Origin of the sequence: Actinopolymorpha sp. B9G3 (genome assembly GCF_040120725.1) — a bacterium.
GTDB lineage: Bacteria > Actinomycetota > Actinomycetes > Propionibacteriales > Actinopolymorphaceae > Thermasporomyces.
In genome coordinates this window covers 57,100-100,180 of record NZ_JBEEAB010000023.1, presented here as the reverse complement: position 1 = coordinate 100,180, position 43,081 = coordinate 57,100, and the positions used below count along the sequence as shown (strand labels likewise).

At 67.7% G+C, this 43,081-nt stretch carries 33 protein-coding genes (1 of these 33 cut by a window edge); 11 read left to right on the top strand and 22 right to left on the bottom strand.

Annotated features, from left to right (window positions below; genetic code table 11):
- The 11 genes from ABNF93_RS28995 to ABNF93_RS28945 form a co-directional block, all read right to left on the bottom strand.
- Nucleotides 1–280: alcohol dehydrogenase catalytic domain-containing protein (locus ABNF93_RS28995; protein ID WP_349331393.1), on the bottom strand; the 280-nt coding region annotated here is incomplete at its 3' end.
- A gap of 36 nt (nucleotides 281–316) precedes the next feature.
- Nucleotides 317–2,617, bottom strand: a complete 2,301-nt coding sequence (locus ABNF93_RS28990) for a DEAD/DEAH box helicase (protein ID WP_349331392.1) — start codon at nucleotides 2,615–2,617, stop codon at nucleotides 317–319.
- Nucleotides 2,586–3,986 carry an ATP-binding protein gene (locus ABNF93_RS28985; RefSeq protein WP_349331391.1) on the bottom strand — a complete coding sequence of 467 codons (1,401 nt, stop codon included), beginning with the start codon at nucleotides 3,984–3,986 and terminating at the stop codon, nucleotides 2,586–2,588. The genes ABNF93_RS28990 and ABNF93_RS28985 overlap by 32 nt, the downstream gene beginning before the upstream one ends.
- Nucleotides 3,983–6,472: a TerB N-terminal domain-containing protein gene (locus tag ABNF93_RS28980; RefSeq protein ID WP_349331390.1), complete on the bottom strand. Its 2,490-nt coding sequence runs from the start codon at nucleotides 6,470–6,472 to the stop codon at nucleotides 3,983–3,985. Before ABNF93_RS28980 ends, ABNF93_RS28985 begins: the two co-directional genes overlap by 4 nt.
- Before the next feature lie 76 nt (nucleotides 6,473–6,548).
- A complete protein-coding gene (locus ABNF93_RS28975; protein WP_349331389.1) occupies nucleotides 6,549–7,484 on the bottom strand; it encodes a sigma-70 family RNA polymerase sigma factor in 936 nt (311 codons plus the stop codon).
- 22 nt (nucleotides 7,485–7,506) lie between these two features.
- Nucleotides 7,507–8,697 (bottom strand): NAD(P)/FAD-dependent oxidoreductase, encoded by a 1,191-nt coding sequence (locus ABNF93_RS28970; RefSeq protein WP_349331388.1) that lies wholly within the window; start codon nucleotides 8,695–8,697, stop codon nucleotides 7,507–7,509.
- Nucleotides 8,698–8,903: 206 nt separating this feature from the next.
- Nucleotides 8,904–10,067: a GlnX family signal transduction membrane protein gene (locus ABNF93_RS28965; RefSeq protein WP_349331387.1), complete on the bottom strand. Its 1,164-nt coding sequence runs from the start codon at nucleotides 10,065–10,067 to the stop codon at nucleotides 8,904–8,906.
- A 7-nt stretch (nucleotides 10,068–10,074) separates the two neighbouring features.
- Nucleotides 10,075–10,827 carry an FHA domain-containing protein gene (locus ABNF93_RS28960; protein WP_349331386.1) on the bottom strand — a complete coding sequence of 251 codons (753 nt, stop codon included), beginning with the start codon at nucleotides 10,825–10,827 and terminating at the stop codon, nucleotides 10,075–10,077.
- A 1-nt stretch (nucleotide 10,828) separates the two neighbouring features.
- Nucleotides 10,829–12,130, bottom strand: a complete 1,302-nt coding sequence (locus ABNF93_RS28955; RefSeq protein ID WP_349331385.1) for a vWA domain-containing protein — start codon at nucleotides 12,128–12,130, stop codon at nucleotides 10,829–10,831.
- Nucleotides 12,127–12,909, bottom strand: coding sequence for a PP2C family protein-serine/threonine phosphatase (locus ABNF93_RS28950; protein WP_349331384.1), 783 nt, complete (start codon nucleotides 12,907–12,909; stop codon nucleotides 12,127–12,129). The genes ABNF93_RS28955 and ABNF93_RS28950 overlap by 4 nt, the downstream gene beginning before the upstream one ends.
- Before the next feature lie 107 nt (nucleotides 12,910–13,016).
- Nucleotides 13,017–15,110 (bottom strand): serine/threonine-protein kinase, encoded by a 2,094-nt coding sequence (locus tag ABNF93_RS28945; protein WP_502877647.1) that lies wholly within the window; start codon nucleotides 15,108–15,110, stop codon nucleotides 13,017–13,019.
- Between the two features lie 1,086 nt (nucleotides 15,111–16,196).
- On the opposite strand from ABNF93_RS28945, the gene ABNF93_RS28940 reads away from it, so the two are divergent.
- Nucleotides 16,197–18,053 carry an ABC transporter substrate-binding protein gene (locus ABNF93_RS28940; protein WP_349331383.1) on the top strand — a complete coding sequence of 619 codons (1,857 nt, stop codon included), beginning with the start codon at nucleotides 16,197–16,199 and terminating at the stop codon, nucleotides 18,051–18,053.
- A 76-nt stretch (nucleotides 18,054–18,129) separates the two neighbouring features.
- The gene (locus ABNF93_RS28935) at nucleotides 18,130–18,333 is read left to right on the top strand and encodes a hypothetical protein (protein WP_349331382.1); all 204 of its coding nucleotides are present in this window, start codon (nucleotides 18,130–18,132) and stop codon (nucleotides 18,331–18,333) included.
- Between the two features lie 12 nt (nucleotides 18,334–18,345).
- Here the strand turns inward: ABNF93_RS28935 and ABNF93_RS28930 are convergent, their stop codons facing one another.
- From ABNF93_RS28930 to ABNF93_RS28910, 5 genes are all read right to left on the bottom strand, one after another.
- On the bottom strand, nucleotides 18,346–18,789 hold the full coding sequence (locus ABNF93_RS28930) for a Rieske (2Fe-2S) protein (protein ID WP_349331381.1): 444 nt from the start codon (nucleotides 18,787–18,789) through the stop codon (nucleotides 18,346–18,348).
- Nucleotides 18,786–19,877 (bottom strand): amidohydrolase family protein, encoded by a 1,092-nt coding sequence (locus ABNF93_RS28925; RefSeq protein ID WP_349331380.1) that lies wholly within the window; start codon nucleotides 19,875–19,877, stop codon nucleotides 18,786–18,788. Before ABNF93_RS28925 ends, ABNF93_RS28930 begins: the two co-directional genes overlap by 4 nt.
- Nucleotides 19,878–19,892: 15 nt before the next feature.
- Nucleotides 19,893–20,948, bottom strand: a complete 1,056-nt coding sequence (locus ABNF93_RS28920) for an amidohydrolase family protein (protein WP_349331379.1) — start codon at nucleotides 20,946–20,948, stop codon at nucleotides 19,893–19,895.
- A 129-nt stretch (nucleotides 20,949–21,077) separates the two neighbouring features.
- The gene (locus ABNF93_RS28915; RefSeq protein ID WP_349331378.1) at nucleotides 21,078–22,040 is read right to left on the bottom strand and encodes a hypothetical protein; all 963 of its coding nucleotides are present in this window, start codon (nucleotides 22,038–22,040) and stop codon (nucleotides 21,078–21,080) included.
- 49 nt (nucleotides 22,041–22,089) lie between these two features.
- Entirely contained in the window at nucleotides 22,090–23,490 is a 1,401-nt protein-coding gene (locus tag ABNF93_RS28910) for an amidase (RefSeq protein ID WP_349331377.1), read from the bottom strand.
- 236 nt (nucleotides 23,491–23,726) lie between these two features.
- Here ABNF93_RS28910 and ABNF93_RS28905 point away from each other — a divergent pair, with 236 nt between their 5' ends.
- From ABNF93_RS28905 to ABNF93_RS28895, 3 genes are all read left to right on the top strand, one after another.
- A complete protein-coding gene (locus tag ABNF93_RS28905) occupies nucleotides 23,727–25,037 on the top strand; it encodes an MFS transporter (RefSeq protein ID WP_349331376.1) in 1,311 nt (436 codons plus the stop codon).
- A 73-nt stretch (nucleotides 25,038–25,110) separates the two neighbouring features.
- A complete protein-coding gene (locus ABNF93_RS28900) occupies nucleotides 25,111–26,199 on the top strand; it encodes an MASE1 domain-containing protein (RefSeq protein WP_349331375.1) in 1,089 nt (362 codons plus the stop codon).
- Nucleotides 26,200–26,250: 51 nt separating this feature from the next.
- Nucleotides 26,251–27,204 (top strand): hypothetical protein, encoded by a 954-nt coding sequence (locus ABNF93_RS28895; RefSeq protein ID WP_349331374.1) that lies wholly within the window; start codon nucleotides 26,251–26,253, stop codon nucleotides 27,202–27,204.
- Between the two features lie 55 nt (nucleotides 27,205–27,259).
- Here the strand turns inward: ABNF93_RS28895 and ABNF93_RS28890 are convergent, their stop codons facing one another.
- Both ABNF93_RS28890 and ABNF93_RS28885 read right to left on the bottom strand, forming a co-directional pair.
- Nucleotides 27,260–28,270: a phosphotransferase gene (locus ABNF93_RS28890; protein WP_349331373.1), complete on the bottom strand. Its 1,011-nt coding sequence runs from the start codon at nucleotides 28,268–28,270 to the stop codon at nucleotides 27,260–27,262.
- 199 nt (nucleotides 28,271–28,469) lie between these two features.
- Complete coding sequence (locus ABNF93_RS28885; protein WP_349331372.1) at nucleotides 28,470–28,997, bottom strand: hypothetical protein; 528 nt, start codon at nucleotides 28,995–28,997, stop codon at nucleotides 28,470–28,472.
- Nucleotides 28,998–29,202: 205 nt separating this feature from the next.
- On the opposite strand from ABNF93_RS28885, the gene ABNF93_RS28880 reads away from it, so the two are divergent.
- Nucleotides 29,203–29,934, top strand: a complete 732-nt coding sequence (locus ABNF93_RS28880; protein ID WP_349331371.1) for a DUF2470 domain-containing protein — start codon at nucleotides 29,203–29,205, stop codon at nucleotides 29,932–29,934.
- Nucleotides 29,935–30,065: 131 nt separating this feature from the next.
- On the top strand, nucleotides 30,066–30,887 hold the full coding sequence (locus ABNF93_RS28875; protein WP_349331370.1) for a siderophore-interacting protein: 822 nt from the start codon (nucleotides 30,066–30,068) through the stop codon (nucleotides 30,885–30,887).
- Between the two features lie 20 nt (nucleotides 30,888–30,907).
- Here ABNF93_RS28875 and ABNF93_RS28870 read toward each other — a convergent pair whose 3' ends face one another.
- The 4 genes from ABNF93_RS28870 to ABNF93_RS28855 all read right to left on the bottom strand — a co-directional run bounded on the left by ABNF93_RS28870 (nucleotide 30,908) and on the right by ABNF93_RS28855 (nucleotide 38,524).
- Nucleotides 30,908–32,914 carry an aldo/keto reductase gene (locus ABNF93_RS28870; protein WP_349331369.1) on the bottom strand — a complete coding sequence of 669 codons (2,007 nt, stop codon included), beginning with the start codon at nucleotides 32,912–32,914 and terminating at the stop codon, nucleotides 30,908–30,910.
- Nucleotides 32,915–32,968: 54 nt separating this feature from the next.
- Nucleotides 32,969–35,008 (bottom strand): ABC transporter substrate-binding protein, encoded by a 2,040-nt coding sequence (locus ABNF93_RS28865; protein WP_349331368.1) that lies wholly within the window; start codon nucleotides 35,006–35,008, stop codon nucleotides 32,969–32,971.
- 181 nt (nucleotides 35,009–35,189) lie between these two features.
- On the bottom strand, nucleotides 35,190–37,142 hold the full coding sequence (locus ABNF93_RS28860) for an ABC transporter substrate-binding protein (protein ID WP_349331367.1): 1,953 nt from the start codon (nucleotides 37,140–37,142) through the stop codon (nucleotides 35,190–35,192).
- Nucleotides 37,143–37,456: 314 nt separating this feature from the next.
- On the bottom strand, nucleotides 37,457–38,524 hold the full coding sequence (locus ABNF93_RS28855) for an ankyrin repeat domain-containing protein (protein WP_349331366.1): 1,068 nt from the start codon (nucleotides 38,522–38,524) through the stop codon (nucleotides 37,457–37,459).
- Nucleotides 38,525–39,069: 545 nt separating this feature from the next.
- Here ABNF93_RS28855 and ABNF93_RS28850 point away from each other — a divergent pair.
- The 4 genes from ABNF93_RS28850 to ABNF93_RS28835 form a co-directional block, all read left to right on the top strand.
- A complete protein-coding gene (locus ABNF93_RS28850) occupies nucleotides 39,070–39,483 on the top strand; it encodes a Fur family transcriptional regulator (protein WP_349331396.1) in 414 nt (137 codons plus the stop codon).
- A gap of 27 nt (nucleotides 39,484–39,510) precedes the next feature.
- Nucleotides 39,511–41,706: a catalase/peroxidase HPI gene (gene katG, locus ABNF93_RS28845; protein WP_502877645.1), complete on the top strand. Its 2,196-nt coding sequence runs from the start codon at nucleotides 39,511–39,513 to the stop codon at nucleotides 41,704–41,706.
- A gap of 172 nt (nucleotides 41,707–41,878) precedes the next feature.
- Nucleotides 41,879–42,298, top strand: coding sequence for a YciI family protein (locus ABNF93_RS28840; RefSeq protein ID WP_349331365.1), 420 nt, complete (start codon nucleotides 41,879–41,881; stop codon nucleotides 42,296–42,298).
- A 24-nt stretch (nucleotides 42,299–42,322) separates the two neighbouring features.
- A protein-coding gene (locus ABNF93_RS28835) for an RNA polymerase sigma factor (protein ID WP_349331364.1) crosses the window boundary here: on the top strand, nucleotides 42,323–43,081 show its 5' portion. The gene runs 528 nt beyond the window's last position; the window shows 759 of its 1,287 coding nt (coding positions 1–759); it begins with the start codon at nucleotides 42,323–42,325; the stop codon falls past the right edge of the window.

Here is a 43,081-nt window from a genome sequence, read left to right as displayed (position 1 = left end):
CCGATCCCACCTCGACGTAGCCGAGACCGCTCGTCGCCACGACCCGCTGCCCGATCCGAAACCCGACGACGTCGGATCCGACCTCCTCCACGACTCCGACCCGTTGGTAGCCAGGAACAGCCGGGAACGTGATGTCGGCCCAGCCGAAGGTGCCGCGCATGACCCACTTGTCGGTACCCGTACTGACCCCCGACATCAGAGTCCGTACGAGCAACTTCCCCGGACCCACGCGCGCCAGGTCGAGCGTCGCGCACTCGATGTCACCGGGTCGCCGACACACGACAGCATCACAACTCGGCAAGGCTCCACCTCTCCGTCACTCGGGGCGAGGGGTCTCGGCCAGCATACGGAGCGCCGACCAGGCGCCGGGCACGTCGAGACTGCGGGCGGCGTAGGACTTGGTGAGCAGGGCGTCGTCGAGGTAGTTGTCGTGCTTGTCGGCCGCCTTGTTCGCGACCTTCTCGGCCAGCTCCAGCGGATCGGGCGGCGGAGCGCAGGCGAGCTGCCGGATGAGCTCCCACAGACCCACGACGTTGGTACGCCGGACGGTCAACGCCACACCGTCCTGCCCGACCTCGAGCCGGTGGTCCCTGAGGACGACCGACAGGGTGTTCATGATCTTGTCGCCGCGCCAGGGCAGCAGCACGGTGTCGCGTCCCCACGACAGAAGGGGCTGCTGGTCGAGGCTGAGCCGCCGGTATGCCGCGCGCCCCTCGGCCAGCAGGCGCTGCGCGGTCCGGTCGAGGTAGACCGGGACCGCGTCGGCTTCGTACCACGTACGCATCCGGCGGCGTACCTCGTCGGCGACGTCAGGGCCCATGCCGGGGAACGTCGGCGGTCGCCCACCTCGGGCGGGCGCCAGGTCGATGACCCGCTGCTGCGACTCGACCGCGAGCACCCGCCAACGCCGGCCGCTGAAGATCAGCAGGCTGCCGACGGAGATCGGGTACTCGACCGGCAGCGATCCGAGCGTGCGTCCGTACGACACCAGCCGGTACTCGTCGTCGGTCGTGAACGCGGTGTAGAAGCTGAAGTGGTTGATCAGCTTCTCCCCCGCCGACCCGGGGAGCAGCAGACCTTCGGTGTCCTGGCTGATCAGGTCCGCCTCGCCCATGGCGCGCAGGAGCGCGACGAACGTTCCCTTGTCGACCGTACGAAACGGCCCGTGGGCGCACAGCGCGTCGAACAGCGGCTCCGCCTCGGCGCCGCCGCGTTGGGCGATGACCGACAGGATCTGCTGGAGCAGCGTCGACAGGTGCAGCCGGTGCAGGTCAGGCGGTTCGTACCACCGCTCCAGCAGCAGGTCGACCATCGCGATCGTCTGCATCAGCTGGCTGCGCAGGGCGTCCGCGGGTGGGGTGTGGTCGGTGAGTTCGGGTTCGGAGACGTACATCCGGAGCACGGCGGGCTGGCCGCGCCGGCCGGACCGGCCGAGACGCTGGCGCAGGACCGAGACCGCAAGCGGAGAACCGATCTGGGCTACCGAGTCGGCCGAGCCGATGTCGATACCCATCTCCAGCGTGGACGTGCAGACCGCCGTCGTCGGGGTGTCGGACGCCTTGAGCCGGTCCTCCACGTGCTCCCGGACCTCCTTGGACAGGTTGCCGTGGTGGGGCTGGAACTCGTTCGGGACGTTGGCGGCCGCACTACGCCGGGAGAGCAGGTCGGTGTAGATCTCCACCAGGCCGCGGGCGTTGGTGAAGACGAGGTTGTCGCTGCCGCGCAGCGTGGCGAAGAGGTGGTCGGCGATCGCACCCTTGTCATAGTCGACGCCGGTCTCGCCGGTCGGATCGGCGTTGACCTTGACCGGATCCGCGGCGATGTACCCCCGCAGCTGCATGCGAAGCTCGGTCCTGTCGTCATTTCTGGGCGAATCAGCGTCGACGGAGGAGACGACAGCCACCTCAGGTCCGGCCCCCGGACGAAGGAACTCCGCCGCGGCACCGAAGTCGCCGAGCGTCGCGGACAGCGCGATGCGGGGAATCCGGTGCCTGACCGCGAGCTCGAGTCGGTGCAGGAGAGAGCGAAGCTGCGCGCCGCGCTCGGTGCCGATGAACGAATGCAGCTCGTCGATCACCACGTACCGCAGCCCGCCGAACAACCGTACGATCTTCTCGCCCTGGTTGACGAACAGCGACTCCAGCGACTCAGGCGTGATGAGCAGCAGGCCGTCCGGGTTACGGGTGACGAGGCGCTTCTGCGAGCCCGCGACGTCGCCGTGCCAGCGGTGCACGGGCAGGTCGAGGTGCTCGCAGAGCTGGTCGAGCCGGGAGTGCTGGTCATTGATCAACGCCTTCAGCGGACTGAGGTAGAGCGCCTTGACGCCGGGCTCCGCGGTGTCGTCCTCCGCCTGCATGGCGATGACCGAGCAGATCGGCAGCCAGGCCGCCTCCGTCTTGCCGCTGGCCGTTGCGGCGGCGACGATCACGTCACGGTCGCCGGCCATGATCGGTGCGGCAGCGTGCTCCTGCGCGCTCCGCAGCGACTGCCAGCCCTGGTCCCAGATCCACTGACGTACGCGGGGATGGAAGCGTTCGAACGCCGACGACGTCGACGGCGGCTCCGGGACGGCGACGGCCGGCGGGTCAGAGCCGGAAGCTGGTGAGGTCGTCGTCATCAGGCGATCCGGCAGATCGGACGGGAGCGGGCGCGGCGTCGTCGGCGAGTGGCGCGAGCTCCGGATCCGTCTCGGCCGCGAGACCGACCGTGCCGACCAGCTTCCGCCAGTCTTCGCCAGGGTTCTGCTCCAGCACGGCGAGCAGGTCGAGGAAACCCTTGATCGTGTTGCGTGGCGTACGAAAGTAGGCATCGCCGATGCGGGACGCGCAGTGTCGCATGTACGCCTCCAGCGCTTCGTCCGGCACCAGGTAGGCCGCCGGGTCACCGCCGGCGAACACGTGGCGCAGCTTGCCCAGCAGGATGTAGAGGTCCTCGGGTGAGAGGTTGGCGAGGCGCAGGACCGGGCCGGAGTGGTCGACCAATCCGTCGGTGGCGAAGGTGTTCTCGGCCAACCGAGACTGCAGGGCCGGATAGCTGAAGAGCCCGCGCCGGGTGTCGAGCAGGAAGTCCGGCGTACCACCGAAGACGAAGCCGAGGCTTCCCGCGCTGCCCTGCAAGCTGTCGTTGACGATGCGCAGGAGCTGTTCGTAGTTGGCGTTGCGGGCCTGGGTGTTGGCCAGTTTGTAGAGGTTGACCATCTCGTCGAGGCAGACCAGCAGCCCACCGTAGCCGGCCAGCCGGACGAAGCGGGCCAGCAGCTTCAGCTGGTCGTAGACGTTGCTGTCGTCGACGATCGTACGTACGCCAAGGGCTTTTCGAGCCTCGGTCCGGGTGGAGAACTCGCCCCGCAACCACCGCACCGCGTCGGTCTGCAGCTGGTCATCGCCGGTGTCATGGCCCCGCCAGTACGCCGCGATGACCTCGGCGAAGTCGTAGCCGCCGGTCAGCTCCGCCAACTCGGCGAGACGGGCACGGATCACGTCGTCCGGAGCCTCGGCGTTGTCGCGCGCCTGCGCCAGCGCGGCGGTCACGAAGCGTTCCACGACGCCCGCCATGGCACCGCCGTCCGGCTTGGCCCGGGTGGCCATGCTGCGCATCAGCTCGGTGTAGAGGCTGCGTGCCTGACCACCCGTGGCGTGCAGGCGCCGGTCGGGCGACAGGTCGGCGTGCACTGTCACCAGCTTCTGCTGCAGGGCGATCGACCGGACCAGGTGCAGGAAGAACGTCTTGCCCGACCCGAACTCGCCGATCACGAACCGTGCGGTCGATCCGCCGTCGTCGACGCGGGCGATGTCGGACACCAGGGCCTTGACCTCGGCGACGCGGCCGACCTGGATGTGCTGTTGTCCCGCGCGGGGTACGACGCCCGCGCGCAGCGCCTGCACCAACGTGTCGCGATCCCGTGGCCGGATCCGGGTCGACGCCGCGTCGGATGTCGTGGTCGTGGGCGCGCTCGGCGTGGTGGTTCGCTCGGTGCGCTCGCTCATCCCGTTTCCCCTAGGAGCTCCTGGAGTACGTCGTCGTCGATCTCGAGGACGTCCTCGCCGGCCGTGAGGGGTTCGTCGGCGGCGTCGAGAGCGACCTCGTTGAGAAGGTCGAGGGCACCCGCCGGTAACAACCCCAGCCCGACCGCCAGGGCATCGAAGGCGTCCCGCGGCCAGGCCGGACGCTCGGCCAGGGCACGTAGTAGCGCCGAATGCGGCGCGTCGAGGCCGGGCACGAGCTCGACCCCGCCCGATTCGTTGTCGCAGCGCCCTGCGTGGGTGGACGCAAGGTCGCCCGCGTCGTTACCTGTCTCGTTCTCCGCGTCGCTATCCGGCTCGTTCTCTGCCACGCCCGCGGCATCGCCCTCGGCGGGTTCATCGTCGGCGAAGATGCGGTGCAGCAGGGTGGAAACGGTGGCGGTCTCGGCGAGCTTGGCCTCGATCGCGGCGGTGTCCAGCGGCATCAGCGCGGGCGGGTCCGGAGCGGGCACCCGTGCCGGATCCGGAGCTGGGACAGCGGGCTCGGCAGATGGTCGCCGCGGGAGGAGGTACTCGCCCACAGCCGCGCCGCCCGCCTGCACCGTCACCGGTTCGTTCGCGGGCAACGGCGTGGGCATGCGCACAGGCCCGGGCACAGCCACGGGCGCAGGAGGAGCCAGACCCGCTGGTGCAGACGCCGCCGCGGCGGGCACCGGCGCCCGCGCGGAAGCGGGCGCGATCGCAGACCTGGACGACATGGCAGATGGAGTCGTGAGCGAAGCGTGTACGCGGTTGGGCACGGTGTCCGGGTCCAACCCGAGTCGGCGGTAACTCGTCAGCAGACTGGTCACATGATGCGGCAGCACCGTGCCGCCCGCGGTGGCGGTCGTGATGAGCAGCTCGCCGATCTTCGCCCGGAGAGTGCCGGACAACCCGTCGAGGCGCCTTCGCAGTACCGTGAGGCCGCACTGGGCCGAGGTGGCCAACCAGTGCAGATGTGCGCCCAGCCGCAGGCGTTCACCGGCGCCGAGCGGGAGGGCCGCGCACGCCAGTTCGCTCACCTGCCGGCGCTGGTCCTCGCCGAGCTGGCTGTCGGCAGCCAGGACAGCCGCGGCGAGCTGCGCGAACGTGACGGCGGCCGCGTAATTCTCACCGGCCACCGGCGGAACGTCGACATCGGTTCGGAACACCACCGCGGCCTGACCGGCGGTCGGCGCCGGCCCACCCATGCGTACGTCCGGTTCGAGACCGATGCCGAGGTGGCCGAGCAGTCGGCACAGGGCGGCGGCCTCCCGTCGCGTCATCGCGCCAGCTGCCGTGGTGGGCCACCTGGCGATCAGCTCGCCGGCGTCAACAGTGGTCGATGATGCACCAGTGAGACGGCGCTCGATCCAGCCCTGCCACGCGGCGACCTCCGGGTCGAGCGCCCGCCCCTCCGCGTCGACCACCAGCTCGGCCGGCAGCAACGCCGCCGCCGCGATCGTGTCGCCCCGGTGGTCGTGGCGGCGCAGCCAGCGGCTGTAGGCACCGAGGTCGTCGGTGACCCTGCCGACCAACTCGGCGAGCCGCCGGCCTGGTTCGTCCGCCAGGTAGAGATCGGGAACATCCCGTCCGTACCGCATCGGCCGGAGACCCGCGCTCGCGGGCTGGTACTCGACGCACAGGCGACGGGGTCCGGGCTCGACGAGCAGACCCTCACCATGGGCATCCGCGTACCGCACGGTGAACAACCGCGCGAACTCGTCCCGGCACCGGAACGCGGGAGTACGCAGGGAGATGTCGGGGTGGTACCACGCCCACGCCAGCGCCCAGGTGGCCGGCAGCCGACGTCCTTCGGTGGCGAACGCACCCAACGCCCGCCGCAGTGTCATCGGCGGTGGCCACCTCGGCTCCCGAAGCTCGGGGACGGCGAACGCGTCCGATGGCGTCTCGTCGGGAGCCCCGACCAGCTCGAGCAGGTGGGAGAACTCCGTCGCATAGCGCCGGAACGACGCGTGGGTGCCGTAGGCCTCGAGCAGGCCCTGCACTTCCGCGGCCAGCAAGGGCACCTCGGCACGCAGGGACGGGTTGGCCATGATGTCGTGGAGGAGGCGCCGCTCGAGGCCGTAGAAGAAGAGGAACACGTAACCGATCGGCACCCCCGGTGCGCGGCGACCGTCGGCGAGCCAGTGCAGGTAGGCGGCCCGGCTCTCCGGCGGGATCCGGTCGTACGACGGCCAGTAGCCCAGGTCCTTGCCGTCGGTCCCGGGACACCGGGGCGCGAGCTCCAGGTCAGGATCGATGAGTGCGGGCTCGACCCGGCCGCCACGCGCTGCCGGAAGTCGCCGGCCGAGGTAGATCATGCCGCCGGGGATGGCGTGTCCGCCGACGACCGTGTGGGCGCCCGGACGAAGCCACCGGGCATCTCGGGCGGACTGCCCGGCGAACGGATCAGCCGCCCAGTCGAGGGGGGCGAGGTCGGACGAGGTGGCACCGTGATCGTGGGCGGCGGCGCGGACGACGTTGCCCATCGACGAATCCCTGGGTGCCTGGCGTGAGGTGAGCGTTCGAACATAGTACCGGATCAAGAGATTCGGGTGCTTTCGGTCACCACGATTCGATGAGGGGGTCATCGTGCTCGTGCCGCAGCCATTCCTCGGTGAGGCGGCCGAGGCGGGCCGGGGAGGCCACACCGCGTAGGGCCGCGATCTTGCCGTCGCGGACCTCCAGGATCACCACGCCGACAACCCGGTCCTCGAGCGCGGCGATCATGGCGGGGGAGCCGTTGACCATGCCGGAGTGGATCGCCGGGGAGCCGCCGGCCAGTTTCCGTTTCGCCGGAGTCGGCTTGAAGCCGGCTCGCATCGTGGCGGCGATCCGCTCGGGGTCCGAGGTCCGCAGGATCTTCCCGCCCAGCCCGGCGCCGTCGGAGATCGCGGTCGCGTCGTCGGTCAACAACGCCAGCAGCCGTTCGGTGCGACCCGAGGAGGCGGCGTCGACGAACGCCTCGACGATTCGGCGCGCGGACGCATGGTCGACTTCACTGACGTTGCGCTCGGTCGCGATGCGGCGCCGGGCCCGGTGGGCGTGCTGCTGGCTCGCGGACTCGGTGATGTCGAGGATCTCGGCGATCTCGGCGTGGCTGTGGGAGAAGGCCTCGCGCAGGACGTAGACCGCCCGTTCGATCGGCGAGAGACGCTCCATCAGCGTCAACACCGCCAAGGTCACCGATTCGCGCTGCTCAACGGTGTCGGCCGGGCCCAGCATGGGGTCGCCGTCGAGGAGCGGTTCGGGAAGCCCGTCGCCGACCGCGCGTTCGTACCGCCTACTCGCCGAACGGAGCCGGTCCAGAGACAGGTTGGTGACCACCCTGGTCAGCCACGCCTCGGGCACCTGGATGCGCTCCCGGTCGGCGGCCTGCCAGCGCAGGAACGCGTCCTGCACCGCGTCCTCGGCGTCGGCGGCCGAGCCGAGCAGACGGTACGCGAGCGAGGCCAACCGGTCCCGGTTGGCCTCGAAACGCTCCACGGTGGCGGCGTCCACGAACGCCACCCTAGACGGCCATCTAGGCGGCCACCGCCTCCTTGTGGCCTCCGGTCGTGGTCGCGAGACGGCGCTTGCGGGTCGGCAGTCCGTAGGTCGGGTGGCCCATGTTCCAGGCGGTCCCGTTGAGGACGAACGCCTTGACGCGCGCGGCGGCCCGACCGCGCAGCGACCACGACGTCGACCGCGCGTCGCCGTCGACCGCTTGGAAGATCGCGTCCTTCCCTCCGAGGCTGATGCAGTTGCCGAGGTAGGCCAACGGGGTCGTCGAGATCTTGCGACCGGTCAGGTCCCCGACGATCGCGGCCGTCGCCTGCATCCTGGTGAACCCCGCAGAGGCGCAGGACATCGGCAGCGGCCGACCGTTCTCGCCGATGGCGTAGACGCTGTCGCCTGCGGCGTAGACCTCCGGATGCGAGACCGACCGCATCATCCGGTCGACGGTGATCCGGCCGTCATCTTCGACTGCGAGACCGCTGGCGGCGGCGATGGGGTGGACGGCGAAGCCGGCCGCCCACACGGTCGCGTCGGAGGAGAAGGTGGTGCCGTCAGCGGCGACGGCCTTCGTCGCCTCGACGCGCTCGACCGTGGTGTGCTCGTGGACCGCGACGCCGAAGCGGTCGAAGGCGCGCATCAGGTGGCGGCGGGCCTTCGGTCCGAGCCACCCGCCCAGCTCGCCGGTGGTGGCGAGGGTGACCTGCAGGCCGGGGCGGCATTCGGCGATCTCGGTGGCGGCCTCGATCGCGGTCAGGTTGCCGCCGACGACCAGCACCGTCCCGTTTCCGCCCAGCTCATCCAGGTGCTGGCGCAGGCGCAGCGCCGCCGGCCGTCCGGCGACGTGGAAGGCGTGCTCGTCCACGCCCGGAACGCCGTGGTCGGCTGCCGTGCTGCCGAGTGTGTAGAGGAGAGTGTCGTACTCCAGCCGGTCGGTGCCGGCGCCGTCGGTCACGGTGACGGTCCGACGCTCGGGGTCGACGTCGGTCACGCGCGCCAGGTGCAGCCGGATGCCGGTGCCGGCGAACATCTCCGCCAATCCGTAGCGGCGCAGGTTCTGGCCGGCGGCGAGCTGGTGCAGGCGCATCCGCTCGACGAAGTCGGGTTCGGCGTTGACGACGGTGATCTCGAAGTCGGCGGGTTGGAGTCGGCGGGCGAGGAACCCGGCGGCGGAGGCTCCGGCGTATCCGGCCCCCAGGACGATGATGCGGTGCCGCATGATCGTGCTCCTGTCTGTTCGCTTGCCCTCCGAACGAGACAGCACCCAGATTCCTGACAGGGATCGACTATGGAGTGGATCACCATGCACTAAAGCAGTGCGTACGACCTTCTGATTCTCGCCAAATCGCTCATTCCCCCACCAAGGGCCACGACTCGCCGGACCACGACACACGGCGGGAACGAAGCGCCCGGACCCCGCTCGGCTCAGCGGTACTCGGCGAGGCGTGGCCGCACGCCCAGCAGGACGAGCAGAGCGATCCCGGCCACGGCGCCGGGAAAGATCAGGTGCCAACCGTTCAGTGCCTTGTCACTCTCGGCGATCGCCCGAACGAATGCCTGCCTGTGATCCTTGATGAGCGCGACCATCGTGCGGTCGGTGTTGGCGAAGCCGTCGAGCAGGGGCCCCATCCGTTCCTCGATGCCGCGCAGCTTCTCCGCCGACGCGACGTTCTGGCGTACGTCGAGACGGTAGCTTCCCTCGTTGGCCTGCAACGTGTTGTTGGCGGCCCTCGACCGGGAGACCGAAAGGATCTTGTCGTGGCCTTCGGCCTTGGCCGCGGTGAGGTTCTCCTGCGCGACAGACAGCACGAAGAGGCTGGTCACGACGAGGACGAACGTCGCGACGGTCGCCAGGACGAGCGCCGGATTGAGGATGCGGCGGAACCGCGCCGACAGGTAGACCTGCAGCCCGATCAGGGCGAGGATCGTGGCGAGCCCGCTCACGGCGATCCAGAGCGGGAGGTTGCTCACCTGCGACTGCGCGCGTTCATAGGTCCCCTGCACGGACTCGTCACTCTCCACGGTGACCGTCCGGGCCTTGGGCAACACGTCGCGGTTCATCAGCGTGTTGGCTTCGCGGTACAGGTCGATCGCCTGTTGCGGCAGCGGACCCGTGCCCTCCGTGCGCGCGTCCAGGATCATCGCCTGGGACGCCAGGCGTTCGTACTTGCCGATCCCGTCCAACACCTCCCGGATGGTGTCGTCCTGGCCGCTGTCACCGGCGGCGAGACTGGTGGCCTGCATGACCGCGCGACTGGCCTGGGTGCGGCGATCCTCGTACCGCTCCAGGGCGGCGGTCCGGCTGATGCCGAGGCTCGCCTCCCTGCCGGCCAGCAGGACGTTGGCGACCTGCGCGTTCATGTCGCTGAGCGCGTAGTAGAGGTCGCCGGTGGCGACGACCTGTGGGCCCGCGCCATGGCCGATGACGCGTACGCCGTCCCGGGCGTTGTCGATGGCCAGACTGCCGAACGTCGCCAGCGCCCCGAGGGTCAGGACGACAAGCACGGTGAGCATGCGCACGCGGCCCGGCGTCGTCCGCGCACGACGCAGGAGCCCACCGGCCGGTGGGGCCGCCGTCTTCACTGCCACCTCGCGTTCATCCCTTCCGGAGAGTGATGACGGTCCAGGCGCCGAGGTAGATCCGGTCGCCCTGGCGCAACGGAACTTCGACGTGTGCCGAAACCGGCTCGGGGTTGTCGTTGAGCAGCGTGCCATTCGTCGCGCCGAGGTCCACCAGCGACCACGCGCCGTCGGGCTTGGACAGGAGCACGGCGTGTTGGTGCGAGACGGCCGGATCCTCCGGCGGAAGGCTGAGATCGATGTCCGGCCGGATGCCCCGCCCGACGCTGCGGCGGCCGATCTGGACGAACTGCGCCGTGAGCGGATACTGCCGCTCGGGGTGGTACGACGGGTACGGCAGCGTGGTCGGGCTGGACCCGGTTTCTGCCATCAGCCGCTCGTAGTAGTCCCGGTCGGCACCGACGACGGCGATCCAGTCGACGCGGCTACCCGGCCAACCGCTCCCGGTCGATCCCGGCCAGCCACTCTCGGTCGATCCCGGCCAGCCACTCTCGGTCGATCCCGGCCAGCCACTCGTCGCCGGAGCGGCGGGCGGGGGTACCGCCTGGTGTGACCTTCTCGCCTGGAGCGTGTCGAACCCGCATCCTTCACAGAACCTGTCGACGAGCCGTTCACCGCAGACCGGGCAGTCGGGGGTGGACGACTCCGAGACCACGCCCAACACCGTGGTCGCGGACGTGCTCGTCGAAGGCATGCTGGTCATGCGGATCCCGCACGTCTCGCAGTAGTCGCTGTCGGCGGACTGATGACCGGCTGGGCACGTCGACATGTCACTCCTTGCGGGTACGAACGGTGCGGGTCGACCGGGTGTCGAGTGACATCTCGTCGACCTTGTCGACCACGGACTTCAGCCGCACGGTTCCGGACTCGTGGTCGATGACGTCGACAACTTTGTCCAGGAGCGCGGAGGTCGCTTCGTTCCCCGTCTGTCGCGCCAGGGTGACCGCCCGACCAAGCCGGGTCGTCGCCGTGTCGAGGTCACCGGACCGTTTGGCGTGCAGGCCAGCCTGGATGACCTCGGCGAGTTCCTGCTGACCGGTGTAGTGGGCGACCTGGGGATCGATCACGGTGTAGTCGCCCTCCTCGTCGGTCCACGACGCCAGGACGTTGCCGGACGCCAGGACCTCGGGCGGATCCCCGGGCTGGACCAGGCGGACCCAGGCGGCCCGCATCTCCTGACCGACCGCACCCGACATCACCTCGATGCAGATGTGGTAGTCGCGGACCTCGTTCCCCCACGAACCGGTCGGGAAGTCGTACGCCATCCGACCGGCCTTCACGCCGCGCTCCGTCAGGTCCTCGACGCTCGGAAGGACCTGCCGGACGAACTTCAGCCGCGACGCCTCCGGCCGCCAGATGCGCAGGGCGACGTCGCCGATGGACTTGCCCATGGCGTGCTCGGTCATCGCGCGGAAGTCCGCTTCGAGGTCGTTGGGATCCGGAACGATGTCGACGCTTCCCAGGAGGGCCGAGGACACCCGGCGCAACTCGTCGGGCTCCCAGTCGGTGCCGACACCGCGACAGTCACACACGAAGCTCCCGGCGACCGCCGAGAGAGTCGCGCCGAACTGCTCCGGCGCCTCGTGTTCGTTCTTGCCGTCGGTCAACAGGATCGCGTGCCGGAGGTCGTCGCGGTGCGGAGCGAAGAGTTGGGCCGCGAGCTGGAGCCATGCCCCCATCGCCGTACCTCCGCTGGGAGCCAGGCCACCGATCGCCGCCTTCGCCTCGATCTTCGTACGCCGGTTGGCCTCGACCGTCTGCTCCTCGCGCGGGTAGACCATGGTGGCGACGTGGTTACCTGCGACCACCGCGAACGAAACTCCGTCGCGGAGGTTGTCGACCGCCTTCATCGCGGCCTGCCGGGCCGCCATGATCTTCGTGATCGGCCACTCCATCGAGGCCGACGTGTCCAGGATGATGACCTCCGCCATCCCGGTGTCGGGTTCCTCGCCCCCCAACAGTCCACCGAGTCCGGTCGACTCGATGGTCACAATCGCGTTGACCTCTCGCGCACCATGGGCGAGAAACTTGTTCTGGGAGATCGTCAACGTGAAACCGGAACCACCATTCATCCTCTATGCCCTCCCTCGGGTGGGTACGGAATCACGACCACGGTGACGTTGTCATGACCGCCGGCGTCGAGCGCCAACTGCACCAACGAGCGCGCAGCCGCCATCGGCGCCTTGGCAGCGCCAGGAACGGCCGCGGCCAGTGCCTCGGCCTGGGGAAGGTACTTCCACAGGCCGTCACTGCAGATGAGCACGGCACCAGGAGCGCCGGGCTCGCAGCTCACGATGCGCGGGCGGATGTCCTCCGCATCCGCCCCCAGCCACTTGACCAGGGCGCCGCCGTTCGGCTGCCTCCTGGCCTCGTCGTGAGTCATCTCCCCCGTCTCGGACAGATGGTTCACCAGGGAGTCGTCCTTGGTGAGAACGACAGACTGCGTCCGCGCGTCGGCGGCCAACCAGTACGCACGGCTGTCCCCCACCCAACCCACGGTCACCACGTCGCGCTCCACAATGGCCGATACATAGGTGCAGGCTGGTGCGTCAGCTGGTGATGTGGCAAGGGCCGACACCGCCTTCCCGGCACTGGCCACCGCCGCCTTGGTCGCCTCACCCGCCTGGTAGCCCGCACGGAGATGCGCGACCAGGGCCTCGGTGCCGACGTCGACCGCCGCCTGCGAGGCACGGTCGGGACGCGGCGAGTTCGAGATGCCGTCACAGACCACGGCCACGACCCCCCGCTCGTGACCGAACACGTAGTCGAGGACACCCACCGAGTCCTCGTTGCGATAGTGCTCCAGGCCCCGGTCGCTCACCCCCGCCGCACCCGGGTGGTCGACCTCCATGCGGTCACGAGGCTGCGGTTGCCTCGGCAGCAAGCGGTATCCGCATCCCTCGCAGTAGGTGTCGGCCTGATGCGCGGGGTATTCGCAGGACGGGCAGGTCAACACGTCTACACCCACGTTCTCGGTCGTACGGAGTTCGCGAGGCTCACCATCGTGTACCGCTCGTCCTTGCCCGACGAGTGCTGGGCCAGGCGGCGATAGGTCCGGGCGAGCTCGCGGCGCAGTCCGGTGTCGGTCATCGGCGCGCCGAGCACGGTGGTGCCAGGTCGCACGGGCCGATCTGCCTGGACGTACGTCTGCGCGGCGCCGAGGATCTCGACCGCGAGCAGGTCGTGGCGTACGGCGTCGAGCCCGAGGGCCTGGAGCCGGTCCGCGGCGTTGGTGATCTCGGCGTCGGTCATGGTCTCCGGCCGGCGGTTCCGTACCGCACAGGCGATGGTCGCCACCTGGGCGGGGATGTAGCGGCTGGAGACGCTCGGCACCGTGTCGAGCACGCGGATCGCGCTGGCCCGGTCCTCATCCGCGACGAGGATCCTGGCCAGTCCGAACGCCGCGCTCACGTACGTGCGGTCGGTACGCCAGATCGTGTCGTAGAGGCTCGCGGCCGAGCCCACGTCGCCGACGCACTCGCGGGCGAAGGCGAGGGCGAGCTTCGTGGCAGCTTCGCCCGGCAGCATGAAGTACAACTCGTCGAAGCGTTCGGAGGCGATGCCCAGCTCGCCCACCGACAGCGCCGCCACCGCGTCGTACCAGAACACTCTCCAGTCACCCGGCAGCGTCGAGGCGAGGTTGACGAGCAACGCCTCGGCACGTTTCAGGTCACCGAGCGCGATGGTGGTCCGCGTCATCATCAGCATGACCTCTGGCGACTGCACCGGACTCGCCTGCAGCGCGGCGAGCACGTCGTGCGGATCGCTCGTGGAGAGGCCGGCCAGGAAGGTCGCGGCCGGGTCGCTCGGGTCGACCAACGGGACGGGCAGCGCCGCCGCCGCCTGCATCGGGTCGAGGACACCGAGCACCGGACCCTGCGTGCCCTCCAGCCCGGGGATCTCCGTACCCGCCGGGTCGGTCTCGATGCCGAACAGCCGGGACTGGCCGGGGCGCGGCCGCCCGTCCTCGGAGGCCAGCACCTCACGCAGGATGCCGGTGAGCTGCTCGGCCATCTCCGCCGCGTCCTGGAACCGCACACTCGGCTCGAGGTGAGTGGAACGTCGCAGGAACCGGTCCAGTGAGTCGTACCGCTGGAGGAGCGGGATCTCCTCCCGCGGCGGGAGCCGGTCGGTCAGCTTCGTCGAGAACCCCCTGAACGGGAAACTGAGCACGGCGAGGGTCCGCCCGACCGTGTAGAGGTCGGACGCGATCGAGGCGCCGGTGGTCGCGATTTCAGGCGCCTGGTAGCCGACGCTGCCGTAGATGTCGCCTTCGGCGCCGATCCGGGTGACGCCGCCGAGGTCGATCAGCTTCAGCTGCTCCTCGGACTGGATGGCGTTCTCCGGCTTGAAGTCGCAGTAGAGCAGACCCCGCTCGTGGAGGTAGCTGAACGCCCGGAGCACTTCGAGGATGTACGCGATGGACTGGCTGAGCGGGATCGAGGCGAGGTCGCCCTCCTCCTTGCGCAGCTCCAACAGGTGGTCCTTGAGCGACCGGCCACCGACGTACTCCATGACGATGTAGCCGACCATCTGGGCCGTCGACGGGTCGAAGTGGCGGACGAAGTTGTAGATCTTGACGATGTTCGGGTGCTCGACCTCGGCCAGGAACGCCCGCTCGGCCGCCGCGGCGATGAGGGCCTCGGTGTCGCCGGCGTTCAGCAGACCCTTCATGACGACCCAGCGGTCGTTGACGTTGCGGTCCCGGGCGAGGTAGATCCAGCCGAATCCGCCGTAGGCAAGACAACCCAGCACTTCGTACTGTCCGCCCACGAGGTCCCCGGCCTTCAGGCGGGGTACGAAGGAGTACCGGCGACCGCACTTGCGGCAGAAGCCCTCCAGCCGCCCGGGCACGCCTGGCCGACTGCGGCCAACCGGCTCGTTGCAGCCGCTGCAGAAGCGGTCCTTCTCGCGGACCTCGGGCTTTTCGAGGACCGCTTCGGCGGGGTCGCGAACGGGCACCGGGACGACGTCGACCAGTCCCGCGCCGAGCGTGCCACGTTTGGCCGAGCGCGACGTGCGGCTGCTGGTCGTCCGCGTCCGCCCACTGATCCGGTGGGAGATGGACCCGGTGGAGATGCTGCGGGCCGAGGGGCTCGACACCACCGACTGACTCGAGACGCTCGACACTCTCGAGACGCTGGACGGGCTTGACGGGCTGGACACACTCGACGGGCTCGAGCCACCCGACGGGCCTGAGCCACCCGAAGGATCCGACCCACCCGACGGGTCTGAGCCACCCGACGGGTCTGAGCCACCCGAAGGACCCGACCCAACCGAAGGACCCGATGCACTCGCCGGACCGGACCCACTCGCCGGACCGGAAGGCTGCGGGGCAGGCGACGTCGGCGCGAGCGACGTCAAGGGAATGGCACCGCCCGGTCCGCGAAGCTCCTGCTGGAAGTGTGTGGCGGGCTGCGGCGAGCCCGGCGGCGGCCCACCCGTCCAGCTTTGGCCGTTCGCCGGCCCACCAGGACCCGGCGACCACAACTGCGCCCCGCCGGGATCGGCCGTCCAGGACGACGGCGTGCCGACGCCTGGTTGCATGGGTCCGTTGGCCGCAGGCATGCCCGACGGATGCGCTGACCCGGGCGGCTGCGGCGGCCCCAGGGGCGCCTGCGCCGGCCTGGCCGCTTGTACCGGCGACAGGCCACACACGTTGCAGTAGCCGTCCTCGACCTCACCGGTGCACGCGAGATCGGTGCATCGAACCATCCGGCCATTCCTCCTCGCCCTGACCGCCGACCAGTGCCGGCCTGTGGTGCCGGCACTGCGGTGCGGTTGGCACATGCGGACGTACGCTCCACACCCCACTCGCGTGGAACTGCGCGAGCAGAGAGATGGCGGGGCCAAGTCTCGCCCACTGTGGCGAGTGGGAGCAATAAATGGGAATAACCCGAAGTGGCCGGAGAGGCCAATGACCCGCCCGTTTGGGTTGTCTCTACGTTTTCACATCGTTTGTACCAGTCCCGCCAGGCTGTTCCGAGCGCTGTTTCCCAAGCGCCACAAGGAAAACGACCGCACTCTGTAACCGCTTGCGTGCGTATGGCCACATCGCGGCACCTAGAGCACAGGTTGTGCGGGATCGCGTACATTTGGGCCGCCCCATCTCCCTGGCTGGCGAGGATGGCACAGAGCATGACGTCGACATCGGACCACTTCGGCGCATCCCACCGGGAAGTCTCCCGGCGCCGCGTCCTCGAGATCTTCGGTCTCGGCGCGGTCGGCGCGGTCGGCGCCACCGGCCTGACTGCCTGCACCACAGGCAAGGCCAGGTCAGATGGTGACGAGACATTCGCAGCCAGTGACGGCCCGGCGTTCCATGGCGGTTGGCCGTATCTACTGCCGGCCGATGGCGGTCACTTCAACCTGTTCTCAGAGCTCCAGAACCGCGTCGACCTGGGGGCGTACTTCGACCTCATCGTCGCACCAGGCGGCATGTGGTACTGGGCCCGCGAGGAGTGGCTGTACCTCGTGTGCGAAAGCTTCGACTTCGACCAGAAGTCGTTCGTCTACAACGTCGCCGAGAACCTGACCTGGAACAACGGCGAACCCATCACCGCCAGGGACGTCGAGGCGACGTTCTGGTGTCGCTGGATCATGCGCCAGCAGGAGTGGACGTTCATCAAGTCCCTGGACGTGACGGGCGAACGTCAGGTCACGTTCCAGCTCACCAACCCCGCCGATGTGGTCGAGCGCTTCATCATCCGCGCGAACATCTTCCCGGCCCAGATCTATGGCGACTTCGCGCTGCGGGCGAAGGAGCTCTTCGAGTCCGGTGGCTCGATGGACGACCCCGAGGGCGGCAAGCTCAGCGACGAGTTCCAGAGCTGGCGCCCGAAGGACCCGATGGAAGACCCGTCCGAGGTGATCACGTCAGGGCCCTTCCGTTTTGACTTCCAGGCCTATGACGAAACCCGCCTCGTCCTTCGTAAGCAGACCAACGGGGTCCTCGCCGACAAGGTGAGGTTCGACCAGATCGTCATCTACAAGGGCGAGACAGCGGACATCACTCCCAAGGTGCTCGACAAGTCGGTCGACTTCGCCACACACGGCTTTCCGCTCAAGACACAGGAGCGGTTCGAACAGCTGGGATTCCGCGTCCTCAAGCCGGTGACCTATATCGGACCGGCGATCACGTTCAGCCTCGACAAGGTGCCGATGTTCAAAGACGTCAAGGCACGGCAGGCGCTCGCCTACGCAATCGACAAGGCACAGGCTGCCGAGGTCTCCCTGGGCGAGTCGGCGTACCCCTCGGAGTTCATGGCTGGATTCTTCGACATCCAGGTCCGCGAGTGGCTCACCGAAGCCGACCGGGCCAAGCTGGAACCGTACAAATACAACCCCGGCAGGGCGGAACAGCTGCTGGTCGAGGCCGGCTGGCGGAAGTCGGGAAACCGCTGGACCATGCCGGACGGCCGACCCGCCAGATTCGAGTTCCTCTACCCCAGTGACTTCGCCGACTGGGGTGCTGCCGCGGTGAACGTCATGGAACAGCTGATCGACTTCGGCTTCGCGATCGAGGACAAGGGAATGGTCAACCCCGAGGTCATCCCGCTGATCCCTAAGGGGGAGTTCGAGCTCGCGATCCAGCAGTGGAGTGACGGAAGTCCGCACCCGTACTTCTCCCTGCAGATGGACTTCATCACGCAGAACATTCCCGTGGCGGTCAGCCAACTCGGCCGCGGCATGGCGTTCGAGCTCACCCAGAACACCGAGGCCTTCGGCAAGGTCGACATCCAGAAACTCATCGCCGAAGCCGGCGCCGGGCTCGACATCGAGGCGCAGAAGGCGAAGGTCACCCAGCTCGCGTTGATCTTCAACGAGCTACTCCCGAAGATCCCGATCTTCGAACGTCTGGGCAACAACGCCGCCCTGGAGGGCGAACGCGTGAAGGCGTGGCCACCCGACGACGACCCGATCTACCAGAACGCGCCGTACGACGACAACCACGCCGTCATGCTGCTCCTCGAAGGCCGGCTCGAACCCGCGTGACACCCGCCGCCAGTGGCCAACAAAGTGGTCACGGGCGCGTGCAACGTGGCGGCCGACTCTGTCTATGATCGTCCCCATGGCCGATGACGAACTGGACTTCGAGTTCACTCGTAGCCGACGACGGCGCATCGTGATCAGCCAACCGCGGGTGATGCCCGTCCTGTGCCGGGACACCTCGCACACCTGGGTCGACGAGGATGCCATCGACACCTACTGTCGCGCGTGTGGCGCGACACGGTATGTCGAGCTGTGGGACCTGCCCCCGGACGACGACAGTTAGTCGAGCCGCTCGCTAGGCGAGGTCGAGTACGACGTACTGGCCCTCGACCGTGACGGGGATCGTCTCCGCGACGTACGGACCCCTGACCCTTCCGTCCTCACCTGGCGCCGACTCGAGGATCTCGTCCCCTCCCCTGACCTCCGGTTCGTACGCGGCGACCCGGAGACGGTCCGGATCGCACCATGACTGTCCGGTCCGGATGTGGAACTCCCAGCCGTGATGGACGCAGCTGAGGATCTCGCCACCGGGCGTGTAGTCGAACTCCCCCGGTACCGACGCGGTGACGGTCCCCCACAGCTTTCCGCGGCAGAGCTCGGCACCCTGGTGGGGGCATCGGTTACGCAGGGCGAAGAACTCTCCGCTCAGGTTGAAGATGCCGACGGACCGACCAGCGACCTCGACGATCTTGCGGTCACCGGGAGGTATCTCCTCCACCGTCGCGACGACGTACTTCACGGCAGGCGGTACAGTCTGCGCGCGTTCTGCCGGAGCACCTTGTCGCGCGCGTCCTTGTCGCGGAGTAGCGGCACGGCACGCGCGGGTGTGTCGCCGTCCCAGTGCGGATAGTCGCTGGAGAACAGCAGCCGGTCGACGAACCCCGGATACTGGTCCAGCATCTGTCCGAAGTACTCCCGCTTCTCCGGTTCCTCCACCGGCTGGGTGGCGAGGTAGACGTGCTCGTCGAAGTACTCCGACGGCGGACGACGCACGTGCGGGACCTCGTGCCGCAGAAGCGTCCAGGCGTTGTCCATCCGCCAGCGAAGGGCCGGCGCCCACGCGAAGCCGTTCTCGACCGAGACGAACCGCAACGTCGGGAACCGCTCGAACACCCCCTCCATGATCAGGCTGGTGATGTTCGCCTGGACGGAGATCGCCGGTCCCACGTGGTCCTCGATGTAGTACGACGCCCAACCCGTGCCGGTGATCGGGTTCCCGCACGACCCGAAGGCGTGTGACATCACCGGCAGGTCGAGCTCCGCACATGCCTCGTAGATCGGCCAGTACCGCCGCCGGCCCATCGGCTCCCTCGGCCGGCCACTGAACTGCACCTGGACGAACCGCCGGTCGTCGCCGAGCCTGCGGATCTCGGCGACCGCCGCGTCCGGGTCCTCCGTCGGCACCGCGATCGAGGAACGCATCCGCGGTTCCCGATCGAGCCACTCCGCGGCCTGCCAGTCGTTGATCGCCCGCGCCAGGGCCGCCGCGAAGTCCAGATTCTGCATGCCCGTCACGGGATTGGACGGGATGAGGACGCAGTACGCGATCCCGTACCGGTCCAGGTGGTTCCTGCCCATGAAGGCCACGTCGGAGCCGGACTTGCGTCCCGAGTCCGGCGCGGTGTCGGCGGCGTCACCCCAGAACCGTGGATAGCCGCCACCCGCGTAGTGCCCGGGACCGAACTCGTCGAGCAACCGGTGCCAGCGCTCGGCGACGAACGGCCTCAGCTCCGACAGGTCGTTCCAGGTGTTGTGCGTGTCGCAGTCGACGATGCCGACCTGGGTGTCGGGCTTCGGCCGGCCCGGTGCCTCTGTCACTGCGGTCATGAGAATCCTCCGTCGTCACGACGATTCGGCGTGGTTCAGGCCGCGATACCAGCTCTGCGCATTCGTCGCCCTGATCCTGTCGGCCGTGGCCTCGGGCACCACGCCCAACAGGTGGTCGAGGTTTCCGGGAGACTGGTGCGGAAACCCGGTGGCGAACAGCAGCAGGTCCTCCGAGCCCAGCTGGTCGAGAAGATCGAGTGCCAGCCGGTCGTCCGCGGGCATGTCCCACGGCTCCGCCGTCAGGCGTACGTGGTCACGGATGTAGGAGGACGGCGGCCGCTTCACCCACGGAACCTGAAGCCGAAGGTTCTTCCACTCCTTGTCGAACTTCCACAGGTGCGCCGGCAGCCACGTCACGCCGCTCTCCACGAGGGTGACGCGTGCGGTGGGGAAGAGATCGAAGACACCTTCACTGACGAGACTGGTCAGCTGGGCGGCGAAGACGTGCGCCATCCCGACGTACTCCTCGATGAAGTACGACGGCCAGCCCACGGGTGTCGTCGGATTGCCAGGGGCGCCGCCGAAGTAGATCCCCGCTACGAGGTCATGGCGGACGATCGCCTCCCACAGCGGATGGAAGAGGCGATTGCCGTACGGATGGTGGGCCCTTGCCGGCAGCGCGACCTGGACGAAGCCGGGGTGGTCCGCCACCCGCTCGATCTCCGCCGCCGCCAGGTGAGGAAGCTGCGACGGTACGACGATGGACGCCCGCAGCCGACTGTCCCTGTCGAGCCACTCGGCGATCTGCCAGTCGTTGGTGGCTTTCGCCAGCGCCACCGCCTGGTCGGGGTTGTGCAGTCCGTTCACCGCGTAGGTGCACAGGAGGATCGCGGCCTCGACGGACGGGCCGAGAACCTGCCGCTGAGTCATCTCCAGGTCTGGCGGCCCGTCCGCGACCCGACAGCCGGGCCGAACGGCGATGTCGGAGTTCGGCGGGTAGGGGGCGTCGTAGCCGGCCGGGCCACGGAAGACGGTGTTGTCGATCTGCTCGACCCAGTAGTCCGAGAGGTAGGGCAGCAGGGCGTGGACGTGGGGAACTTCGTTGTGCACGTTGGAGTCGATGATCGTCAACGCCGATTCCTTCGTCGTTCCGCACGGTGCAATTCATCAGACGTTTCCACTGCAGGCTACTCCGGACGAACGCGTTCACGATCGCGACGACGTGACCAGTGTGGCCATCGGCTGGGTGGGTCGTGGTCGTCACTGGCCGGCTGAGGGCTGGCGCTGGATCTGCTCGACGGCGGCGGCGAACTCGGCGGACAGGTGCGAGTCACGGAAGATCGCGGCTCCGTCGAAGACCTGGAAACCGCGGCTCGGGTGGTCGGACGCGGCCGTCTCGCGCAGGCTGGCGGGGAAGTCCTTCGCGTCCAGGATCAGCTGGACCGGCCGGTCGTGCGGGACGAACGCGGCCGACGCTTCCAGGAACTCCCGCCCCCAGCCCGGACCTCGCCCACTCTTCGCGCAGTAGATCAACGGCGTGAACACGTCGATCGCCGGAGCGAGCATCGCATAGTCCTGGGCGAAGATGCGGCTCAGCGCCCGGTCGAACTCCTCCGGCCGCCACGGACACATGTACGCCCCCACCACGCAGTCGGGCAGGTACGCATGGATCAGGTCGGCGTACTTGCCGGCGAACGCCGCGATGCGTTCGCACTTGTGCCGCTCCCACTGCTTTGCCGCCGTACGAAGAATCTCCTCGGGCGAGGTCGTGTCGAGGCCGGTGGCGGTACAGAAGTCCGCGACGCATGCCGCGCAGAAGCAGCTGTCCTGCAGGTCCGGATCCGGCACCTCGAACCAGCCGGCGTAGGTCAGGTAGTCCAGCCAGATGCCGGCGGGCTGGAACTCCCGCAGCCCGGCAACGAGATCGGCTGCGACCTCCTCCAGGAAGTCCTTCTGTGACAGGCAGACGCCCTGCACGAGCCGGCCGTACCGGATCGGCTGACCGTCCACGCCGAGGGGGATCAGCTCCGGCCGGGCGGCGAAGTCGGCGCGGAACGTCTTGAACTCCACGCACGCCGCCACCCCGTGCTGCGCGCACGCCTCGAACGCCGCCGGGTCGAAGCCGTGGAACCACAGGGCGTTCGCGCGGTACCGCTCGAACCGGTCGAGGAACTCCACCGCGGCACCGCCGTACGGACCGAATAGAGCAGGGATGGTACGCATGTCGTCTTCTCCACATCGACTCGTCAGCGGGGCTTGGGCTCGTCGCGCGTCACAGTCCGGGCGGGTGTCGGCGATGCCAGGTGGTCTCGGACTGGAAGGCCGCGGCGGCACGCACGAGGGCCGGCTCGTCGAAGTGCCGCGCCACCAGTTGGACAGCGGTCGGCACGTCGTCCGGCGAGAATCCCGACGGCAGGGTGATCGTGGGGCTGCCGCTCATGTTGAACGGGACGGTGAACTTCCGCAGCCGCGACCGGTCCGGCCCGGCGAGTTCGGCGAGAAGGTCGACCGGTGGCGTCACGAACGCCATGGCCGGCATCACCAGCACGTCGGCCACGTCGAACACCGCGGCCAACCGCCCGCTGAAATCCGCCCGCGCCAGGATCATCCGCTGGTACTCCAGCCCGGTCAGAGCCCGGCCGCGGTCGAGCAGGTCCGCCAACGCCTGGCCATAGCCCTCTCGTCGCGCCGGGAACGTGGCCTCGTGCGCGATCGCTGCCTGCACCGCGCACATGTCGAACCAGCTCGCGACCACCGCGGTGGGATCAGGAAAGCGGATGTCGACGATCTCGGCTCCCAGCGACGCCAGGACGGCGATCGTATGGTCCACGCCCGCGGCCGTCGGACCGTCGACGCCCGCGTGGATCCAGTCGCTGTCGACACCGATGCGGAGTCCCTTGACGGGCTGACCGGCCGCCCCCACCAGGTCGGGCACGGGCTCTCGGGCAGCCGTCGGGTCGGCCCGGTCGCTGCCGGCGATCACCTGCAGCATGGCCGCCGCGTCGGCCGCACTGCGGCACATCGGACCCACGTGGTCCAGGGTCGCGGCCAACTCGGCGACGCCGTGCCGGCTGACCCGGCCCCAGGTCGGCTTCAAGCCCGTGACCCCGTTGGCCGCCGACGGGAAGCGGATCGATCCTCCGGTGTCCGATCCGATCGCTCCGTAACACAGGCCGGCGGCGACAGCCACGCCGCTGCCGCTCGACGACACGCCCGCATAACGTCCGTGGTCCCAGGGATTCAGCGGTGCCCGCAGCGTCGGGTGGTACGCGCTGAACGCCCCCTCGGTGAGGTTCAGCTTGCCGAGGATCACCGCGCCGGCCGCCTGCAGGCGTGCGGTCACCGTCGAGTCCGCCGCAGCGATCACCTCGGACCGAAGCGGCATCCCCGCGCGCGTGGGCACACCCGCGACGTCGACAAGGTCCTTGACGCCCAACGGCACCCCGTGCAGCGGACCCAGGACTCGCCCGTTCGCCACGTCCGCCTGGGCCCGGGTCGCCTGGGCGAGCGCCCGCTCGGACAGCACGGTCGTGTAGCTCCCGAGCTCGGGATCGAGGGCCGCGATGCGCTCCAGCTGGGCCTCGGTCACCTCGACGGGCGAGACCTCCTTCGTCCGCACAAGAGTGGCCAACTCGGTCAACTGCAGGTAGTGCAGCTGGTCTGCGGATCCCATTCGTACGCCCTCCGATGCTCAGACGATCGCACTGCTCTGTCTCTCACCGGACACCTGCCCGAGCAGGCACCTTGCTGCCGTTGACCGAGCCGGTGACGTGATGAGTACGCTTCGGGCTCTCCCACCCGGAGATACTCACACAACGTCACCAGCGCGGTCGACGGCCAAGCGGCGGGGGTCGGGCAGGCGACGGGGGTCGACACGGCAACGACCACGAGGCGATCACAAAGGTGGCCATGACCTTCGACTCCACCCGTCGGGCGTGCTACACGGGCTATGTCACGCAGGCGATCGTGAACAATCTCGCGCCCGTTCTGTTCATCGTCTTCCAGACCCGGTACGACGTGCCGGTGGAGATGCTGGGCCGGCTCGTCCTGCTGAACTTCGCCACCCAGCTGGTCACCGACGTCATCGCGGTCAAGGTGGTGGATCGGGCGGGCTACCGCGGGCCGCTCGTCCTCGCCCACGTCCTTGCCGCGTTCGGCCTCGTCCTGCTGTCGGTGGCGCCGAGCCTGGCCCCGTCGCCCTACCTCGGTCTCTGTGTGGCAGTGATCGTGTACGCCGTCGGCGGCGGACTGCTCGAGGTCCTGGTCAGCCCGGTCGTCGACGCGTTACCCACACCGCAGGCGGCGAAGGCGGCGCAGATGAGCCTGCTGCACTCGTTCTACTGCTGGGGCCAGGTCGGTGTCGTCGCGGTCACCACGCTGCTGCTCGCGGCCATCGGTCAGAGCTCGTGGCAGGTGCTGCCGCTGGTCTGGGCTATCGTCCCGCTGATCAACCTGGTCGCTTTCCTGCGGGTTCCGCTGCCGGCCACCGTGCCCGACGAGCACCGCATGTCGCTGCGCGCGCTGCTCGGCGCGCCCGCCTTCGCGATCGCGATGGTCCTCATGCTGAGTGCCGGGGCGGCCGAGCTGACCATGTCCCAGTGGGCGTCGCTGTTCGCCGAGGAGGGCCTCGGGGTGTCGAAGGTCTGGGGGGACCTCGCCGGGCCGTGCCTGTTCGCCGTCCTCATGGGCATCGGCCGGATGGCGTACGGCCTGTGGGGAGAACGGATCCCCCTGCTGCCCGCGCTGGTCTGCTGCGGGTCCCTCGCGACCGCGTGCTACCTGGTGGCCACGCTGTCCGCCAGCCCGGTGCTGAGCCTCGTGGGGTGTGCGCTCTGCGGTCTGGCGGTGAGCCTGCTATGGCCTGGGACGTTCAGCCTCGCGGCCGCGCGCTTCCCGCTCGGTGGGGCCGCGATGTTCGGCGTCCTGGCCATCTTCGGAGACGCCGGCGGGGCGGGCGGGCCGTGGATCAGCGGGGCCGTCGCCGACCTCGCCTCGTCGGGAGGCAACGGCGTCCTGAGCGATCTCGCGGCGAGCCTTCCCGTCCGTGACGGCTCCGGCCTGCGGGTGGGACTCCTCGTCGGCGCGGTGTTCCCGGTGACGATGGTGGTGGCCGCGCTGCTGTACGCGGCCGCCAGTCGACGTCGACAGCCGTTCGACCGGCGACGGCCAATCGACCAGCGACGGCAGGCCGGCGTGGACAGCCCTCAGGACTCCACCTGATCGTCGGGACCGACGGAACCTCTCGAGCCAGTCGAAGACCCGCCTCCAGCGGTCATGGTTGTAGCGTGATGTGGTGGTCGCCACTGGCCGCCCTACTGATGATCTCAAGGCACGCGCATTTCTCGGAGTGCGGGTCGTTGGCGTTGCTATGGCCTATTACGCCGGGACATATCTGAGTGTCTTGACCAAACCGCTCGGCCTGCCGGTGACGTCGCTGTGGGTATCGGCGGGAATCGCGTTGGCCGGTCTCCTGCTCTTCGATATCCGGATATGGCCGGCCATCACACTCGGCTCCTTCCTGTCCAACGTGCAGGCGGTGCCTGCGCCCGAAGCGCTCCTGGTCTCCCTGGGAAATACTCTTGCACCGGTCTGTGCCTATCTCCTCCTCCGGCGCGTGGGGTTCAGGATCGAGCTGGACCGATTCAGGGACGCACTGTCGCTGGTGCTCCTTGGCGCCTTTGGGGCAATGTCGCTCAGCGCGGCACTGGGCACTGCCGCACTCGTGGTCGCGGATGTCCTGCCGGCGCGACAGTTCCTCCAGGTGTCGGTCGTGTGGTGGTCGAGCGACATGTTGGGCGTCCTGGTCGTGGCCCCGTTCATCCTTGTTCTGAACAGGTTTCTCCGTGCCCTGCGAGACGAGCCCCGGCTCGCCATCCGGGTCGGGTCGTGGCGGGGGCTCGAGCTTGCTGGTCTGCTGCTCACCACCCTCACACTCACGATCATCGGAGACAGAGAATTCGGCGTCCCGTTCATTGCCTTTCCACTCGTCGTACTGGCGGCACTGCGGTTTCAGTTGAATGGCGTGGCACCATGCGCGCTGATCGTGTCAGCCGTGGCGATCGACACCGCTGCGCATGGCTACGGCCTCTTCGAGGGGCGCAATCTGTACGAGAATATCGTGATCCTTCAGGTGTTCAATGGAACGTTCGTTCTCACGGGGCTGCTGCTTGCGGTGGTCATCACCGAGTGGCGCCAGGCCCGCGCGGACGTCCAGCAAACGTGCTTTCGCTTGGCCGAGGTCATCGAGCGGTTACAACAGAGCCTGCTCCCGGACGCAGAGTCGTACGGGGAACTGTCGCACAGGGAAGAGCAGAGTACGACGCGGAAACAGTCGACGGGCAGCGTCAGAAAGAAGTGGGTTCCACCACCGCGCTATCGATAGGTGCGGGCTCGGCGTTCGTACCGGCTCGGCGACGCGCTCTACGATCGGCGTGTGACCGAACCTTCCCGGCTCGCCCAGATCGAGGCCGACCTTGCCCACGCCGCCCAAATCCGCCGGCAGCACACGGACCTGACCCGACGGCTGTCGACCGAACAGGCCCACGTCCAGCTTCTGGACAAGCAGGTCGAGGAACTCCGCGATCGACTCGCCGACGAGGCCAAGGACGTCGACGCGCTGGAGTCCTTCTCGCCCACCCGAATCTGGGCGACTCTTCGCGGATCACGTACCGACGATCTCGACCGTGAACGCGCCGAGCGTGATGCCGCCAGCTACGCCGTCGCGGAAGCGGAGGCCCGACGGGACGCCGCCCACCGCAATGCGGAGTCGGTCCAGGCCCAGCTCAACGGGCTGGGCGACGTCGACGACATCCACAGTCGTGCCCTCGCCGCCAAGGAGCAGTGGGCGCTCACCAACGACCCTGCTCTCGCAGCATCACTGGAGGACATCGCCAGGCAACGCGGCGCGCTCATCGCCGCGCGCAAGGAGACCGCCGAGGCGTACGCAGCCGGGAAGGCGGCCTCCACCCTGGTCGAGCAGGCGGTCGAGGTCCTCGGCAAGGCGGAGTCGTGGTCGACCTTCGACACGTTTCTCGGCGGCGGACTGGTCACGGACATGATGAAGTACGACAGGATGGACGAGGCTACGGATCTCCTTCACCGCGCGGATGTCGCGCTCGGGGACTTCTCGCGCGAGCTCGCCGACGTGGGGATCGCCGCGATCGGTGGCGTGCAGGTCGACGGCATGACGCGTACCTTCGACGTGTTCTTCGACAACATCTTCAGCGACCTGGCGGTTCGGTCACGGATCCAGGAGGCAGGCCGCCGCGCTGAAACGGCGAGCAAGGCCGTACGTCAGGCACTCCAGCAGCTGGAGAAGACCTCGCGTGACATCGCCGGCCAGCTCGGCGAGCTCGACGCGAGGCGAGACCACCTCCTGTCCGGGTGAGGCTCGCGTGCACCGACGACGTCCGCGATCGTCACCAGTCGCCGCAGACGCTGGATCACGACTGAGACTCCGGTTCACGTAGGCCAGCGAGGAAATTCATCCTGGCCGACATCGCAGCGAAGGTGTCGTCGGAAAGTTGCTCGGCAACGCTCAGGAAATGGTCGATCGTCCAACCGAGACGAAGGACGTTGGATACCACCATCGACCGTCGTACGAGGTCGAGATCACCGGACCAGCCAGCTGCACTCAGGCCATCGCAGTACGCCGACTGCATGGCGTGCCAGGCCTCGCTGGGAGACGCACCCAGGTTGGCTTCGGCGTCGAGGGCGAGATGGCCGGCGTCGTGTCCGATCGGCCCCCAGCCCACGAATGCCCAGTCGATGATGACGACCTCCTCGTCGACAGTGCCGATATTGGCGTGGTGGAAGTCGTGATGCGTCAGGACCTGCGGAAAGTCCTGGAGCTGACGCCGGATCTCCGCCGGGTCGGTGACCCGTGCTTCGACGACGCAGCGCAGCACCGGGTCGAGGCCCCGGTCGATCGCTGCCGGCCAAGCCGGATGCGCGAGAGTCCGCTGGTTGTCGAGCCCGTAACGGCTGACGTGGGTGGGAATCCAGTCCTCGGCCAACCAGGAGCGGTCGCTGTCCAGGTGGGCGACCTGCCACCCAGCCAGCCCGATGGCGGCCTGCTCGCACACGCGCAGGGGCGCCGGGACGTCGACGGACTCCAGCCACAGGTCGCGGCACTCGTCGTGGTCGTCGATCGCGTAACAGCGCGCCGCACGTACGCCGCCTGGCCAACCCGAGACCGCCAGATCTGACTCGTAGAACGCAGCTTCGCGTCCCCACCACTGCGGATCATCGGATGCGAACCGGCAGCGCCACACCGGACTGTCGCCGAGGTAGCTGGCACCCGTGCGCTTGACCCACACGCTCGAGGGACCGGCACCATTCAGTCGGTCGGCGCTCACCCGCCAGATCCCGCCGTTGGGATAGCCGCTGTCGTCACCGAACTGGTCGACGACCCACCCGGTGTCGGCCGCGGCGCCGGACAGACCTTTCAGCACTTCGTCAGGAGGGATCTGCCGAATCGGGCCGAACCGCGGTCGCTGTGGAGGTTCGGCGCTCAGATGCTCTTGACCGCACGTCATGCCGCCAAGGTTGCCATGTACCCGCCCCAGGACGAGTTCGACGAGGATGCATGGAGCGCCGCAGCGGCCGATTCATTGAAGTCGAGGGAAACGACCGCTGGGTCTGGCTCACGGGTCAACTGATCGTGACAATGCCAAGGAGCGCCTTCTGCTTGCGCTCAGGGTCCCTGAACACGAATCCGTCCCGCTTCTTGTCCGTCCTCCCTTCGTACTGGTGCAGCACCGCCTTGAGTTGTGCGGCGTCATAGACGAGGAGGATGTCGATGCGGTACGGCGTGCGGTGACTGGCGATCGCGCCGTGGTAGAAGCCCCAACTCAAGTCCTTGAAGAGCCGCATGCGTGGCGTCACTTTGCGCCGAAAGGCAAACAGGTCGATGTGCTTGCCATCGATGTTTTCGTACCCGTGACCCTTGCGGTGAGGGTCGTAGCGGTCGACACCGTGGCGTTTGACGATCTGGACAAGGTCATCAACGGTCTTGCCCGGGTGGGAGGGCGAGCAGACGCCGCGCACGACCACCGTGCGACCCATGAAGTGCTTCTGCAGTTCAGCATCCACGACCTTGCCGACGGCGTTGTGGTCGGGTTCGGTATCGACCTGATACTGAGGCACGCGGACCGTGAAGGTAGGGACGTTCATCGTCATGCCAGTGTGGCGTGTCGTCGCATCGCTCCTCGGGTGGCGGCACCCCTAGTCGATGACGTCCACCGCCCGGACTGAGACGCGGACTGTGAGGCGGACTGCGAGTCCGGGCTGCGAGGCGGACTGCGAGTCCGGGCTGTGCGAAAGCCTGGCGATCTCGCCCGCATTCGACTAGGTTAGGACAGGCTTACCTTATTGGAGGACGTGAATGGGCGCTACCGTCACCGGTCGCATCGAGCCGACCGTTCCGGAACGGACCCGGTCCGCCGTCGCCGCGGCGGCGTCCCTGACCCTCTCCGCGGACGGGCACCGGCAGGTGCTGCTCGGCCTCCACGCGCTTGACGGTCAGGGTCGGGTCGTCCTTCGCCTACCCATCGACTGCCGGGTGGCAACTGACCTCGCTCATGGTCCGAGCGAGGGCCTGCGAACCGTGGCGGAGTTCACCGACCTGGCGCCGATCTCGGTGCGGGACCGGGTTCGCGCCCAGGTCACGTTTGCCGGACGGCTGGCCCCTGTTCCTGCCCGCGAGGCGACGGACCCGATCGCCGCTCGGCTGGATCCTGAACTGATCACCTTCAAGGAGAACGGCGGCAGTGTCACCGTCAGTCCCGACGAACTCGCCACGACAGAAACCGATCCACTGGCCGCGCATGAGGCCGACCTGCTTCTGCACCTGGCCGACGCCCACGCCGACCTCGTAGCAAAGCTGACCCGCCTGATCGAGCCGCGGCTGATGCACCACGTCATCCGGGTCCTGCCCCTGGCAATGGATCGCTGGGGGATCACCCTTCGGCTCGAATACACACGCCACCACAACGATGTCCGCCTGCCGTTTCCCGTACGACTGACCGACGTCACACAGGTGGGCCCGCAGTTCCGCGCTCTCCTTACGCGCGCCAACCTCTGCCCCCATCGCCGACGACTGCACGCCGAGCGATGACCGCTGCCACCCTCCCAGCGGGATCGGGTGATGTCGCGGCCATCATCCGCGCGACACCGCTGGCGGAGGCAATTTGTTCGCCGTGCCAGGTCGACCCACTCGAGCATGCGCCCAGAGGAGCCACTTCCACCATGACCAGAAGCAGGGCCGACTACCACGACGTCGAGGTTGTCCACACGCAGCGGCTGACGCGGCACATGATCCGCGTGGTGCTCACGGCCGAGTCACTCGCGACGTTCGGCGACGACCTCCACGCCGACGCCTACGTCAAGATCACCTTCGTCAAACCCGAACTCGGGCTGACTCCGCCGTACGATCTCGCCGAGCTACGACAACGGCTCGCACCCGACGACATGCCCGTGCGCCGCACCTACACGGTGCGCTGGTACGACCAGCAGAAGCGCCAGCTCGCCATCGACTTCGTGGTCCACGGTGACGAAGGCGTTGCCGGGCCGTGGGCCGTCGCCGCCAGACCCGGTGATCGCCTGGTGATCTCCCGGCCCGGTGGCGCCTACACGCCGCGGACCGACGCCGACTGGCACCTGCTGGCCGGAGACGAAGCTGCCCTCCCCGCCATTGCCGTAGCGCTCGAGGCGATGCCTGACGATGCCGTCGGCGACGCGTTCATCGAGGTGGACTCCACCGAGGACCACCAAGAACTCACCCACCCGGACGGCGTCCTCGTCCACTGGTTGCACCGGGACGGCGTTCGCGCGGGAACATCCACCGTGCTCGTCGACACGGTCACCAAGAGCCCGTGGCGGGAGGGGCGGGTGCAGGTGTTCGTGCACGGTGAGCGCGGCATGGTCAAGGAACTCCGGAACTACCTCAAGAACGTACGAGGCCTACCGCGGGACCAGCTCTCGGTGTCCGGCTACTGGGCGTACGGAAGGACCGAAGACCGGTTCCAGGCCGAGAAGCGCGAACCCATCGGGCAGATCCCGCTCGACTAGGGGGTTTCCCGTGGACACCCCTAGTCGCGGAGGTCGAGCCAGCGCACCTCCGCCGGCGTGAGCTCGACATCGAGGGCGGCGTAGGAGTCGCGGGTCTCGCTGAGCTGCTGCGGACCGATCAGCGGGAACGCGGGGAAGTCCTGCGCGAGGACATACGCCAACGCGATCGCGACCGCCGACACCCCGCGCTGGCTGGCGAGGGTCTCGGCACGCTCCTTGCGGAGGAAGTTGTCCTCGCTGTACCAGCAGCGCACGAGATCGGGGTCGGAGTGATCATCGGGGCTGGATCGTCCGGTGAAGAAGCCGCGCGCCTGGCTCGACCACGGAAACAGCGCCAGCTGGTGCTCCTCGAGCCACTGGCGCGGTTCGGGGTCTGAGGCGGCCAGGCAGCCATCCCAGGGCGGCTCGACCATCCGCGCAAGGCTGAAGTTGTTGCTGAGCGCCACGAATCCCTTCCTGTCATGGGACTGCGCGTACGCGTTCGCTTCGACGAGGCGGTCGGTCGTCCAGTTCGAGCCACCATAGGCATGGATCCGGCCCGCTCGGTGGAGTTCGTCGAGCACATCGACGAACTCCCCGACAGGAATATCAATGTTGTCCCGATGCATGAAGTACAGGTCGACATAGTCAGTCTGCAGCCGCTCCAGGCTCTCGGTCAGTTGGCGGCGGATCGACTCCGGGTCGCAGTGCGGGGTGTGCGCTCCCTTGCCGATCAGGACGATCTCGTCCCGGTTGCCGCGGTTGCGCATCCACTGGCCGACCAGACGCTCGGCCATGCCACCGCCGTAGATGTACGCGGTGTCGAAGCAGTTTCCGCCGCGCTCGACGAAGTCGTCGTACATCACGCTGGCGTGCGACAGCCCGCGACCGACCCCACCCATCACCAGCGTGGAGATCTTCTTGCTGACGCCGGGCACCTCGCCGTACCGCATCCGGTGGTCGGATCCGGCGCGGACCGGCCGCCCGTGGACGGGCGGGATGTTGGCGTCGATCCGCTCCGCGTCGTACTCCAGCCCGATCGCCGCCCGCCAACGGTCCAGCGTCGCCATGTTTCCGAGGGTGTCGGCCCAACTCATCGCCGGGGCCTGCCGGTCCTCCAGGTGTGCGGCCACGGTGTCGGCTTCCAAGGCGTACGGTCGCCCGCCGGCGAACTCGAGGATCTCCGGATCCGCACCGACCCGGTGGACTTGGATGGTCGTGGGATTTCCATCCCTGCCAGCGCCCCACGGAGACCCGACGACGAGATAGCCCTCGCTACCGAAGACGCGTACGGCGTTCTCGGCGGACCTACGTACGCCCGTCGCCACGTGGGCGGTGATGGACGGGTCGGATCCGGAAGCGGCGAACCGCAACGTCGCCACGGCCCACTCGTCGATCCGATTGTCGCGCCCGATGTGACCGACTCCGTCGATCTCGTCGGGATCGGCGAAGGCCTGGCCGCGCGCGGCACCGGCCAGCAGGCGCGCCATCGACGTCGCATAACCTCCGACGTCGAGAATGCCGCCGCCCGCGAGGTCCTGCCGGAACAACCGATTCTCCGGATCTCCACTGGACCCGAACGCGAACGTCGCCTGGATCTGGTGGACCGCGCCGATCGCACCCGAACGGATCAGCTCCGCAAGCCGCACGGTCCGCGGGTTGCAGCGATACATGTACGCCTCCATGGCGAACACGTCGTGCCTGCGCGCGGCCTCGAACACCGCAGTCGCCTGCGCGTGGTTGACCGTGAGCGGCTTCTCGCACAGCAGGTGCTTTCCTGCCTCGGCGGCGCGAATTGCCCACTCCGCGTGCTGCGGATGCGGCGTAGCGATATAGACCGCATCCACGGTGTCGTCCGCGAGGAGTTCGTCGTAACTGCCGTACGCGTGATCCGCGCCATGCTGGTCGGCGAACGACTTGGCCCGCGCGAGGTCCCGGCTGGCCACCGCCACCAGCCTGCCGGTCTCGGAGCTCGGCAGGTCAGCCGCGAACCGTCCGGCAATCCGGCCCGGACCGAGAATTCCCCAGCGCACATTCCGCGTACTCATCCGTCGTCCCCTCGTCCCTCGTCATCCGACCAGGCCGCCCGCTCGGCACCTCGCTCAAGATTCGACGAAGTACTGCTCCGGATAGGCCGGGCCCGGTGTGGGGTACCTCCACGACGCGATCATCGACTTCGGCACGTTGTGGAAGTCCTTCCGCTTGATGCCGTAGGTCCCGATCGGAAGGACGGTGCCCATCACCCAGAACTCGTCGGCCGCGATCTGCAGGATCTCCATGAACAACTCGTGCCGTCTCTCCGGGTCGACGGTCAGTCCGATCTCGTCGTAAAGCTCCATCTGCCGGCGGGCCGCCTCCGGCGGCTCCTCGCCTTCCTCGCCGCGTGTGAGGTACCACGTCATCCACAGAAGCGCGAAGTTGGACTCGTTGTTGGACGGGAAGTACCACCGCGGGTCGACCATTCCGTCCCGCATGCCGCCATCGCCGGTCCACACGCTGGCGTCGTGCTTGTTGGCTTCCTTGCGCGTGTAGAACAGTGAGCGGTCGATGGTGTGGAGGTCCATCTTCACACCCACGTCTTCCCAGTAGCTCCTGACCAGTTCGAGCGCGTCGATCTGGGTCGGCTCCTCGGTGATCACGTCGATGTGGAACGCAATGCGCTTGCCGTCCGGACGCAGCCGGAACCCGCTGCCGTCGCGCTCGGTGTAGCCGGCCTTGTCCAGGTGCTGGTTGGCCAGATCCACGTCGTACGACGTGAACTGCGTGGCGAGTTGTTCGTGGTAGAACTCCGACTCCTTACGCGGAGCCGCCTGCCAGGGCTCGCCCTGCCGTTGGTACACCGCGGTGATGATCTCCTCGCGGTTGATCGCGTGAGAGAGCCCGATGCGGAAGTCGCGGTTCTGGAACACCTCCGCGAGTTTGCGGTCGGGATGGTTCAGATTGAGCGCGATGACCGTCTTGTTCATCGTCGAGTCCAGCCCGTCGACGAACTCGTACCCACCCTTGTCCCGGTTCGACGCGAGCACAGGCTTGTTCTTCGGCGTACCAAGGTTCGGGTTGTAGAACGTCGGCGGGAGGAACTCGAACTCGCCGTCCATCGCACGCAGGAGAGCCGCCTCCTGGTCCGTGATCACGTGCCGAACGATCCGATCCAGGTAGGGAAGCTGACGGCCCCGCGGGTCGGTCTTCCAGTAGTACGGGTTGCGCGACAGCACCATCCGGGTGTCCTGCTGGGTGATCTCCGTGGTGTGCCACGCGGTCAGCAGCGGCACCTCCGGCTGCCAGATGTTGCCGATCCAGCCCAGTGAGCCGCCCTTGTCACCGAACAGTTCGTACCACGTGTCGAACTTTTCTTCCTTCAGCAGCGCGTCGATGTTCTTGTTGTACTTCGGATGGAACTGCTCGAAGTAGTGCTTGGCGGTGATGGTCAGGACGTGTGCACCGTTGGACGCCAACTGCTCGAGGAACAAACCGTTCGGAGTCGTGAAGACGAAACGGAACGTGTAGTCGTCGATCACTTCCAGTTGCGCGGCTTTGCCGCCGGTGACGAAGAAGGACGGTGGTGCGGAGAAGGCCTCCTCGTTGAGCACCACATCGTTGTAGGCGAAGGCGATGTCCTCGGTCGTGAACGGCTCTCCGTCCGACCACTTCATACCTTCCCGAAGGTGGAACGTGTACTGCCTGCCGTCATCCTCGATCTCGAAGGACTCGGCGACGTTGGGGCGTACCTCGCTCCAGTCCGGACTCCACCGCACCAACCACTCGTAGTAGACCTCCGCGCCACCGCCGGGCGGAGGGCTGTCGCCGAACAGGTCCCATTGTCCGCCGTAGGTTCCGAGCCGGTCGGTCGGCTCGACCACCATCGGACTGGCGGGAAGCCGCTTTCCCAGCGGCGGAAGATCGCCGGCCTTGACGAGCCTGGTCAGCTCGGGCGCTTCCTTGGCATCAAGGGCGCCGTCCGCACCCTCACCCCCACCGCTCCTTCCCTGTGGATCGGTGGACAGCAGGTCGCAGCCGGCCGCGAACATGGCGGCCGCCGCGAGCCCACCGGCCCTCAGCACATGTCGGCGAGACGGGTCACGCGGGACGAAGGTCTCCCGGTACCTCATCGGGCCGTCGGCTCTGTCCAAGCTCTCGTTCATCGCGTCCGCCTCCTACCTCGGGGACGAGGCTAGGGCGGTCGGTTGTGCGCGTATACGGCTGCGACCGGCCATCTTCGGACGGTGCAAGCGACGCCTTACTGACTGTGTTCGGGCGGACTACCAACCAAGAGGCCTGATTCCCAGCGGCCGAACGCGTCGGAGACCGCGAGCGCGATGCCCGCTACTGGTCGATGAAGTACTGGGAGACGTGGGTGACCCCCGGATACATGAAGGCCATCCACATGTCGTCCGGCACGTTGCGGAAGTTGTTCTTGGCCACGGCGTAGTAGCTGTCGGGCAAACTGATGCCTATCGACCAGAACTCGTCCCGGGCGATCTCGATGATCCGTCGCATCGGCTCGAACATGTCCTCGACATTGGTCTTGGTGACGACCTCCTCGCGGTAGATCTCGATCTGTCGCAGCATCGCCGCCGGGGGTTCCTCCTGTGGTGTGGCCCCCGTGAACCAGTTGGCCCAGAGAGGGGCGTACAGCGAGTTCCCGCTGGAGGCGAACAGCCATCGTGGGTCTCGAATCATGTCCATGTAGCCGAGCTGACCGGCATCAGCCGTGCAGTCGTACTCGTTGGCCTCGAGCCGGTCGCCGACCAGCGTCGGATCCACGTTGTCGATCCGCAGTCCGACACCGACCTTCTCCCAGGTGGGCTTGATCATCTGGAGAGCGTCGACGATCAACGTGTAGCGACTCGGGGTCAGCACCGTCACGATGATCGGTTCCCCTTCCGGCCCCAGCCGGATCCCGTCGTCGTCCCGTTCGGTGAATCCGGTCTTGTCGAGATACTCACTCGCCAGGTCGAGGTCGAACTCCGTGTACTGCGTACCGAAGTCGTCGGAGTCGTAGAACGGAACCTCTGGCCGGGGCGCGGTCTGCCACGGCCGGCCCTGCCGCTGATGAACGACGTTGATGATCTCCTGACGGTTGATGGCATGCGACAGGCCGATGCGGAAGTTCTTGTTCTGGTAGACCTGGCGTCTTGCCTTGTTCGGGTTGGTCAGATTCAGACAGAGCCCCATCGTGTTGAGATCGGACGTGGTGACGTCCATCAGTCGGTACCCGCCGGTCTTGGCAGACTGCGCGAGGACCGGCTTGTTCTGCGGCGTCGTGGTCTCCGCACGCATGTACATGTCGATGTCGCCATTCGCCGCGTTGAGCAGCAACGTCTCCGGGTCGTTGAAGAAGGTGAACGTCGCCTCGTCGAGGTAGGGAAGCTGGCTCCCTTTCGAGTCGACAGACCAGTAGTAGGGGTTGCGCCGCCAGGTCATGCGGCGGCCATCGTTGAACGGGCGGGTGGGTACCCACGGCGTGAGCGTGGGGAGGTCAGGATTGTTCAACCAGTCCTGCTTCTGGAAGAAGAGCTCCACCCAGTCGGGGACGTTCGCCTCAGCGACCAACTCATCGACGTTCGGGTTGTACTTCGGGTGGAACTGCTTCAGATAGTGCCGGGGAGCAAGCATCTCGAACGAGGTCCAGAACCACGCGAGCTCGTGAAGAAACAGGCCGTGGGGCTCTCGGAAGACGAACGACACGTGCTGGTCATCATGCTTTTCCACCCGCATCGGCTTCTCGTCGTCGCCGTATTGCGGACCGACGACCGGGGTCAGCTCGGAGTTGGTGAGCACCGCGTCGTGCCAGAACACCAGGTCATCCGCGGTGAACGGCTCACCATCGGACCACTTCATCCCCGACCGGAGGGTGAAGGCGAACTCCCGGGCACCATTCGCGACCTCGAAGGACTCGGCGACGAACGGGACGATCTTCTGCCACTGCGGATCCCAGCCGACCAGATGTTGGTCGTAGCGCATCGTCATGTACAGCCAGCCCGGGTCGGTGCTCTCCAGTGCGGTCTGCCAGGTTCCGCCGTACTGACCGATCCGCTCGACCGGATCGATCACCCTCGGCTCATCCGGCAGTCGCTCATTCACCGGCGGTAGCTCGCCCTTCTTCACGAGCCGGGTCAGGCTCGGCGCCTCCGGCCCGTTGGCGCCGCCTCTGGCCTGTCCGCCGCTGGCCTTGCGAGAGGGGTCGGTCGTCAACAGGTCGCACGAGGTGAGCAGGGCGGCGGAGCCCATCGCCCCGATCGCCAGGAACTCCTTACGCGAAAGGCGTCTCGTCATCTACGCCGTCCCTTCGTGAGATGCGGGTGACACCACTGCGACCACACGAGGTCCCGGAAGCCGGGCTCTTGCCCGAAGGGTGCTCACGTCGAGCGCCAATTCTAAGGAATGGAAGGTCAATTTCATTGTCGGGAAAATTATCGGCGGTGTCTGGCCGGTGTCAACGCTCGCCGCCGGATGTGGCCGAGCGGCCACAACCGGCAAGAGCAAGGTGCACGCGACCGGCTCGACCCTCCGCCCTCCGCCATCCGCGCCGGCGCGGGCACGTAGGTCAGCCGTACGACGCAGGCCTTCGTCACTGGTGGGTTGAGGGCCTATTCCTGTACGGGGTCGTAGAAGATCAATGACGTGCCGTTGTTGTCCCTGATGCTGAACTGGCGGCCGCCATAGAAGGGTTCATACAGGTCTTCCTCGAAGCGCACTTCCGGTTCATCAACCCTGTCCGGCTCCGTCATCACCCTGAGCTGGCGCTGCTTCAGCCAGTCGTACAGATCTGTGATCCGATCGGTGACGAACCAGAGCGTCGGCACGGTCGGTTCGCCAAACCGATTGAGGTGGATCTCCGCAACGCCGAACGACAAGATGGCGTAGTCCAGTTCACCGTCCTGCTCGTGGCGCGTTGTCACCGTGAACCCGATGGATGTGTACCACGCCACCGTCTCGGCGAGGTTGGGTGCGGACATGCCGACCGAGAGTTTCCTGATCGACTGGCCAAGAGCATCGGCGCTCGACCGCTCGGCCTGGCGCGGCTCCTCGGCACCGGCGGCTTTGAGCAGGCGCATTCCTTCTCGATCGCCACGCAGCATGGCCACCATCAACGGCGTGCGGCCCTTGTCGTCCTTCGCGTCGACCTCGGCGCCATGCTCGATCAGGAGCTCGAGCATGGGGTACTGCCGGTCCTTTCCTGACAACCCGTCCGGCGGCGCCAGCGCGGCGTGGAGTGGCGTCTGCCCGTTCTCGAACCGCGAACGGCGGCGGAACAGGCAATCAGGATCCTCCTCGACCAGGCCTTCGACGATCTCCAGATCACCGAGAGCAATCGCGGAGAAGATGTGATGGCGGGCCCCACGCTCGAGCAGCAGGTTGACGACCGCCTCATTACCTTCACGTGCCGCCCAGCCGATCACGTCGGCCTGGTGCACGTCTCCCGCGCCCTGCACGTCAGCCCCCGCGTCGAGGAGAACCCGGACACTGCGCAGATGCCCTCCCCCGGCGGCAAGATGCAACGGACCGGCGTTGTCACCCACGTCGCGCGCGTCGGGATCAGCGCCATGCTCGATCAACAGGCGCACGGCTTCCGGGTGGGGCACCGCGAGGTGCAGACCGGTGCTGCCTTCCGAGTTGCGCTCGCGAACCAGGCCGGGATCGATCTGCAGGTGCATGCGCAGGGCGTCGACGTCTCCCGTCGTGCACGCGCCGAAGAAGTCGGCCGTGCTCGGAGCACGTCGCCGATCAACCTCTGCCTTCAGTGCCCGCCAACTCGAGAAGCCGTACTCGCGGGCAATCGCCTGCTGGGTGTCGGCGAGTTTTGTCGCTGGGCGAGTCGTGCGTAATGCGACCAACCGCTCCTTGGCGAGCTTGCGCAGGTACGCCAGAGATGGTCGTTCGGGCAGATTTCGGGTGGGCATGGGCACGTTCCTTCCACTCAGCCCGGCGTCCGCTACTCACGGGCTGGAAGTCAGCGCGCCACGGTCGAGGTGGACGTGAACGGGTGGGTTCGACCCTTCACGCGGACCGTCGGCCGCCCATGTCGGCCGGCACAGATCTTAGCCAGGGAAGACAGGGCACCGGCAAGCTGACGGATGTCCCCCTTCGACGCGGACTGGTATGGAATCGGCTGGGGCGCGCCCGGCCCGCCTGATACTTGATTGATTCCAGAAACTGCGCCAAACTTCGGAGCGTGCCAACGACTGCGGACCTCGAGCGGATGGTGCGCGGGGCCGCATTGCGGGTCACCCGACCGCGGATCGCGGTGCTGTCCGCGGTGCACGACCATCCCCACTCCGACACGGAGTCGATCATCGGTGCCGTTCGGGAGAACCTCGCCGGGGTGTCCCACCAGGCCGTCTATGACGTACTGCGGGTGCTGACCGACGCGGGTCTGGTGCGGCGTATCCAGCCGCGCGGCTCCCTGGCGCGCTACGAGGCGCGGGTCGGGGACAACCACCACCACGTCGTCTGTCGGACGTGCGGTGCCATCGCCGATGTCGACTGCGCGGTCGGCAACATCCCCTGCCTGACGGCCGCTGATGACTCGGGCTACGAGATCGACGAAGCCGAGGTCATCTACTGGGGCCGATGTCCCGAGTGTGTCGCGGCGAACCAACCAGCCACCAGATGAGAACAGCGAGACAGGAGAAGGACCAACGTGTCTGACCGCGGTAGCGAAAGCGAAAACCCAGCAATCTCCGCGCCGACTCCCACGCCGACTCGGCCCAGGACGAACCAGGACTGGTGGCCGAATCGGCTGAACCTGCAGGTACTCCACCAGCACTCGCCCCGATCCAGTCCGATGGGTGAGGACTTCAACTACGCAGAAGAGTTCAAGACCCTCGACCTCGACGCGCTGAAACGAGACATCGTCGAGGTGATGACGACGTCGCAGGAATGGTGGCCGGCTGACTACGGCCACTACGGACCGCTCTTCATCCGGATGAGCTGGCATGCGGCGGGCACCTACCGCATCGCCGACGGCCGGGGTGGCGGCGGCGCCGGCACGCAGCGATTTGCCCCCCTCAACAGTTGGCCCGACAACGCGAGCCTGGACAAGGCGCGCCGGTTGCTCTGGCCGGTCAAGCAGAAGTACGGCCAGAAGATCTCCTGGGCCGATCTCCTGGTCTTCGCCGGAAACTGTGCCCTGGAGTCGATGGGGTTCAAGACGTTCGGCTTCGGGTTCGGTCGCGAGGACATCTGGGAACCCGAGGAGATCATCTGGGGGCCTGAGGACACCTGGCTCGGAGATGAGCGCTACAGCGGCGACAGGGAACTCGCGGGACCTCTTGGCGCCGTGCAGATGGGCCTGATCTACGTGAATCCCGAAGGCCCCAACGGCAACCCGGATCCGCTGGCCGCCGCCAGGGACATTCGCGAGACCTTCCGCCGGATGGCGATGAACGACGAGGAGACGGTCGCGCTCATCGCCGGCGGCCATACGTTCGGCAAGACCCATGGTGCGGGTCACGCGGAGAACGTCGGGCCTGAGCCGGAGGCGGCGCCCCTCGAGGAGCAGGGCCTCGGCTGGCGGAACACCTTCGGTAGCGGCAAGGGCGCGGACACGATCACCAGCGGCCTCGAGGGTGCCTGGACGCCGACCCCGGTGACGTGGGACAACAGCTTCTTCGAGACTCTGTTCGGCTACGAGTGGGAGCTGGCCAAGAGCCCTGCCGGGGCGCACCAGTGGAAGCCGAAGGACAGCGCTGGTTCCGGCACCGTGCCCGACGCCCACGACTCGTCGCGGAGCCACGCGCCGACGATGCTGACGACGGACCTCGCGCTGCGCTTCGACCCGGTTTACGAGCCGATCTCCCGGCGCTTCCTCGAGCACCCGGACGAGTTGGCCGACGCGTTCGCCAAGGCGTGGTACAAGCTGTTGCACCGCGACATGGGCCCGGTCTCCCGCTACCTCGGCCCATGGGTTCCGGAGCCGCAGCTGTGGCAGGATCCCGTCCCCGAGGTCACCCATGAGCTCATCGCGGACGAGGACATCGCTGCCCTCAAGGGCACGCTCCTCGCATCGGGCCTGTCCATCTCCCAGCTGGTCTCCACCGCGTGGGCGTCGGCGGCAAGCTTCCGCGGCACCGACAAGCGTGGCGGGGCCAACGGAGCACGGATCCGCCTTGCACCGCAAAAGGACTGGCAGGTCAACAGCCCGGCCGAGCTCGCCAAGGCGCTCCAGGTTCTGGAGCAGGTCCAGCGGGACTTCAACAGCGCGCAGCCAGGCGGGAAGCAGGTCTCGCTCGCCGACCTGATCGTCCTGGGTGGGTGTGCGGCCGTCGAGCAAGCGGCGAAGAACGCCGGACACGACATCACGGTCCCGTTCGTGCCGGGGCGTACGGACGCCTCGCAGGAGCAGACCGACGTGGAGTCGTTCGCCGTGCTCGAACCGACCGCCGACGGGTTCCGCAACTACGTCCGAGCCGGGGAGAAGTTGCCGGCGGAGACCCTGCTGCTGGATCGGGCCAACATGTTGACGCTGACCGCTCCCGAGATGACGGTGCTGGTCGGCGGCATGCGTGCCCTGAACGCCAACGTCGGACAGGCCCAGCACGGCGTCTTCACCGACCGGCCCGGGACTTTGACCAACGACTTCTTCGTGAACCTGCTCGACATGAACACCGAGTGGAAGGCGTCCGAGTCGCAGGAGTTCGTGTACGAGGGTCGTGATCGCGCCAGCGGAGAGATCACCCGGACCGGCACCGCCATCGACCTCGTCTTCGGCTCCAACTCCGAGCTCCGAGCCCTCGCTGAGGTCTACGCGGCCAACGACGCGCAGGAGAAGTTCGTACGCGACTTCGTGGCGGCCTGGGACAAGGTCATGAACCTCGACCGGTTCGACCTCGCCTGACACCGGTGTCCAGGTCGGCCGCACGTCAGGCCGACCTGGACATCCCCGGCCGGGTGGCTTCCGGGATCTCTCGAAAAGGTTGGCGGGTTGTGTCGATCCACGACTTTCCCCGTTCGACCTAGGGGTAAGCGGGCCCGAGAGAGGGACCCCGGACAATCCAGGAGACAGAACCATGAAGTACATGCTGATCATGCGCGCCACCGACGAGACGTACAAAGCGTTCCAAGACGTCGATTTCAACGAGATCATCGAGACGATGGGCCGGTTCAACGACGAGATGATCCGTGCCGGCGTGCTGATCTCGGCGGAGGGCCTCGACGACGCCGCACAAGGTGTGATTGTGGACTACTCGTCCGACCCGCCGGTGGTCACCGATGGTCCCTACGGCGAGACCAAGGAGCTGTTCGGGGGCTTCTGGATCCTCAACGTCGCCTCCAAGGAGGAGGCCGTGGAGTGGGCGAAGCGGGCGCCGATGGCCGGGCCGGGCGCCAAGGCCGAGATCCGCCGGGTCTCGACGATCGACGAGTTTCCGCAGGACAACGAGTGGATCAAGAAGGAGCGGGCGTGGCGCGAAGCCACCGGTCAGCTCTGAACGGATCGGCACGGCGAGTCGGGGATGGCTGATCCCACCGGCCGTGAGGCCGTCGGCGCTGTCTGGCGGATCGAGTCCGCCCGGATCGTCGGTGCGCTCGCCCGGTACACCGGCGACTTCGCGCTGGCCGAGGACCTCGCCCAGGAGGCGTTTGCCGAGGCACTGGTGACCTGGCCGCGCGAGGGTGTGCCCCGCAACCCGGCGGGGTGGTTGCTCACCGTCGGCCGGCGCCGCGCGATCGACGCCTTCCGCCGGCGCTCTGCCCTTGACGAGCGGTACGCCGCCCTCGCTCAGAACCTGGGCGAGGGCGGCGTCGTCTCGGGGAGCGCACCAGCCGATCCGGTCCGAGACGGCGAGGACGTGCTGTGGGATCCGGACCAGATCGACGACGACATGCTCGCGTTGATGTTCATCTCCTGCCACCCCGTGCTGTCGCGGGAGGCGAGGGTCGCGCTCACCCTGCGGGTGGTCGGTGGTCTGACGAGCGACGAGATCGCCAAGGCGTTCCTCGTCCCGACCGCGACCGTGCAGGCCCGAATCACCCGGGCGAAGAAGACCCTCGGAGCGGCCCGGGTGCCGTTCGAGGTGCCACCGGCGAAGGAGCGGGCCGAGCGGCTCGGATCGGTGCTCACCGTGGTCTACCTGATCTTCACCGAAGGGTCCTCGGCCAGCTCCGGTGAGGATCTGATCCGACTCGACCTCGCGAGCGAGGCACAGCGCGTCGCGCGGATGCTGGCCCGGCTGGTGCCGAACGAACCCGAGGTCCACGGCCTGCTGGCTCTG

Bases quoted from the DNA above. Each gene is read 5' to 3' on its own strand.
- ABNF93_RS28990 (WP_349331392.1), bottom strand. From the start codon at position 2,617: ATGACGACGACCTCACCAGCTTCCGGCTCTGACCCGCCGGCCGTCGCC.
- ABNF93_RS28985 (WP_349331391.1), bottom strand. From the start codon at position 3,986: ATGAGCGAGCGCACCGAGCGAACCACCACGCCGAGCGCGCCCACGACC.
- ABNF93_RS28980 (WP_349331390.1), bottom strand. From the start codon at position 6,472: ATGGGCAACGTCGTCCGCGCCGCCGCCCACGATCACGGTGCCACCTCG.
- ABNF93_RS28970 (WP_349331388.1), bottom strand. From the start codon at position 8,697: ATGCGGCACCGCATCATCGTCCTGGGGGCCGGATACGCCGGAGCCTCC.
- ABNF93_RS28960 (WP_349331386.1), bottom strand. From the start codon at position 10,827: ATGTCGACGTGCCCAGCCGGTCATCAGTCCGCCGACAGCGACTACTGC.
- ABNF93_RS28955 (WP_349331385.1), bottom strand. From the start codon at position 12,130: ATGAATGGTGGTTCCGGTTTCACGTTGACGATCTCCCAGAACAAGTTT.
- ABNF93_RS28950 (WP_349331384.1), bottom strand. From the start codon at position 12,909: ATGGAGGTCGACCACCCGGGTGCGGCGGGGGTGAGCGACCGGGGCCTG.
- ABNF93_RS28940 (WP_349331383.1), top strand. From the start codon at position 16,197: ATGACGTCGACATCGGACCACTTCGGCGCATCCCACCGGGAAGTCTCC.
- ABNF93_RS28935 (WP_349331382.1), top strand. From the start codon at position 18,130: ATGGCCGATGACGAACTGGACTTCGAGTTCACTCGTAGCCGACGACGG.
- ABNF93_RS28925 (WP_349331380.1), bottom strand. From the start codon at position 19,877: ATGACCGCAGTGACAGAGGCACCGGGCCGGCCGAAGCCCGACACCCAG.
- ABNF93_RS28915 (WP_349331378.1), bottom strand. From the start codon at position 22,040: ATGCGTACCATCCCTGCTCTATTCGGTCCGTACGGCGGTGCCGCGGTG.
- ABNF93_RS28910 (WP_349331377.1), bottom strand. From the start codon at position 23,490: ATGGGATCCGCAGACCAGCTGCACTACCTGCAGTTGACCGAGTTGGCC.
- ABNF93_RS28905 (WP_349331376.1), top strand. From the start codon at position 23,727: ATGACCTTCGACTCCACCCGTCGGGCGTGCTACACGGGCTATGTCACG.
- ABNF93_RS28885 (WP_349331372.1), bottom strand. From the start codon at position 28,997: ATGACGATGAACGTCCCTACCTTCACGGTCCGCGTGCCTCAGTATCAG.
- ABNF93_RS28880 (WP_349331371.1), top strand. From the start codon at position 29,203: ATGGGCGCTACCGTCACCGGTCGCATCGAGCCGACCGTTCCGGAACGG.
- ABNF93_RS28875 (WP_349331370.1), top strand. From the start codon at position 30,066: ATGACCAGAAGCAGGGCCGACTACCACGACGTCGAGGTTGTCCACACG.
- ABNF93_RS28870 (WP_349331369.1), bottom strand. From the start codon at position 32,914: ATGAGTACGCGGAATGTGCGCTGGGGAATTCTCGGTCCGGGCCGGATT.
- ABNF93_RS28865 (WP_349331368.1), bottom strand. From the start codon at position 35,008: ATGAACGAGAGCTTGGACAGAGCCGACGGCCCGATGAGGTACCGGGAG.
- ABNF93_RS28860 (WP_349331367.1), bottom strand. From the start codon at position 37,142: ATGACGAGACGCCTTTCGCGTAAGGAGTTCCTGGCGATCGGGGCGATG.
- ABNF93_RS28855 (WP_349331366.1), bottom strand. From the start codon at position 38,524: ATGCACCTGCAGATCGATCCCGGCCTGGTTCGCGAGCGCAACTCGGAA.
- ABNF93_RS28850 (WP_349331396.1), top strand. From the start codon at position 39,070: ATGGTGCGCGGGGCCGCATTGCGGGTCACCCGACCGCGGATCGCGGTG.
- ABNF93_RS28840 (WP_349331365.1), top strand. From the start codon at position 41,879: ATGAAGTACATGCTGATCATGCGCGCCACCGACGAGACGTACAAAGCG.